The organism is Pseudomonas benzopyrenica, from assembly GCF_036884265.1.
Taxonomy (GTDB): domain Bacteria; phylum Pseudomonadota; class Gammaproteobacteria; order Pseudomonadales; family Pseudomonadaceae; genus Chryseomonas; species Chryseomonas benzopyrenica.
On the sequence record NZ_CP145723.1, the window covers coordinates 3,346,569 to 3,401,753 of the forward strand.

57 protein-coding genes, 1 tRNA gene and 1 pseudogene (2 of these 59 running past the window's edge) are annotated in these 55,185 nt (G+C 64.2%); 18 read left to right on the top strand and 41 right to left on the bottom strand.

Annotated elements, in window-relative coordinates:
• Positions 1–135: the 5' end (the start) of a flagellar biosynthesis protein FlhA gene (gene flhA, locus V6W80_RS15820; protein ID WP_231893071.1), read on the bottom strand. Its footprint begins 1,965 nt before the window's first position; only the first 135 of its 2,100 coding nucleotides appear in the window; it begins with the start codon at positions 133–135; the stop codon falls past the left edge of the window.
• Between the two features lie 252 nt (positions 136–387).
• On the opposite strand from flhA, the gene sodC reads away from it, so the two are divergent.
• Positions 388–915 (top strand): superoxide dismutase family protein, encoded by a 528-nt coding sequence (sodC, locus tag V6W80_RS15825; protein WP_017642084.1) that lies wholly within the window; start codon positions 388–390, stop codon positions 913–915.
• On the opposite strand, the gene flhB is transcribed toward sodC, so the two are convergent.
• From flhB to uvrB, 33 genes and pseudogenes are all read right to left on the bottom strand, one after another.
• Positions 908–2,056 (bottom strand): flagellar biosynthesis protein FlhB, encoded by a 1,149-nt coding sequence (flhB, locus tag V6W80_RS15830; protein ID WP_064308324.1) that lies wholly within the window; start codon positions 2,054–2,056, stop codon positions 908–910. The genes sodC and flhB overlap by 8 nt on opposite strands.
• 12 nt (positions 2,057–2,068) lie before the next feature.
• Complete coding sequence (fliR, locus tag V6W80_RS15835; RefSeq protein ID WP_017642082.1) at positions 2,069–2,845, bottom strand: flagellar biosynthetic protein FliR; 777 nt, start codon at positions 2,843–2,845, stop codon at positions 2,069–2,071.
• Positions 2,846–2,848: 3 nt separating this feature from the next.
• A complete protein-coding gene (gene fliQ / locus V6W80_RS15840; protein WP_017642081.1) occupies positions 2,849–3,118 on the bottom strand; it encodes a flagellar biosynthesis protein FliQ in 270 nt (89 codons plus the stop codon).
• 28 nt (positions 3,119–3,146) lie between these two features.
• On the bottom strand, positions 3,147–3,944 hold the full coding sequence (fliP, locus tag V6W80_RS15845; RefSeq protein WP_093254838.1) for a flagellar type III secretion system pore protein FliP: 798 nt from the start codon (positions 3,942–3,944) through the stop codon (positions 3,147–3,149).
• On the bottom strand, positions 3,941–4,354 hold the full coding sequence (gene fliO / locus V6W80_RS15850; RefSeq protein WP_160923475.1) for a flagellar biosynthetic protein FliO: 414 nt from the start codon (positions 4,352–4,354) through the stop codon (positions 3,941–3,943). The genes fliP and fliO overlap by 4 nt, the downstream gene beginning before the upstream one ends.
• Positions 4,355–4,357: 3 nt before the next feature.
• Positions 4,358–4,813 carry a flagellar motor switch protein FliN gene (gene fliN / locus V6W80_RS15855; RefSeq protein ID WP_017642078.1) on the bottom strand — a complete coding sequence of 152 codons (456 nt, stop codon included), beginning with the start codon at positions 4,811–4,813 and terminating at the stop codon, positions 4,358–4,360.
• A gap of 55 nt (positions 4,814–4,868) precedes the next feature.
• Positions 4,869–5,840, bottom strand: a complete 972-nt coding sequence (gene fliM, locus V6W80_RS15860) for a flagellar motor switch protein FliM (protein ID WP_017642077.1) — start codon at positions 5,838–5,840, stop codon at positions 4,869–4,871.
• Between the two features lie 8 nt (positions 5,841–5,848).
• Entirely contained in the window at positions 5,849–6,370 is a 522-nt protein-coding gene (fliL, locus tag V6W80_RS15865) for a flagellar basal body-associated protein FliL (protein ID WP_017642076.1), read from the bottom strand.
• 119 nt (positions 6,371–6,489) lie between these two features.
• A complete protein-coding gene (locus V6W80_RS15870) occupies positions 6,490–7,896 on the bottom strand; it encodes a flagellar hook-length control protein FliK (RefSeq protein WP_338544781.1) in 1,407 nt (468 codons plus the stop codon).
• 75 nt (positions 7,897–7,971) lie between these two features.
• Positions 7,972–8,328 carry an Hpt domain-containing protein gene (locus V6W80_RS15875; RefSeq protein ID WP_093254832.1) on the bottom strand — a complete coding sequence of 119 codons (357 nt, stop codon included), beginning with the start codon at positions 8,326–8,328 and terminating at the stop codon, positions 7,972–7,974.
• Positions 8,329–8,376: 48 nt separating this feature from the next.
• The gene (gene fliJ / locus V6W80_RS15880; protein ID WP_017642073.1) at positions 8,377–8,820 is read right to left on the bottom strand and encodes a flagellar export protein FliJ; all 444 of its coding nucleotides are present in this window, start codon (positions 8,818–8,820) and stop codon (positions 8,377–8,379) included.
• 6 nt (positions 8,821–8,826) lie between these two features.
• Positions 8,827–10,173: a flagellar protein export ATPase FliI gene (gene fliI / locus V6W80_RS15885; RefSeq protein ID WP_160923473.1), complete on the bottom strand. Its 1,347-nt coding sequence runs from the start codon at positions 10,171–10,173 to the stop codon at positions 8,827–8,829.
• Positions 10,163–10,942, bottom strand: coding sequence for a flagellar assembly protein FliH (fliH, locus tag V6W80_RS15890; protein WP_257705641.1), 780 nt, complete (start codon positions 10,940–10,942; stop codon positions 10,163–10,165). Before fliH ends, fliI begins: the two co-directional genes overlap by 11 nt.
• Before the next feature lie 67 nt (positions 10,943–11,009).
• Positions 11,010–12,020 (bottom strand): flagellar motor switch protein FliG, encoded by a 1,011-nt coding sequence (fliG, locus tag V6W80_RS15895; protein ID WP_017642070.1) that lies wholly within the window; start codon positions 12,018–12,020, stop codon positions 11,010–11,012.
• Entirely contained in the window at positions 12,007–13,815 is a 1,809-nt protein-coding gene (gene fliF, locus V6W80_RS15900) for a flagellar basal-body MS-ring/collar protein FliF (RefSeq protein ID WP_160923472.1), read from the bottom strand. The genes fliG and fliF overlap by 14 nt, the downstream gene beginning before the upstream one ends.
• Positions 13,816–13,829: 14 nt before the next feature.
• Positions 13,830–14,171, bottom strand: coding sequence for a flagellar hook-basal body complex protein FliE (fliE, locus tag V6W80_RS15905; protein ID WP_017642068.1), 342 nt, complete (start codon positions 14,169–14,171; stop codon positions 13,830–13,832).
• Positions 14,172–14,316: 145 nt separating this feature from the next.
• Positions 14,317–14,610, bottom strand: coding sequence for a ComEA family DNA-binding protein (locus tag V6W80_RS15910; RefSeq protein WP_064308330.1), 294 nt, complete (start codon positions 14,608–14,610; stop codon positions 14,317–14,319).
• Positions 14,611–14,669: 59 nt separating this feature from the next.
• Positions 14,670–15,584 (bottom strand): dTDP-4-dehydrorhamnose reductase, encoded by a 915-nt coding sequence (gene rfbD, locus V6W80_RS15915; RefSeq protein ID WP_017642066.1) that lies wholly within the window; start codon positions 15,582–15,584, stop codon positions 14,670–14,672.
• Positions 15,581–16,117 carry a dTDP-4-dehydrorhamnose 3,5-epimerase gene (rfbC, locus tag V6W80_RS15920; protein ID WP_017642065.1) on the bottom strand — a complete coding sequence of 179 codons (537 nt, stop codon included), beginning with the start codon at positions 16,115–16,117 and terminating at the stop codon, positions 15,581–15,583. The genes rfbD and rfbC overlap by 4 nt, the downstream gene beginning before the upstream one ends.
• Positions 16,117–16,998, bottom strand: coding sequence for a glucose-1-phosphate thymidylyltransferase RfbA (gene rfbA, locus V6W80_RS15925; protein ID WP_007160390.1), 882 nt, complete (start codon positions 16,996–16,998; stop codon positions 16,117–16,119). The genes rfbC and rfbA overlap by 1 nt, the downstream gene beginning before the upstream one ends.
• Positions 16,999–17,070: 72 nt before the next feature.
• A complete protein-coding gene (gene rfbB / locus V6W80_RS15930) occupies positions 17,071–18,135 on the bottom strand; it encodes a dTDP-glucose 4,6-dehydratase (RefSeq protein ID WP_064308332.1) in 1,065 nt (354 codons plus the stop codon).
• A 221-nt stretch (positions 18,136–18,356) separates the two neighbouring features.
• A complete protein-coding gene (locus tag V6W80_RS15935) occupies positions 18,357–20,339 on the bottom strand; it encodes a polysaccharide biosynthesis protein (protein WP_017642063.1) in 1,983 nt (660 codons plus the stop codon).
• Between the two features lie 10 nt (positions 20,340–20,349).
• Positions 20,350–21,396: an MraY family glycosyltransferase gene (locus V6W80_RS15940; protein ID WP_430707816.1), complete on the bottom strand. Its 1,047-nt coding sequence runs from the start codon at positions 21,394–21,396 to the stop codon at positions 20,350–20,352.
• Positions 21,396–22,370 carry an NAD-dependent epimerase/dehydratase family protein gene (locus V6W80_RS15945; RefSeq protein WP_338544783.1) on the bottom strand — a complete coding sequence of 325 codons (975 nt, stop codon included), beginning with the start codon at positions 22,368–22,370 and terminating at the stop codon, positions 21,396–21,398. The genes V6W80_RS15940 and V6W80_RS15945 overlap by 1 nt, the downstream gene beginning before the upstream one ends.
• Positions 22,371–22,509: 139 nt before the next feature.
• Complete coding sequence (locus tag V6W80_RS15950) at positions 22,510–22,731, bottom strand: hypothetical protein (RefSeq protein WP_338544784.1); 222 nt, start codon at positions 22,729–22,731, stop codon at positions 22,510–22,512.
• A gap of 244 nt (positions 22,732–22,975) precedes the next feature.
• Positions 22,976–23,263, bottom strand: coding sequence for an integration host factor subunit beta (gene ihfB, locus V6W80_RS15955; RefSeq protein ID WP_007160396.1), 288 nt, complete (start codon positions 23,261–23,263; stop codon positions 22,976–22,978).
• A 187-nt stretch (positions 23,264–23,450) separates the two neighbouring features.
• Complete coding sequence (rpsA, locus tag V6W80_RS15960; protein ID WP_059315566.1) at positions 23,451–25,130, bottom strand: 30S ribosomal protein S1; 1,680 nt, start codon at positions 25,128–25,130, stop codon at positions 23,451–23,453.
• Positions 25,131–25,270: 140 nt separating this feature from the next.
• Positions 25,271–25,957 carry a (d)CMP kinase gene (gene cmk / locus V6W80_RS15965; protein ID WP_007160398.1) on the bottom strand — a complete coding sequence of 229 codons (687 nt, stop codon included), beginning with the start codon at positions 25,955–25,957 and terminating at the stop codon, positions 25,271–25,273.
• A 20-nt stretch (positions 25,958–25,977) separates the two neighbouring features.
• Positions 25,978–26,901, bottom strand: a pseudogene (locus V6W80_RS15970) (prephenate dehydrogenase/arogenate dehydrogenase family protein); the annotation flags it as partial.
• Positions 26,894–28,006, bottom strand: coding sequence for a histidinol-phosphate transaminase (gene hisC, locus V6W80_RS15975; protein ID WP_338544785.1), 1,113 nt, complete (start codon positions 28,004–28,006; stop codon positions 26,894–26,896). The gene hisC and the pseudogene V6W80_RS15970, both read right to left, overlap by 8 nt.
• A gap of 160 nt (positions 28,007–28,166) precedes the next feature.
• A complete protein-coding gene (locus V6W80_RS15980; protein ID WP_338544786.1) occupies positions 28,167–28,295 on the bottom strand; it encodes a hypothetical protein in 129 nt (42 codons plus the stop codon).
• A gap of 57 nt (positions 28,296–28,352) precedes the next feature.
• On the bottom strand, positions 28,353–29,834 hold the full coding sequence (gltX, locus tag V6W80_RS15985) for a glutamate--tRNA ligase (protein ID WP_338544787.1): 1,482 nt from the start codon (positions 29,832–29,834) through the stop codon (positions 28,353–28,355).
• A 78-nt stretch (positions 29,835–29,912) separates the two neighbouring features.
• Positions 29,913–31,922, bottom strand: a complete 2,010-nt coding sequence (gene uvrB, locus V6W80_RS15990; protein WP_093254813.1) for an excinuclease ABC subunit UvrB — start codon at positions 31,920–31,922, stop codon at positions 29,913–29,915.
• Between the two features lie 247 nt (positions 31,923–32,169).
• On the opposite strand from uvrB, the gene V6W80_RS15995 reads away from it, so the two are divergent.
• Together V6W80_RS15995 and V6W80_RS16000 are read left to right on the top strand one after the other, a co-directional pair.
• Entirely contained in the window at positions 32,170–33,372 is a 1,203-nt protein-coding gene (locus V6W80_RS15995; protein WP_338544788.1) for an amino acid aminotransferase, read from the top strand.
• An 82-nt stretch (positions 33,373–33,454) separates the two neighbouring features.
• Positions 33,455–33,530, top strand: a tRNA-Asn gene (locus V6W80_RS16000).
• An 82-nt stretch (positions 33,531–33,612) separates the two neighbouring features.
• Here V6W80_RS16000 and V6W80_RS16005 read toward each other — a convergent pair.
• Positions 33,613–33,987, bottom strand: a complete 375-nt coding sequence (locus V6W80_RS16005) for a response regulator (RefSeq protein WP_017642052.1) — start codon at positions 33,985–33,987, stop codon at positions 33,613–33,615.
• A gap of 262 nt (positions 33,988–34,249) precedes the next feature.
• Here V6W80_RS16005 and V6W80_RS16010 point away from each other — a divergent pair, with 262 nt between their 5' ends.
• The 3 genes from V6W80_RS16010 to V6W80_RS16020 all read left to right on the top strand — a co-directional run bounded on the left by V6W80_RS16010 (position 34,250) and on the right by V6W80_RS16020 (position 36,296).
• Positions 34,250–35,263, top strand: coding sequence for a sensor histidine kinase (locus V6W80_RS16010; RefSeq protein WP_064308339.1), 1,014 nt, complete (start codon positions 34,250–34,252; stop codon positions 35,261–35,263).
• 76 nt (positions 35,264–35,339) lie between these two features.
• Positions 35,340–35,678, top strand: a complete 339-nt coding sequence (locus tag V6W80_RS16015; protein WP_026083960.1) for a zinc ribbon domain-containing protein YjdM — start codon at positions 35,340–35,342, stop codon at positions 35,676–35,678.
• 75 nt (positions 35,679–35,753) lie between these two features.
• The gene (locus V6W80_RS16020; RefSeq protein WP_017642049.1) at positions 35,754–36,296 is read left to right on the top strand and encodes an invasion associated locus B family protein; all 543 of its coding nucleotides are present in this window, start codon (positions 35,754–35,756) and stop codon (positions 36,294–36,296) included.
• Positions 36,297–36,299: 3 nt separating this feature from the next.
• Here the strand turns inward: V6W80_RS16020 and V6W80_RS16025 are convergent, their stop codons facing one another.
• The 4 genes from V6W80_RS16025 to V6W80_RS16040 form a co-directional block, all read right to left on the bottom strand.
• Positions 36,300–37,037 carry a hypothetical protein gene (locus V6W80_RS16025; RefSeq protein WP_338544789.1) on the bottom strand — a complete coding sequence of 246 codons (738 nt, stop codon included), beginning with the start codon at positions 37,035–37,037 and terminating at the stop codon, positions 36,300–36,302.
• 158 nt (positions 37,038–37,195) lie between these two features.
• Positions 37,196–37,954: an SDR family NAD(P)-dependent oxidoreductase gene (locus V6W80_RS16030; protein WP_338544790.1), complete on the bottom strand. Its 759-nt coding sequence runs from the start codon at positions 37,952–37,954 to the stop codon at positions 37,196–37,198.
• Positions 37,955–38,186: 232 nt separating this feature from the next.
• Positions 38,187–39,680, bottom strand: a complete 1,494-nt coding sequence (locus tag V6W80_RS16035) for a CoA-acylating methylmalonate-semialdehyde dehydrogenase (protein ID WP_338544791.1) — start codon at positions 39,678–39,680, stop codon at positions 38,187–38,189.
• Positions 39,681–39,737: 57 nt separating this feature from the next.
• Positions 39,738–41,084 (bottom strand): aspartate aminotransferase family protein, encoded by a 1,347-nt coding sequence (locus V6W80_RS16040; RefSeq protein ID WP_338544792.1) that lies wholly within the window; start codon positions 41,082–41,084, stop codon positions 39,738–39,740.
• Between the two features lie 352 nt (positions 41,085–41,436).
• On the opposite strand from V6W80_RS16040, the gene V6W80_RS16045 reads away from it, so the two are divergent.
• From V6W80_RS16045 to V6W80_RS16095, 11 genes are all read left to right on the top strand, one after another.
• Positions 41,437–42,282 (top strand): transporter substrate-binding domain-containing protein, encoded by an 846-nt coding sequence (locus tag V6W80_RS16045; RefSeq protein ID WP_338544793.1) that lies wholly within the window; start codon positions 41,437–41,439, stop codon positions 42,280–42,282.
• Positions 42,283–42,337: 55 nt separating this feature from the next.
• On the top strand, positions 42,338–43,159 hold the full coding sequence (locus tag V6W80_RS16050; RefSeq protein WP_173149263.1) for an ATP-binding cassette domain-containing protein: 822 nt from the start codon (positions 42,338–42,340) through the stop codon (positions 43,157–43,159).
• Between the two features lie 10 nt (positions 43,160–43,169).
• Positions 43,170–43,841, top strand: a complete 672-nt coding sequence (locus V6W80_RS16055) for an amino acid ABC transporter permease (protein ID WP_064308342.1) — start codon at positions 43,170–43,172, stop codon at positions 43,839–43,841.
• A gap of 7 nt (positions 43,842–43,848) precedes the next feature.
• A complete protein-coding gene (locus V6W80_RS16060; RefSeq protein ID WP_208694954.1) occupies positions 43,849–44,514 on the top strand; it encodes an amino acid ABC transporter permease in 666 nt (221 codons plus the stop codon).
• A 25-nt stretch (positions 44,515–44,539) separates the two neighbouring features.
• Positions 44,540–45,418, top strand: coding sequence for a dihydrodipicolinate synthase family protein (locus tag V6W80_RS16065; protein ID WP_338544794.1), 879 nt, complete (start codon positions 44,540–44,542; stop codon positions 45,416–45,418).
• A 189-nt stretch (positions 45,419–45,607) separates the two neighbouring features.
• Complete coding sequence (locus tag V6W80_RS16070; protein ID WP_338544795.1) at positions 45,608–46,867, top strand: NAD(P)/FAD-dependent oxidoreductase; 1,260 nt, start codon at positions 45,608–45,610, stop codon at positions 46,865–46,867.
• A gap of 13 nt (positions 46,868–46,880) precedes the next feature.
• Positions 46,881–48,362 carry an aldehyde dehydrogenase family protein gene (locus V6W80_RS16075; RefSeq protein WP_338544796.1) on the top strand — a complete coding sequence of 494 codons (1,482 nt, stop codon included), beginning with the start codon at positions 46,881–46,883 and terminating at the stop codon, positions 48,360–48,362.
• Between the two features lie 10 nt (positions 48,363–48,372).
• Complete coding sequence (locus V6W80_RS16080; RefSeq protein WP_338544797.1) at positions 48,373–49,398, top strand: proline racemase family protein; 1,026 nt, start codon at positions 48,373–48,375, stop codon at positions 49,396–49,398.
• 57 nt (positions 49,399–49,455) lie between these two features.
• On the top strand, positions 49,456–50,163 hold the full coding sequence (locus V6W80_RS16085) for a GntR family transcriptional regulator (RefSeq protein WP_064308347.1): 708 nt from the start codon (positions 49,456–49,458) through the stop codon (positions 50,161–50,163).
• A 356-nt stretch (positions 50,164–50,519) separates the two neighbouring features.
• A complete protein-coding gene (locus V6W80_RS16090) occupies positions 50,520–51,518 on the top strand; it encodes an acyltransferase family protein (protein ID WP_017642036.1) in 999 nt (332 codons plus the stop codon).
• Positions 51,519–51,580: 62 nt separating this feature from the next.
• Positions 51,581–52,501 (top strand): LysR family transcriptional regulator, encoded by a 921-nt coding sequence (locus tag V6W80_RS16095; protein WP_338544798.1) that lies wholly within the window; start codon positions 51,581–51,583, stop codon positions 52,499–52,501.
• On the opposite strand, the gene V6W80_RS16100 is transcribed toward V6W80_RS16095, so the two are convergent.
• Complete coding sequence (locus tag V6W80_RS16100; RefSeq protein WP_338544799.1) at positions 52,498–53,226, bottom strand: SDR family oxidoreductase; 729 nt, start codon at positions 53,224–53,226, stop codon at positions 52,498–52,500. The two genes, V6W80_RS16095 and V6W80_RS16100, sit on opposite strands and share 4 nt — an antisense overlap.
• A gap of 162 nt (positions 53,227–53,388) precedes the next feature.
• Here V6W80_RS16100 and V6W80_RS16105 point away from each other — a divergent pair, with 162 nt between their 5' ends.
• Positions 53,389–54,291, top strand: coding sequence for a LysR family transcriptional regulator (locus tag V6W80_RS16105; protein WP_338544800.1), 903 nt, complete (start codon positions 53,389–53,391; stop codon positions 54,289–54,291).
• A gap of 211 nt (positions 54,292–54,502) precedes the next feature.
• Here V6W80_RS16105 and V6W80_RS16110 read toward each other — a convergent pair whose 3' ends face one another.
• Positions 54,503–55,185, bottom strand: the 3' portion of a protein-coding gene (locus V6W80_RS16110; protein WP_338544801.1) for an HAD family hydrolase. Its footprint extends 136 nt past the window's final position; the window shows 683 of its 819 coding nt (coding positions 137–819); its start codon lies off the right edge, out of view; its stop codon occupies positions 54,503–54,505.

A 55,185-nucleotide genomic window follows, 5' to 3' on the forward strand; every position in this document is an offset into this window, starting at 1 on the left:
CAGGGCGATGTTGAAGGTGAACAGCACGTCCAGCAGGAACGGCGGCATCGGCAGGGTCATCATGGCGAGCATCGCCAAGACGGCCAGCGGCACGCCCAGGTTGCCGCGCGCCAGACCACGCATGTTGCCCATCATCAGGGATTTGTCGACTTTCACACCCATTCCTCGCTTGCCGGTGCCGGCGTCACGGAAAGTTGACGCAGCGCACTGTTCGCAGGGGCTTGAGCAAGCTCCGGGCCAACTGCTCAAGACCTTGAATCAGCGAGGTTTTCCCGGGGGTGATACAGGACTGGTTACGGATCGCCTGAGCCGCTGGCTGAACCGCGGGCACAGGCCATGAGTCTGTCTAGGGACCCGCGCTAGCGCGCCTATCCGAGGAACATCACCATGAAAATCTGGACCGCGACGCTGTTGGCCACCTGCCTGGTCGGTACCGCCCAGGCGGCCGAATCCCTGACGATCCCGGTGAACAAGGTCACCACCGACGGTGTAGGCGAAAGCGTCGGCAGCGTGCAGGTGACCCGTTCCAAGTACGGTCTGGTCTTTACCCCCGACCTCAAGGGCCTGGAGCCCGGCATCCACGGCTTCCATGTCCATACCAAGCCCAACTGCGGCGCGGCCGAGGTGAACGGCACCCTGACCGCCGGGGGCGCCGCGGGCGGCCACCTGGATCCACGCAATACCGGCAAGCACAGCGCGCCCTGGTCGGACGACGGTCACCTGGGCGAATTGCCGGCGCTCTATGTGACCGCCGACGGCCAGGCCACCCAGCCGGTACTGGCGCCGCGGCTGAAACGTCTGGAAGAGATCAAGGGGCATGCGTTGATGGTGCATGCCGGTGGCGACAACTACTCCGACCAGCCCAAACCCCTGGGCGGTGGCGGCGCCCGTGTCGCCTGCGGCGTCATCAAGTAGGCGCCTTCCCCTCCTCATCCCGCCGCAAATCTGGCGGGATGGGCAGATCGGACAGCTTGGGCTTGCGCCCGCGCCCCGCACGGAACTGCCGGAGCTGATAGACATAGGCCAGGACCTGAGCCACGGCGACGTAGAGACCGGCCGGGATCTCCTGATCCACCTCGGTTGAGAAATACACCGCCCGCGCCAGTCCCGGCGACTCCAGCAGCGAGACCTGGTGCTCCTGGGCGATCTCGCGGATCTTCAGCGCGGTGAAGTCGCTGCCCTTGGCCACCAGTACGGGCGCCCCGCCCTTGGCCGCGTCGTACTTGAGCGCCACGGCGAAGTGGGTCGGGTTGGTGATGACCACATCGGCATTGGGTACCTCGGCCATCATCCGCCGCTGCGCCATCTCCCGCTGCATCTGGCGGATCTTGCCCTTGACCTCCGGCTTGCCCTCGCTGTCCTTGTACTCGTCCTTGATCTCCTGCTTGGTCATCATCAGCTTCTTGCGATTGCTGAAGATCTGAAAGGGTACGTCCACGGCGGCGATGATCAGCAATCCCAGGGCCAGCAGCAGGGTGGCATGCCCCACCACCTGCATGCTGTGCAGCAGCGCCTGCTCGGTCGGCAGCTTGGCGATCTGCAACAGCGCCGTGCGCTCGCTCATCAGCACCAGTACCGACACGCCGAGGATGATGAAGAACTTGCCCAGGGCCTTGAGCAATTCCACCAGGGAATTCTTGGAAAACATCCGGGCGATGCCGGACATGGGATTCATCCGGCTCGGCTTGGGCGCGAGCATCTTGCCGGAAAACAGGAAGCCGCCCAGGGCGATATGACCGATGATGGCGGCGATCACCACCAGGACGATCATCGGCAGCATCCCGATCATCGCCGCCTTGCCCGAGGCCAGCAGGAAGGTGCCCATGAAGCGCTCGTCCATGACCTCTTCGCGCCGCAGTGAGAAGTTGCTGCGCATCACCTCCAGCAGCTTGCCGCCCAGAAAGGCGCCATACATCAGCAGGCCGCCGACTCCCGAGAGCATGACCGCCACCGTACCGAGTTCGCGTGATCGCGGGAGCTGACCCTCCTCCCGGGAATCACGCTTGCGTTTCTCCGTGGGGTCTTCTGTGCGGTCTTCGCCATCGGATTCAGCCATGTGGCGTATCTCCTAGCGGGCTCGGGCGAGTTCGCGCAGCCATCGCAGCGCCTCGCTGGCGAGACTTTCATAATGAGAGAGGATATCGGCGGTACCGAGCCAGACAATGACCATGCCCAGCACCACGATCAGCGGCATGCCGACGGAAAAGATGTTCAGCTGCGGTGCGGCGCGGGTCATGATGCCGAAGGCGATATTGACCACCAGCAACGCGGTGATGGCCGGCAGCACCAGCAGGACGCCGGCGCCTAGGACCCAGCCCAGTCGTCCGGCGACCTGCCAGAAGTGCTCGACACTCAGGGTATCGCCCACCGGCAGGGTGACGAAGCTTTCCGCGAGGATCTCGAACACCACCAGATGACCGTTCATGGCCAGGAACAGCAGCGTCACCAGCATGGTGAAGAACTGCCCCATGACCGGGGCCGAGGCGCCGTTGACCGGATCGATCATGGACGCGAAGCTCAGGCCCGCCTGAGTGGAAATGATCTGCCCCGCCACCACGAAGACATGGAAGAACAGCTGCAGGCTGAACCCCATCACCGCGCCGATGAGGATCTGCTCGACGATCAATGGCAGCGCCTGGGGACTGATGGCGTCCACCTGAGGCATCGGTGGCAGGGTCGGTACCAGCACCAGGCTCAAGGCCAGAGCCAGGTACATCCGCACCCGCACCGGGACCAGGGTGGTGCCGATGATCGGCATGGTCATCAATAGCGCGGCGATGCGGAACAGCGGAAACAGGAAGCTGCCGACCCAGCCGCCGATCTGCGCGTCGCTGAGGGCCAGCATGGCCTAGCCGATCAGCCGCGGGATGTTGGCGACCGAGGTCTGGATGAATTCCATCAACTGCCTGATCATCCAGGGCCCCAGGACGATCAGCGTCAACAGGGTGACGATCAGCCGTGGCAGAAAGCTCAGGGTCTGCTCGTTAATCTGGGTCGCCGCCTGGAAGACCGCCACGATCAGACCGACGATCAGACTCGGCACCACCAGCACCGTTACCAGCAGCGCGGTGAGCCAGAGACCCTGGCGGAACAGGTCGACGGCGACTTCGGGGGTCATTTCGCTTCTCCACGCAAAGGGGGCACCGCTAGACGGTGCCGAAGCTGCTGGCCAGGGTGCCCATGATCAATGCCCAGCCATCCACCAGCACGAACAGCATCAGCTTGAACGGCAGGGAGATGATCATCGGCGACAGCATCATCATGCCCATGGCCATCAGCACGCTGGCGATCACCAGATCGATGACCAGGAAGGGAATGAAGATCATGAAGCCGATCTGGAAGGCGGTCTTGAGTTCGGAGGTGACGAAGGCCGGCACCAGGATCGACAGCGGTGCCTGATCGGCGCTGGGGATGTCGGTGCGCTTGGACAGCCGCATGAACAGCTCCAGGTCCGATTGCCGGGTCTGTCCCAGCATGAAGTCCTTCATCGGCACCTGGGCCCGGGCGATGGCGTCCTGGGCACTGAGCTGCTCGTTGAGATAGGGCTGCACGGCGGTGGTGTTGATACGGTCGAACACCGGCGCCATGATGAACAGCGAGAGAAACAGCGCCATGCCCACCAGCACCTGGTTGGACGGCGTGGTCTGCAGCCCCAGCGCCTGGCGCAGGATGGCGAAGACGATGACGATGCGGGTAAAGCTGGTCATCAGCATGACGAACGCCGGGATAAAGCTCAGCGCCGTCATGATCAGCAGGATCTGCAGGCTGACCGAATACTCCTGCTGCCCCTCGCCATTGGTACTCAGGGTGATGGCGGGAATCGACAGCGGATTGGCCTGCCCGGCCTGCTGCGCCAGCGCCAGGGGCGCGAACAGCAGCACGGCCAGTCCCAGCAACCAGCCCAGGGTACGTCCCAAGCCGGCCGGTAGACGCAAAGGGGTCATGGTTTCGCCTTGGGATCGCGGCTGATGAGTTCCAGCAGGCGCTGGGCGAATTCCGGGGCCGGCGCTTCCGTCTCGCCGAGCCGCACCGGCTCGCGCAGACTGTGCAACGGCGTGATGCGCCCCCCGGCGACGCCGATCAGCAACTGCTCCTGACCGACCTGCACCAGTACCAGCCGCTCGCGCGGCCCCAGGTGCTGGGTGGAGATCACCTTGATCAGCTGCTGGCCGCGTGGCCCCTGCTGCTGTACCCGGCGCACCAGCCAGGCCAGACCGAGAATCAGCGCGATCACCAGCAGCAGGCCGAGCAGCAGCTGGCCGAGCTGGGCCCCCACATCCAGCCCCGGTGAACTGGCTTCGGCAGCACGCGCGGTCAGGGGCAGGAGACCCAGCGGCAGGAGCAGACTCTTCATGGATCACCGCAGCTTCTTGATACGTTCCGTGGGGCTGATGACGTCGGTCAGGCGGATCCCGAATTTCTCGTTCACCACCACCACCTCACCATGGGCGATCAGCGTACCATTCACCAGCACGTCCAGCGGTTCGCCAGCCAGACGGTCGAGCTCGATGACCGAGCCCTGATTGAGTTGCAGCAGGTTGCGGATGGAGATATCGGTGTGGCCGACCTCCATGGAGATGGTCACCGGGATGTCCAGGATCACATCCAGGTTGGGACCTTCCATGCCGCTCACCGCCAACCCCCCACTGCTCTGACCAAATTCTTCCACCGGCGCCTTGGGCGGCTTGGGGGTTTCGACCTGGGTACCCTGGGCCATCAGGGCATCGATGTCGTCCTGGCTGGCGTCGCCGGCCTCGACCAGGGCCGCAGCCCACTCATCCGCCAGGGCTTGTTCTTCGGGGTTGTCTGCCATCGTCTGGGTCTCGTGCTACGCCGGGCCTCGGCCCGGACAAGAAAACGGTTGTCGCTCAGCGGCCGCGGCTGACCGGTTCGAGAATCTGCAGGGCCAGGTTGCCCTTGCGTGCGCCCATCTTGACTTTGAAGGTGGGCATGCCGTTGGCTCGCATGAGCATTTCCTCCGGCATTTCTACCGGAATCACGTCGCCGGGCTGCATGTTGAGGATATCGCGGAGTTTGAGTTGGCGCCGGACAACCGTCGCCTCCAGCGGCACGCGCACATCGAGCAGGTCCTCGCGCAGGGCCTTGACCCAGCGTTCGTCCTGGTCGTCCACGTCCGACTGGAAACCGGCGTCGAGCATTTCGCGGATCGGCTCGATCATCGAATAGGGCATGGTCACGTGCAGTTCGCCGCCACCGCCATCCAGTTCGATGTTGAAGGTGCTCACCACCACCACTTCGCTGGGGCTGACGATGTTGGCCAGCGCCGGGTTGACCTCGGAGTTCATGTATTCGAACTGGCAGTCGAGCATGGCGCCCCAGGCTTCCTTGAGGTCGACGAAGCACTGGTCGAGCACCATGCGCACCACGCGCAGTTCGGTGGGGGTGAATTCCCGGCCTTCGATCTTGGCGTGGCGGCCGTCACCACCAAAGAAGTTGTCCACCAGCTTGAACACCAGCCGGGCATCGAGGATGAACAGCGCGGTGCCGCGCAGTGGCTTCATCTTGACCATGTTGAGGCTGGTGGGGACGTATAGCGAATGGATGTACTCGCCAAACTTGGTAACCTGAACCCCGCCCACGGAGACGTCCGCCGAACGCCGCAGCAGGTTGAACATGCTGACCCGGGTATAGCGGGCGAAGCGTTCGTTGATCATCTCCAGCGTCGGCATGCGTCCGCGGACGATGCGATCCTGGCTGGTGAGGTCATAGCCCTTAATGGTGCCCGGCTCGGCATCGGTCTCGGTCTCGACGATGCCATCGTCGACCCCGTGCAGCAGGGCATCGATTTCATCCTGAGAGAGCAGATCTTGCACGGCCATGGTGTTACCTATTGCAGGACGAGATTGGTGAACAATACCTGTTCGATGGCAGTCTGGCCGGTCAGTTTCTTCGCCAGCTCCTGAACCTTGCTGGTGGCCTGCTGGCGCAGCATCTCCTTGCCCACCGGGGTAAGGAGGCTGTTGAAGTCCTGGCCGGAAAACAGCATCACCAGCTGGTTGCGGACCTGCGGCAATTGCGCCTTGAGCGCATCCATCTGCCCCTGGTCGCGTCCCATCAGGGTGACCGTGACCTGCATGTAGCGCTGACGACCCTCAGCGTTGTAGTTGACCACGAAGGCTGGCACCAGCGCCTGGTAGACCGCGGCGAGATGCACCGGTGCCGCCGGCGCGGCCGGCGCCGCGTGCTCGGGTTCGGCGCTCTTCTTGCCGAGCAGGAACCAGGTCGCGCCCACCGAGGCCCCGATGACCAGCAGCAGGGCCACGACGATGATGATGATGAGTTTGAGCTTGCCCTTGCCCTTGCCTTCTGCGGCTGCACCCTCTGCCGCAGGGGCCTGCTTCTTCGCCATAAGTACTCGACCGAATCCTGTGCTGCCCATCACCCTTGCCGAGTGACGCAGCTAACCTATTGATACGAAGGGGATATAGCAGGTGCGGCCGAGGCTGTCACCTGGCAGCCGGCGGCCTGTCACGCGTAGTAGTCGACCAGACTGCGCGCCGCGAGCGTGGCCGAGCCGCGCGTTTCGGCGACGTTCGCCACCGCTTCTTCCTCGCCACCACCTGCCACACCGCCTCGACCCCGACGCGAGCCGTCGTCCCGGCCACCCTGCTGCGACTGCTGCCAGGCCTGACCGGACGACTGGTCGGAGACGTTGACGTTAGCCAGGTTCATGCCTTGCTGAGCGAAGAGTTCGCGCAGCCGCTGGCTGCCATTGTCCAGGGCCTCGCGCACGTCGGCGTGGGGGCTGGCGAAGGTGACCTGGGTCTGGTCCTGGGTCATGTCGATGCGCACCTCCAGCTTGCCCAGTTGCGCCGGTTCCATCTGGATGTCGGCGGTCTTGAGATTCTGGCTGGACATCCACATGACCTTGTCGACCACCGCCTCGCTGAAGTTGCCGGCCTGCGGACTGAGCGGCTGGCCAGGCACAGTGGCGGTGACCGGGCGAGCCGTCGCCGCGGGCGTACTGAGCGCTTGCGACAGGGAGGTGAGTTTATCGGCAAAGGCCTCGGCCTTGCTCGGTACCGCCGCGTCCTGGCCATCCCCCTGATCCAAGACCGCGACCAGCGCAGCGCTGGCCGCCTGATCCGCTGCGGGGACGGGCGTACCATCCCCTGGCAACAGCCCCTGCAGCTGCGTTGCTGCCAAGTTGTTGGCGTTGGTGGCGGCCTTGTTGGCATCACCCTGAGCCTGAGGCAGCTGACCCAGCAGTTGCGCCAAGCCGGCGTCCGGCGCCTGCTGCTCGCCGGTCTTGGTCGCGGTGGCCGTTGCGCCAGCCGCCACTCCCGTGGCGGTTCCCGGAATGGCAGAGGCCAAGGCGCCGCCCAGCACCGCTGTCGGATCAGGGGTCTCGGTAGCGGTGGCGGTGGTGGTCGCTTCGGCAGTCGTCCCGGTCGGGGCCTGGGCGGTCGCCACCGGCACGGCTACCGGCTGCGGGAGCTGACCGGTCATACCGAACATGAACAGCGGATCCAGTACCGCATCGATCGGCGCCTTGGCGTCTTCGTCCTTGGCCACCGGCAAGGCCTTGCCGCTGTCGTCGGTGGCGGCTGCCGATTGCTCGCCGCTCTTGGCGGTGCTGTCGGCCTGGGGCTTGGCGTCCGCCGTGCGGTCGTCATCAGCAGCGCGTGGCGTCCGGTCATCGGCATCCCGGGCACGCCCGGATTCGTTCTTGCGCGCCTGGCTGGGCGCCTTGCTATCGCTGGTATCGCGCGGCTTTTCGCTGCGCGCCGGCTCCCGCGGCTGCTCCTGGGCAAAGACGTCGGCGAACCGCTCCTGCGCCGCCGGGCGATCCTGGGAAGGGGTCTTGGCCGCAGCTCTGCCGGTAGCGGCTGGAGAGGTGGCGGTATTCAGAAGGAAATCGGGCACGACTGCCATGGAAAGCTCCGAACGACGGGTTTTCGGATACCTAGCAAGTTACGCGCCAGCCGCAAACGCCAGCGCTTTGACGATTCAGCCGGCGTAGCGTTGCCGCTCGACCTTGAACAGGATGCGGACAATGGCGAATTCGCGCTCCATGGCGGAGATACCCATGGCCAGCTCGGCGGTGGAGGCCCGCCGCCGAGCGCCCTCCTCCACCTCCCGACACAGCTGCGCCAGAGGCGCTGCGCCCATGTTGCCGGCACTGCCCTTGAAGCTGTGCGCCAGCTGACGAACCTGCTCGGCATCAGCACCGATCACGCTACGCTTGAGCTCGGCGATACGCTCTTCGCAGTCGAGCAGAAAGGTTTCGATGAGGTCGACGTATTCCTCCTCCATGCAGTCGCGCAGGGTGGCGAGCGTTTCCGGATCGAGGTGGGAGGAAAACATCGGCATTCTCACTGACGGGGAGACAAGGAACGAGCGTCGAGGTCGGGGCTAGATATAGGTCGAACGGGCCCGCTGGGCGTACTCGTCCATCTGTTTCTGCTCGCGCTTGTCCTCGACCAGGCGCTGCTCCTGGCGATAGCGCTCGACCAGCTTGCGCAGGCCTTCGAGACGAGCATAACGCTCCTGCCACTGGGTGCGCGCCTTGGCCACCACGTCGCGGTGCCATTGGGCGTTTCGCTCCTGCTGGCCGATCGCCTCTTCCAGCTGGCTGAGAAAGCGCTGATAGCCGATCAGCCACTGCCCGGTGACACCACGGCTGCCATTGACCACCAGCCGTTGCTGGTAATCCTCGCGATAGCGCTGCAATTCCCCCAGCTTGAACTCGGCCTGGGCCAGTTGCTGCTGGCATTGCCCCAGGCGCTGAGCGGCGTCGCGCTCGTCGCGCTCGCTCATCTCCACCACCGGCCCCAGACGTTCGGCTCTGCCTTTCATGATCTATCAGCCTCCCAATACGGCTTGGAGATTGGCGGAACTCTGCTCCAGCGATTCGCTCTCGCGCAGGCCCTGACGCAGGAACTGCTGCATGGACGCATAGCGGGCGATCGCCAGATCGGTTTCGGCATTCCCGCCGGGTACATAGGCACCGACGCTGAGCAGGTCCTTGGCCTGCTGATAGAGCGACCAGAGCTGCTTGACGCGCTGGGCGTTGCGCAGATGCTCCGGACTCACCACCTGAGGCATGACCCGGCTGATGGACGCCTCGATGTCGATCGCCGGATAGTGGCCTTCCTCGGCCAGGCGCCGCGACAGCACGAAGTGACCATCCAGCACGCCCCGCGCCGAGTCGGCGATGGGATCCTGCTGGTCGTCGCCTTCCGAGAGCACAGTATAAAACGCCGTGATCGAACCCCCACCTTTTTCTGCGTTGCCGGCCCGCTCCACCAGGCGCGGCAGCTTGGCGAAAACCGACGGAGGGTAGCCCTTGGTCGCCGGCGGCTCGCCGATGGCCAGGGCGATCTCCCGCTGCGCCTGGGCATAGCGGGTCAGGGAATCCATCAGCAGGAGCACGTTCTTGCCCTTGTCGCGGAAGTATTCGGCGATGCGGGTGCAGTACATGGCCGCGCGCAGGCGCAGCAGGGGCGCATCGTCCGCCGGCGAAGCCACGACCACGGCCCGCTTGATGCCCTCCTCGCCAAGGATGTGCTCGATGAATTCCTTCACTTCGCGACCCCGTTCGCCGATCAGCCCGACCACGATGATCTCGGCCTTGGTCAGCCGGGTCATCATGCCGAGCAGCACGCTCTTGCCCACGCCGGTACCGGCGAACAGGCCGAGACGCTGGCCGCGACCTACCGTCAACAAACCGTTGATGCTGCGGATGCCAACGTCCAGGGGCTCGCTGATGGGTTCGCGCTTGAGCGGGTTGATGGTGGGACCGTCCATGGGCACCCAGTCTTCGGCACGCATGCGGCCCTTGCCGTCCAGGGCATTGCCCAGGCCATCCAGTACGCGGCCGAGCATGGACATCCCCATGGGCAGGCGGCCGGTATCCGGCACGGGCACCACCCGGGCGCCGGGGGCGATGCCGGCCAGGCTGCCCACCGGCATGAGAAAGGTCTTGTTGCCGTTGAAGCCCATCACCTCGGCCTCGACTTCCACGGGCTGGTAGCCACCGCCATTGATCAACCGGCAACGACTGCCAACGGCGGCGCGCAGGCCTTCGGCCTCCAGGGTGAGACCGACCATGCGCAACAGGCGGCCTTCGATCACCGGCTGCTGCTCGACCCGGATGGCTTCATCGTAACCGCTGAGGCGGCGTTCGAAACTCAGACGCTCAAGACGCATGGGAGGCATCCTCGATGTCGATGTGCAGATCGGCTTCCTGGGGCTGGGTCGCCTGATGGCGCTGCTGTTCGGCCAGCTGGGTCAGGGCCTGGGTCAGACGGGTCTCGATGCTGGCATCGATGACGCTGCTCTCGGTCTCGATCCGGCAGCCGCCGGGCATCAGGGTCTCGTCTTCGAGGATGCGCCATTTTTCCTCGTGGCGATCGCGCAGGGCCTTCATCAATTCAAAGTCCTGGGGGCTGACCTGGATACGGATGTTCTCGGCCCCCATGGGCAGCAGCTTCAGCGCCGTGCGCACCACCTGAACCAATTGACTGGAGTCTAGCGTGAGTTCGCGCTGGATGACCTCGCGGGTGATGTGCCGGACCAGCTGCACCATGCCGGCTTCCAGGGCCTGGTCCTGCTCGCCGATGGGATCGAGCAGATGACTCATCAGGGTTTCCAGGCTGGCCAGCCGGGCAGCCAGCACCGCCTCGGCTTCCTGGCGCGCCCTGAGCTGGCCAGCGTGGTAGCCGTCACGCTCGCCGGTGGCGAAGCCCTCGTTGTAGGCCTCCTGACGGATCGCCTCCAGCTCTTCGAGGGTGATCGGCTGGACCTCTTCGGCCGGTACCTCTTCGATCTGGGGTTCCGGCTGGGCCTCGGGCTCGGCAGCGGTGGGCGCTGGGATCACCTCGGGCTCGTCGAAGCTGTCGAAGGCTGGCAGGCGCCAGACATCGAAGGCTTCCAGGTCCCGCGCTCTGATCAGTTCGCTTGCCGCTTCTTTGCTCATTACCTGTCCGTCAGAAAACCGCTACTGACCAGACCTTAGCAAAGCACAGGCCAATCCTTGCAAGCCGTCAGACCATTTCCTCGCCACCCTTGCCACCGAGGACGATCTCGCCGGCGTCGGCCATGCGGCGGGCCACGGCGAGCACCTCCTTCTGCGCCCCCTCCACCTCGGAGAGCCGCACAGGGCCCTTGGCCTCCAGATCGTCGCGCAGCAGTTCCGCCGCGCGCTTGGACATGTTGCGGAAGAACTTCTCCTTGATGCCGTCGTCGGCGCCCTTGAGCGCCAGCACCAGCACATCGGAAGACACCTCCCGCAAGAGCGCCTGGATGCCACGATCGTCGACGTCGGCCAGATTGTCGAAGACGAACATCAGGTCCTCAATCTGCCCCGACAGATCCTGGTCCGCGTCGCGGATCGCCTCCATCAGCGGGCCTTCGACCGAGCTGTCCAGGTAGTTCATGATGTCGGCGGCGCGTTTCACGCCGCCCAGCGCGGTACGGGTGGTGCTGGCGCTGCCGGAGAACTGCTTCTCCAGGATCAGGTTGAGTTCCTTGAGCGCCGCCGGTTGCACGGTGTTCAGCGAGGAGACGCGCAGGACGATGTCCAGGCGCACCTTGTGATCGAAGTGCCCGAGCACCTCGGCGGCCTGGTCGGGATCCAGGTAGGCCACCACGATGGCCTGGATCTGCGGGTGCTCATAGCGAATCACGTCCGCCACCGCCCGCGGCTCCATCCACTTCAGGCTGTCCAGGCCGCTGGTGTTACCGCCCAGCAGGATACGGTCGATCAAGCCACTGGCCTTGTCTTCGCCCAGGGCCTGGGTGAGCATCTTGCGGATGTAGCCGTCGGCGCCCACGCCCAGACTGGTCTGATCGCCCACCACCTCGATGAAGTCGCCCAGCACCCGCTCGACCTGCTCGCGGTTGACGTTGCGCATCTGGGCCATGGCGGTGCCGACCTTCTGCACCTCCTTGGGCCCCATGTGGCGCAGGATCTGCGCGGCATCGGCTTCGCCCAGCGACAGGAGGAAGATGGCGGCCTTCTCTACCTTGGAAAGTTGCGCTTCATTCGTCGCCATTGATCCAATCCTTCACTACCTGGGCGACACGGCCCGGATCATCGTTGACCAGCTGCTTGATGGCGGTCAGTTGAGCGTCATAGCCCTCGCTCGGGCTCGGCAGCAACAGCGGTGCCGGACCGGCCAGGCTCACCTTGTCGTCGGCCAGATCGTCCGACAGGCCATCCAGACCACCGGCACCCAGGGCACCGGCACCACCGGCAGCGGCCAGGGCGGCGGCGTCCTTGGTGTTGCCGCCGGACAGATTCTTCAGCACCGGACGCAGCACCCCAAAGACTAGCACCAGGATGAAGAGGACGCCGAGGGCCTGCTTGATCACCCCCCAGAACCAGGGCTGCTGGTAGAAGGGAATGCTCTCGATCTCTTCCTGCTGAACCGGGGCGAAGGGCGCATTGATCACGCTCACGCTGTCGCCACGGCTGGCGTCGAAGCCCACGGCATCCTGCACCAGGCGGGTGAAGCGAGCCAGGTCTTCGGGGGTCCAGGGCTGATGGCTGACCTTGCCGGCCGCATCGACCTTGACCTGATCGTCCAGCACCACCGCGACGGAAAGCCGACGCAGACGACCCTGCTGCTGGCGGGTATAGCTGATGCTGCGGTCAAGCTCGTAGTTACGGGTGTTCTGCTCACGCTTGTCGGTCGGGTACGGCAGGGTCGCCGGCAGGCTGGTCTTGCTGTCGTAGATGTACTGGTCATTGGCGTCGCGCAGCGGCTGACCCGGCGCGATGTAGTTGGCGCCGCCACCCTGGGCACCGGCCTTTTCCGGGGTCGAGGACGGACCGGGTGGCTGGTTGGACAGGGCACCGGGCACGCCCTGAGCGCCGCCGCCGGAAGTCTGACGCTGCTCGCTGTTCTGCTGCTCGCTACGCAGCGCCGGCTGATCCGGGTTGAACTGCTCGGAGGTCGACTCCACGGCATTGAAGTCCACATCGGCAGCCACTTCGGCCTTGAAGCGACCGTTGCCCACCACCGGCTGCATGATGTTCTGCACGCGCTGGGTCAGGGAGCCTTCCATCTTGCGGGTGTAGTCCAGCTGCTTGCCGGCGATCGACAGCTCGGAAAGATTCTGCTGATCGGACAGCAATTGCCCCTTCTGGTCGACGATGGTGACCTGGGACTTGTCCAGTTCCGGCACGCTGGTGGCGACCAGATTTATGATGGCCATGACCTGACCGGCATCCAGGGTACGGCCGGGATACATCTCGACCAGCACAGAAGCGCTCGGCTTGCGCTCGTCGCGAACGAACACCGAACTCTTCGGGATCGCCAGGTGTACCCGGGCGCCCTTGATGCCGTTGAGACTGGAGATGGTCCGGGCCAGTTCGCCTTCCAGGCTGCGACGATAGTTGGCCGCCTCCATGAACTGGCTGGTGCCCAGCGGCTGCTCCTTGTCCAGTAGCTCGAAGCCGACATTGCCATCGGAGGGGGTGATGCCGGCTGCGGCCATCTTCATGCGCGCGCGGCCAATGTCATCGGACTTGACCAGCAGGGCGCCGGAATTCGGATCGACCTTGTAGCCGATGTCGGCCGCGCCCAGGGCCTGCAGCACCTGATTGGCGTCGAGACCATTCATGCTGGTGTACAGCGGCCGATAATCCGGCTGCTGGGTCCAGAGCACCACGGCGAAACCCAGGGCAACGCTGGCGGCCAGGCCGATCAGCAGCCCCATCTGCCGCAGCAGCGGCATGTCGGACAGGTTGTCGAGAAAGCTGAGACCCAGCAGCGACTTCTTGGGCTTGTCTTCAGCCTCGGGCTTGGTCGTGGGGACGGGGGCGTTGGTAAGAGCGTCAGCCATTTTCTAGACCGTCCTTAAATCGACATTTGCATGATGTCTTGGTACGCCTGCACGAACTTGTTGCGTACCTGGGTCAAGGCCTGCACGGAAACGCTGGCCTTCTGCGAAGCGATCATGACTTGAGTGAGGTCGACGCCACCCTGACCCAGCTCGAAGGCCTTGGCCATCTCGCCGGCGGTCTGCTGGGTCTCGTTGACGGAGCCCACGGCCTTGCTGAGCATGTCGGCGAAGCTCGGACCCTGGACCTGCTCTGCGCCGGCAGCAGGCGCTGCGACGGCTTTCGACCGGGCCATGGCTTCGGTCTGCATGGAGCGCATTTCCAGCATCAACCGATTGAACTCGACACCTTGAACCATTTTGCTCTGCTCCTCTGGCACGGGAAATTGACGCCGTACCCACTCGTGTCAGAGATAGAGCAATGCCTGTGCCAGATCCTAAAAATCCAGCTAAAACAATGGCTTGGTAAAAAGGTGCCGAGAACCGGTTAAAGTTTGCCGAAAATCAGTCGACGCTGAGGAGTTCGCGGTTACGCTGCAGCAGGGCCTTGCCGATGCCCTTGACCTCGAGCAGCTCGTCCACCGAGGCAAAGGCGCCATGGGCTTGGCGATGGTCGACGATGGCCTGTGCCTTGACCGCCCCGATACCCCGCAGCCGTTGCAGCGCGGTGGCGTCGGCGACATTGATGTTCAGCGGCGCCGGGTCGGCAGGTTTGGTCGCGGCAATCGCGCTGGGCTCGCAAGCACCCGCCCAGGGACTGAGCAGGGCCAGCAACGTCACTATCCAGATGAATCTCATAGAGGAACCTCCTTGTTCCGCTGTTTGATTCGAGGAGCTTAACGCAAAGGATCAGGCGGTCAACTCACCAGCGACCCTGCCTGGGCGCGCTCGGTCCTGAGCGCCAGCAGGGTCTGGCGCACACCCTGGCGCCAGTCGCTGGGCGGGATAGCGAAATGCTGCTCCAGGGCGCTGGAATCCAGCATGGAATAGGCTGGGCGCTTGGCCAGGGTGGGAAACTCGGAGGTGGCGATGCCAGTGATCAGCGGCGCGCGCTCCAGCATGCCCAGCTCCTGGCCGGCATCGATGATGTAGCGCGCGAAGTCGCACCAGCTCAGGCCGCTGTCGCCACCGAAGTGATAGAGCCCGTAGGCCACCTGCTCGGGCTGAGCCTTAGCCTGGACGGCGATCTGCAACAGGGCGTCGGCGATATGGCCAGCATAGGTCGGGCAACCCACCTGATCGCTGACCACGCGCAATTCGTCGCGATCGGCGGCAAGTCGCAGCATGGTCTTGAGAAAGTTATTGCAGTGTTCGCTGAATACCCAGGCTGTTCTCAGCACCACCGAGCGCGGGCAAGCGGAGAACACCCGATTCTCCCCTTCCAGCTTGGTCATGCCGTAGACCCCGGAGGGGCTGACTGGATCCTCGACCTGGTAGGGCTCGGTCGCCGTACCGTCGAAGACATAGTCGGTGGACAGATGCAGCAGCGCGATACCGGCAGCGCCGCAGGCCTGGGCCAGAACTGCGGGACCTTCGATATTGCCACGGGCGGCGATCTCCGGCTCCTGCTCGGCCTTGTCGACCGCCGTGTAGGCGGCCGCATTGATCACGACGTCCGGCGCGAATCGCTCGAGATGGCTGGTTACCGAGCCTTCGTCAGCGATATCCAGAGTGGCACGTCCATGGGCCTCCCATGCCAGTTCTGAACGCTGAAGCCGGTCGGTCAGACAACGTCCGACCTGACCGTTCGCGCCGGTAACCAGTATCTTCATCTATACAGCTCCGCCAATCGAAGACCTTGTGCATCTTTGGCGGACAGGATGGGATCCGTTACCCGCCAGTCGATATTCAGATCCGGATCATTCCAGATCAAAGACCCTTCATCAGAGGGATCGTAATAATCTGTGCACTTGTATTCAAAATCAGCGGTTTCTGACAGCACCACGAAGCCGTGGGCGAGGCCCGGCGGTATCCACAGCTGGCGCTTGTTGTCTTCCGAGAGGATCTCGGCGACCACGTTGCCGAAGGTCGGCGAACCGCGACGGATGTCGACGGCCACGTCCAGCACCTCGCCGCGCACGACGCGTACCAGCTTGCCTTGCGGCTTGCTGCGCTGGAAATGCAGACCACGCAGCACGTTCCGGGCGGAACGCGAATGGTTGTCCTGGACGAAGGCCAGGGTGATCCCCGCCTGCTGGGCATAGCGCTCCGCCTGGAAGGACTCCAGGAAGAAGCCGCGGTCGTCACCGAAGACCTTGGGTTCGATCAGCTTGACGTCCGGGATCGCGGTGTCGAAGACCTGCATCAGTCCTGCTCCTTGCACAAACGGGCCAGGTACTGGCCGTAGCCGGTCTTGCTCAGGGCTTCGGCCTGCAATGCCATCTGCTCGCAGGTGATCCAGCCTTTCTGGAAGGCGATCTCTTCGAGGCAGGCGACCTTCAGGCCCTGGCGTTTCTCGATGGTCTGAACGAAGTGGCCGGCTTCCAGCAGGGCATCGTGGGTACCGGTATCCAGCCAGGCGAAACCACGACCCAGCAGGGAAACGTTCAGCGAGCCACGGCGCAGGTACTCGTTGTTGACGTCGGTGATTTCCAGCTCGCCGCGGGGCGACGGCTTGATGTTGGCAGCGATGTCCAGCACGTCGTTGTCGTAGAAATACAGACCGGTGACGGCGTAGTTGGATTTCGGCTTCTTGGGCTTCTCTTCGATGCTCAGGGCCTTGCCCTGCTCGTCGAACTCGACCACACCGAAGCGCTCGGGGTCGGCCACGTAGTAGCCGAAGACGGTGGCGCCCTTCTCCACGCTCGCCGCCTTGAGCAGCGTCTCGCTGAAACGCTGGCCGTAGAAGATGTTGTCGCCCAGGACCAGACAGACGTTGTCATCGCCGACGAATTCGCGACCGATGATGAAGGCCTGAGCCAGGCCGTCCGGACTGGGCTGCTCGGCATAGCTCAGCTGCATGCCAAAGTGGCTGCCGTCACCGAGCATGCGCTGGAAGCCGGGCAGGTCGGCCGGCGTCGAGATGATCAGGACTTCCTGAATACCGGCCAGCATCAGCACGGACAGCGGATAGTAGATCATGGGCTTGTCGTAGATCGGCAGCGACTGCTTGGACACGCCCAGGGTAATGGGGTGCAAACGGGTACCGGAGCCACCGGCCAGCAGAATTCCCTTGTATTTGCTCATGGCAATCGTCCTCTGAAAATTGACTGTTGCTGTCGGTCGGGCACGCCTGCAGGCGTGCCCGCGATAGGATCGTTAAACGGCGTCGCCGAGACGTTCGAGGCGATAGGCGCCGGACAGTACCCGCTGCCACCACTCACGATTGTTCAGGTACCAGGTTACGGTCTTGCGCATGCCGGTCTCGAAGGTCTCTTCCGGCGTCCAGCCCAATTCGCGACCGATCTTGCTGGCGTCGATGGCGTATCTCATGTCGTGACCGGGACGGTCCTTGACGAAGGTGATCAGGTCGCGATAGCGCTCGACGCCTTCGGGCTTCTGCGGAGCCAGCTCTTCGAGCAGGTCGCAGATGGTCTCGACGACCTGCAGGTTGCGCTTCTCGTTGTGACCGCCAATGTTGTAGGTCTCGCCGATCTCGCCCTGAGTCACCACGGTGTAAAGGGCGCGAGCATGGTCTTCGACGAACAGCCAGTCACGCACCTGGGAGCCGTCGCCATAGACCGGCAGCGGCTTGCCGTGGATGGCATTGAGGATGACGTGGGGAATCAGCTTCTCGGGGAAGTGATAGGGGCCGTAGTTGTTCGAGCAGTTGGTCACCAGCACCGGCAGACCGTAGGTCCGGCCCCAGGCACGCACCAAGTGGTCGCTGCCGGCCTTGCTGGCCGAATAGGGCGAACTCGGCGCATAGGGGGTGGTCTCGGTGAAGAGGTCATCGGTACCGTGCAGGTCGCCGTAGACCTCGTCGGTGGAGATGTGGTGGAAACGGAAGGCAGCCTTGGCTTCCGGCGCCAACTCGTTCCAGTAGGCGCGGGTCACTTCCAGGATGACACCGGTGCCGACCACGTTGGTCTGGATGAAGGCGGCAGGGCCCTCGATGGAGCGGTCCACATGGGACTCGGCAGCCAGGTGCATGACGACATCGGGCTGGAAGGACGCGAAGACCTGCTGCAGGGCGGCGAAGTCGCAGATGTCCACCTGGTGGAACTCGTAGCGGTCGGAGTCGGCGACTTCGGCCAGGGAGTCCACGTTACCGGCGTACGTCAGCTTGTCGACGTTGGCAACCTTGCATTGGGTTTCGTTGATAAGAAAACGTACCACGGCGGAACCAATGAAACCCGCGCCACCTGTTACCAGTACCTTCATCCTGAATCCTGCCTATATCGATTTGTACATCATCGCGCCCGTCGCTGCGGACGAGACATCGGAGGACGGCGCAGCCATCCCTGGCTCGGGTCACAGCCACAGCCATGCACCCAAAGACCTGAGTTAAACAGTGGCAGGAAAAGAAAGTTCAGCCTAGCGGTGGGAGGCTGCCGCTTCTGTGCTCGGCTTCAAATCCAGGCCAAGGGAAAGCGTGGACGGGATCACTCGATGGATCTCTTACCGTGCAGCCAGTCGACGATGTCGCCCTCTGGCGAATAGCCGGCAACGGTGTCGCGCAGCAGCTGCCGGACGCGAAGGTAATCACCCGCCTCGATCGCGCGATTGAGCTCGACGAGGGCGGTGCGGAAGGCATCCCAGGCCAGGAAATCTTCACTGGCGCGCATGATCTTCGGATGGGAGGTCGGACTGACATCGTCACCGATGAGCAACTCTTCATAGAGCTTTTCACCGGGTCGCAGCCCGGTGAACTCGATGGCGACATCACCATGGGGATTGGTGGGCGAGCGTACGCTCAGGCCCGACAGCTTGATCATCTGCTCGGCCAGCTCGACGATGCGCACCGGCTCGCCCATGTCGAGCACGAAGACATCTCCCCCCTCGCCCATGGCGCCCGCCTGGATGACCAGTTGGGCGGCCTCGGTGATGGTCATGAAGAAGCGCGTGATCTTGGGATGGGTGACAGTGACCGGCCCGCCCTTGCGGATCTGGGTCCGGAACAGCGGGATGACCGAACCGGACGAACCTAGCACGTTGCCGAATCTCACCATGGTGAAGCGGGTGCGATTGACCTGGTGGATGCCGTCGGCCTGACCATGCAGCACAGGCGCCGCTTCACGGCTGAGCGCCTGCAGGATCATCTCGGCCAAGCGCTTGGTACTGCCCATGATGTTAGTAGGCCGTACCGCCTTGTCGGTGGAGATCAGCACGAAGCTGGTCACACCGGCCTGGATGGCCGCCTGGGCGGCATTGAGGGTACCCAGCACGTTGTTGCCGAAACCCTCGGCGATGTTGTGCTCGACCATGGGCACGTGCTTGTAGGCGGCCGCGTGGTAAAGCGTGGCGACCTTCCAGTGTCGCATCACCTGCAGGAGCAGCGGCGCGTTGCGGATGGAACCCAGCACCGGCACCAGGGTGACCGGCAGGGCTTCGCGCTGGATATAGGCCTCCAGCTCGCGGTGGATGCTGTAGAGATTAAATTCGGCATGGTCGAGCAGGATCAGGGTGCGCGGCTTCTGGCCGATGATCTGCCGGCACAGCTCGGAGCCGATGGAGCCCCCTGCTCCTGTCACCATGACCACCTGACCGGTGATGCAGCGCGCGAAGAGTTCGGGCCGGGGGGTAACGGGATCCCGACCCAGCAAATCGGCGATGTCGACCTCCTGGAGATCGTCTACCTGCACCTTGCCGCAGGCCAGGTCGCTGATCCGCGGCACGGTTCTGACGTGCAGCGGATAGGGTTCCAGCAGCCCAAGCACTTCGCGCCGGCGTGCACGCGTAGCGGACGGTATCGCCAAGAGGATCTCCTCGGCGCCCGTCTCGTCGATCATCTGCTGGATGTGTTTGGGAGTGTAGACCTTGAGCCCGGCGATGATGCGATTGGCGATGCTCTTGTCATCGTCGATGAAAGCTACCGGACGCATGGCCCGGCCCATGCGCAGCGCCGCGACCAGTTGGTTGCCCGCCGAGCCGGCGCCGTAGATGGCGACACGGGGCAACTCGTCCGGCTGCTTGATGAAGGGCACAGTGATAGCGCGATACCAGTCGCCTAGGAAATACTGGCGCAGCGCGAGACGCAGGCCGCCGATCAGGATCAGGCTGACGATCCAGTAGTTGAAGATCATCGAACGCGGGACGATCTCGGGTAGATCGCGATACCAGTAAATGACTACCGATAGCAGCAGCGTCGACAACGTCACCGCCTTGGCGATGGCGATCAGAGCGTCGTTGCCTAGGTAGCGCATGACCGCGCGGTACATGCCGAAGCGGATGAACAGGGGAATGGCGATGGCCGGCGCAGTGATGAACAGCCAGGCATGCCCGCTGAAGGGCTCGATCATCTGCACGGAACCCAGGCGCAGATAGAAGGCCAACCAGAGCGAGAGCCAGATCAGCAACAGGTCGACCGCGACCTGAATGACTCGTTTTGTACGCCGGTTCAGCTTGACCAGATGGTCACGCAACATGTCAGTGTCCCTAATCCCTGAATCCGGTGGACTGCGCAGCCATGGCTACCTCATCGGTCCCAGCATGGTATCGAAGGGCCAGGCAAAGCAAAGGCCCATAGGCAAGCAAGAGCCCCAGTATGGCACTTAAAAGCCCCAGCCCCACCAGCAAAGCGATAGGCAGCAACCAGAACAGGTTGATGGCGAGCACCGCCAGGGTCACCGGGCGATGGGCCCCGTGCCGGCGCGACGCCCACTGGTAGGCGTGGGTGCGGTGGGCTTCGTAGGGCTTCTTGCCCCGGCTCAGCCGCCGCAACAGGGTCCAGGTCGCATCCACCACGAAGACGCCGAGCAGGATCAGCCAAGCCCAGAACAGCGCCAGGTCGGCCAGTGCCGCCTGCAACGACAGCATGCCGAGGATCAGACCGAGAAAACCACTGCCGACATCGCCCATGAAGATGCGCGCGGGCGGAAAATTCCAGCATAGGAAGCCACCCACGGCCGCCGCCAGCAGCAGCGGTGCGCCCAGCAAGGCGCCATGGCCGGTCACGGCATAGATCAGCGCCATGCCCAGACAGACGACGAGCGCCTCGACGCCGGCGATACCATCGATGCCGTCCATGAAGTTGTAGAGATTCAGCATCCAGACCAGATAGAGGACGCCAAGGGTCATCACCAGCCAGCCGGGCAGCCCCAGAACAGCAGACAGCTGCGCAGGAAGCGCGCCATAGCCGCCCAGCCACAGCAGGACAGCGACCGCCGCCAGGAAGTGACCCAGCAGACGCCAGCCGGCGCCCACGTGCCGATGATCGTCGACGAAGCCAAGCACCGCCACCAGCAGCCCCGCTCCTATCAGGACGCCACAGGAAGCCGGATCAAGCTGCCCCAGCAGCCGCAGCACCACACAGCCGAGCACGAACACCACGACGATCGCCAGGCCGCCGCCTCGAGGTGTCGCCACCTGGTGCGAACTGCGCGCGTTGGGTTCGTCGAGCAGGCCTCCGGACAAGGCATAGCGGCGCAGCACCGCCGTGCCGAGCCAGCTGCAGCCGCCGGCCAGGAGCAACAGGAGCAGCATCATTTCCGGCCCTCCGCACCGGCCCGTTGCGCGCCCAGCGCACGCAAGGCGGCGCGTGCCGACAGCGGGGGCCGCCAGCCCAGCAAGGTCTTGGTGGGCTGGATGTCGACCTGCAGCGACCCACAGAGACGCTGCGCCACCTCACCCCGCCCCAGCAACCGGGCGCCCCATTCGAGCCAGGCGGGCGGAATGGCGATCAGCCGGGGTTTCCGGCCCAGGCCTTCACCGAGGGCTTCGAGCAACTCGGCGGTGGAAAGATCGTCATCGTCGCTGACCAGCAGGATGGCACCTGCTGCCTTGGGCTCCGCAATGCACAGGATCAACAGATCGAGCAGATTCTCCAGCGCGAGCAGACTGCGCCTGTTGTGCCGAACGCCCCCCAGGGGCAGCGGTACGCCCTGCGCCAGGGTGTCCAGCAGACGGGCCACATTGGCCTTTACCCCAGGCCCGTAGATCAACGGTGGACGCACGATGACCACTTCCAGCCCGGTCTCGGCCATCAGCGCCAACAGCTGCTGTTCGGCAGCGGCCTTGGAACGCGAGTAGGCATCGGTGGGTGCGGGAAGATCGTCAGCGCGAAAGGGCTTGCCGGGAAGGGTCCAGTCGCCGTTGACCTTGATGCTGCTGACAAAGATGAAGCGACGGACGCCGGCAGCCTGGGCATCCCGGGCCAACTTGAGAGTTGCCGCCCGATTCACCTCGTCGTAGCGCGCCTCGCTGGCTGCACCGGGCTGCTCGCCCAATTGGTGGACGCGGGCGGCGAGGTGGATGACGGTATCCACCCCTGTCAGAGGCGCGGACCAATCGGTAGCGGCGGACAACTCGCGAATCACCGGAGTGACCTTGCCGTCGTCGGAGGCAGCTGCCACCTGACGTTGCGCCGCGACTACCGAATAGCCCTTGGCCTGTAGTTGCCGGACCAGGGCCGCGCCGACGAAGCCCCCCGCCCCTGTCACCAGAATCTTGCGTTCCATCAAGGTGTTGCGCCGTGCAGTCAGCCAGGAAAGGGCGCTTATGGTAAGACATTGCCCCGCAGGGGCCTAGCGACGCAAAACACAGGCATAAAAAAGCCCACCGAACCTGAGCGCGGCGGGCCGAAAAAACTTAAGAACCTTAGAAGGTCTTGGCGGAAGTCTGGACTTCAACGGCCTGGAAGCGCGCGGCCGGCTGGGCGACGTAGTGGCGCGAGAAACTCTCGACGCGCTGAGCGGGCTGCAGGAACAGCGCAACCATCCAGCTACCGGCCAGAGCGGCTACTGCCACGAAAGGGTGACCGAAGTGCATGCTGGTGAAGCAGGCGGCGATACCGATCCAGATGAAAAGATAGTGGCGCATGACAACTTCCTCACTCGGCGTGGACTACGAGGTCACCCAAGACCTTATGTGAAGGAAGTCTCATACAAAAATCGGAACCCGTCTACAAAAATATCAAAACGCCTTGACTTTTTTTGTAAACGTCAAAATACCGATAAAGACCTTATCGATAACGCTTTTTTGACAGCTTTGAGGAAAGCAAAAAAGACAGGAAAATCAACACATTGGCGAGAGACGACGAAAAGGCGGGAAACCAGCGACGGCTTTATGGCTCCAGCTCGTTGACCCTGTCCCTCAACTCCTTACCCGGCTTGAAGTGCGGAACGAACTTGCCGTCCAGCAAGACCGACTCGCCAGTCTTGGGATTGCGCCCGGTACGCGGAGCCCGATAGTGCAGAGAGAAGCTGCCGAAACCTCGGATCTCGATACGGTCCCCAGTGGAAAGCGCCTGGGCCATCTGCTCCAGCATGGTCTTGATCGCCAGCTCGACGTCCCTGGACGAAAGCTGCCCCTGATAGGAAACGATGCGCTCGATCAACTCCGACTTGGTCATGGATTTTTCCTTCGTTATCAAGCGGCTAGATCACCTTCAAGGACTTTTAGCACGCTGGCCGATTTTTGAAAAGTCAAGCTGGCGGCTTTGGCCTCCACAACTTTTTACGGGTCGTGACCACCCTACCCGCTTTCTTCCAGACAAAAAAAAGCGACCCCGAAGGGTCGCCTTTTACTCAAGCTCGAACTTAGTTCTGGCTTTCCATCTGCGCCTTGATCAGGTCGCCGATGGTGGTGGGGCCAGCAGCAGGCTCTTGCTTGCTACGCAGGGAGCTCATGGCTTCCTTCTCGTCGTCGACGTCCTTGGACTTGACGGAGAGGCTGATCACGCGGCTCTTGCGATCGATGCTGATGATCTTGGCTTCGACTTCGTCGCCTTCCTTCAGCACGTTACGGGCGTCTTCGACGCGATCACGGCTGATTTCGGACGCCTTCAGGACGCCTTCGATCTCGTTGCCCAGGGTAATGACAGCGCCCTTGGCATCGACTTCCTTGACGGTACCGCGCACGATGGTGCCTTTCTCGTTCAGGGAAGCGTAGTTGGAGAACGGATCGTCCTCCAGCTGCTTGATGCCCAGGGAGATGCGCTCGCGCTCCGGATCAACGGACAGGATCACAGTGTCCAGCTCGTCACCCTTCTTGAAGCGACGCACGGCTTCTTCGCCGGTTTCGTTCCAGGAGATGTCGGACAGGTGTACCAGGCCATCGATGCCGCCTTCCAGACCAATGAAGATACCGAAATCGGTGATCGACTTGATGGTGCCGGAGATGCGGTCGCCCTTGTTGAACTGACCCGAGAACTCTTCCCACGGGTTAGCGCGGCATTGCTTGATGCCCAGGGAGATACGACGACGCTCTTCGTCGATATCCAGAACCATGACTTCCACTTCGTCGCCGACCTGAACGACCTTGGACGGGTGGATGTTCTTGTTGGTCCAATCCATTTCGGACACGTGCACCAGGCCTTCCACGCCCTCTTCCAGCTCGGCGAAGCAGCCGTAGTCGGTGAGGTTGGTGACGCGCGCCTGAACGCGGGTGCCTTCCGGGTAACGGGCCTTGATGGCGACCCACGGATCTTCGCCCAGCTGCTTCAGACCCAGGGAGACGCGGTTGCGCTCGCGGTCGAACTTCAGCACCTTGACGTCGATCTCGTCGCCGACGTTGACAATTTCCGACGGATGCTTGATGCGCTTCCAGGCCATGTCGGTGATGTGCAGCAGGCCGTCTACGCCGCCCAGGTCGACGAACGCACCGTAGTCGGTGAGGTTCTTGACGATACCCTTGACTTGCTGGCCTTCCTGCAGGGATTCCAGCAGAGCTTCACGCTCGGCGCTGTTCTCGGCTTCCAGGACGCTACGACGGGAAACGACAACGTTGTTGCGCTTCTGGTCCAGCTTGATGACCTTGAACTCGAGTTCCTTGCCTTCCAGGTGAGTGGTGTCACGCACCGGACGGACATCGACCAGGGAGCCCGGCAGGAACGCGCGGATGCCGCTGACGTCGACGGTGAAACCGCCCTTGACCTTGCCGTTGATGACACCCTTGACCACTTCGTCGGCGCTGAACGCGGCTTCCAGGACCAGCCAGGACTCGGCGCGCTTGGCCTTTTCGCGAGACACTTTGGTTTCGCCGAAACCGTCTTCGACGGCATCCAGGGCTACGTGGACTTCGTCACCCACGTTGATGGTCAGCTCGCCTTGTTCGTTGTAGAACTGCTCGAGCGGAACCAGGCCTTCGGATTTCAGGCCGGTATCGACCACAACCCAGTCGCCATCGATCGACACCACGGTGCCGACGATGATGGCGCCCGGCTGCATGTCGAGGGATTTCAGACTTTCTTCAAAGAGTTCTGCGAAGCTTTCGCTCATGTTCATACCTGTTGTATGGATACCCGATGTATCCGGCTACCGCATGACCAGCCCATGCGGGGTGAGTGGTTACCATCCGGCTGCCGGGATGCGACTGGTTCCCGGCAGCTTTCACCGACGACTCGGATGAGTCTCGGCCTTCATCCCGCCAGGTCGCGTTCGGCGGCCAGGGTCAGGATGCGTTCCAATACCTGTTGTATGGAGAGATGCGTGGAATCCAGCTCGACGGCATCGTCGGCCGGCTTGAGCGGAGCAACGCTACGCTGACTATCGCGGGCGTCCCGCTCACGGATCTCTTCCAGGAGGGCAGGCAAGCTAACATTTTCGCCCTTCTGCTTCAACTGAAGATAACGCCTCTGTGCCCGTTCCTCGGCACCGGCGGTCAGAAAGATCTTCAGCTCGGCGTCCGGGAACACCACGGTGCCCATGTCGCGACCGTCGGCGACCAGACCGGGCGCTTCGCGGAAGGCTTGCTGGCGCTGCAGCAGGGCATCGCGCACGGCCGGCAGGGTAGCGACCTGGGAGGCGCCTGCGCCGACTTCCTCGGTCCGGATGACGTCGGTGACGTCCTCGCCTTCGAGAATGATGCGCTGGCCGTGTTCATGGCCGGCGAGGAACTGGACGTCCAGATGGGCCGCCAGCAGCTTGAGCGACTCCTCGTTGGTGTAGTCCACGCCATGGTTGCGCGCAGCGAAGGCCAGCAGGCGATAGAGCGCGCCGGAATCCAGCAGATTCCAGCCGAGCTGCCGGGCGACCAGCGCCGCGAGGGTGCCTTTCCCCGAACCGCCGGGACCATCGAGGGTGATGACGGGTGCGGTACTGCTCATGAGTGCCCCTCCGTAAGAGAATGATGGGCGGCGACCTGGGCGCCAGCCTGGGTACGACTGGCGAGGATGCGCCCGAAGTATTCGCGCGCGCCGCGCGCATGGGTCAGCACCTCCATGAGGAACTGACCATCGCCGGCCTGGATGGCGCCGCGCAGTTCATCGAGATCGGTGCGATAGGTGTCCAGCGCCTGCAGCACGGCTTCGCGGTTGGCGATGAAGATGTCGTGCCACATGGTCGGATCGCTGCCGGCGATGCGGGTGAAATCGCGAAAGCCACCAGCGGCGTAGTGGAAGATTTCGCGGTTCTCGCTGCGCTTGGCCAGGGAGTCCACCAGATTGAAGGCCAGCAGATGGGGCAGATGGCTGGTGGCGGCGAGAACCTGGTCGTGGTGCTCTACGGTCATGTGCTCGACATCGGCCCCTATGGCGCGCCAGAGCCGATCGACCTTGTCCAGATCGGTCGGCAGGGTTTCTTCCAGCGGCGTCAGGATGACCTTGTGGCGATTGAACAGCGCCGCATTGGCCGCCGTGACGCCACTGCGCTCGGAGCCGGCGATGGGATGACCCGGCACGAAGCGCAGCGACTGACCGGCGAAGGCCCGCCGCGCAGCGCGTACCACATTGCCCTTGGCGCTGCCGACGTCGGTGAGGATGGCGCCCTGCAGTGGCAGGGCCGCAAGATCGGCCAGCACCCGCTCCATGGCGAGAATCGGTACGGCGAGCTGGATGACGTCGGCACCCGGGCAGGCCTCGGCCAGCTCGGCGACGCAGCGGTCGACGACGCCCAGTTCGACCGCCAGCCGGCGAGTCTCCGGATCCCGGTCGACCCCGACCACCTCACGGCAGAGGCCGCTGGCGCGGGCGCCCTTGGCGAAGGAGCCGCCGATCAGGCCCAGGCCGACAACGACGAGACGTTCGATCAGGGGGGTGGCCACTTCAGCCACGACCCAGGACCTTGCTCAGCGCCGCCAGGAAACGGGCATTTTCCGCTTCGGTGCCGATGGAGACGCGCAGGAAGGTGGGCATGCCATAGCCGGCGACGGGCCGCACGATGACGCCCTCCTGCAGCAGCCCCTGGTTGATCGGCGCGGCCTCGCGCCCCAGGTCCACGGCAATGAAATTGCCACGGGAGGGAATCCACTTGAGGTCGAGATCGCGGAAACCGGCTTCCAGCTGGGCCATGCCGGCATCGTTGAGGGCGCGGCTGCGGGCCAGGTAATCGCTGTCGGCCAAAGCCGCACAGGCCGCCGCCTGGGCCAGGCTGTTGACGTTGAACGGCTGGCGCACCCGGTTGAGGACATCGGCCACGGTCGGCGAGGAGAAGGCATAGCCGACGCGCAGGGCAGCCAGGCCATAGGCTTTGGAAAAGGTCCGCGAGACGATGAGGTTGGGGTACTGGGCCAGGAACGCCAGGCCGTCTGGCAGTTTATCACCTTCGGCGTATTCGATGTAGGCCTCGTCCAGTACCACCAGGACGTGCTCGGGCACACGGGCGAGGAAGCGCGCCAGGGCCTCGCTGTCGAACCAGGTGCCGGTGGGATTGTTGGGGTTGGCGACAAAGACCACCCGGGTGTCGGCATCGATGGCGGCGAGCATGGCCTCGAGATCATGCCCGTAGTCCTTGGCTGGGACGCTGCGGCCTTCCGCACCGATGGCCAGGGTCACCAGGGGATAGACGGCGAAGGCATGCTCGCTGAACACGGCGTTGTAGCCGGGTGCCAGGTAGGCGCGGGCGACCAGTTCGAGGATGTCGTTGGAGCCGTTGCCCAGGGTGATGCCAGTGGCGGCCACGCCGAAACGCTCGCTCAGGGCCTGCTTGAGGTCGAAGGCGTTGCCATCGGGATAGCGGGTCAGCTCGGCCAGTTCGGCGCGGATGGCGTCGAGGGCCTTGGCGCTGGGCCCGAGGGGGTTCTCGTTGCTGGCGAGCTTGACGATGCTGGCCGGCGCCATACCCAGCTCGCGGGCCAGTTCATCGACGGGCTTGCCGGGCACGTAGGGCGAAAGTTTCTGTACGCCGGGAAGGGCTTGTGCCAGGAAATCGCAGCTCATGGAGACCTCTTCAACTTGCGATGACGACGGTCGGGCCGCCGAAAATGGGCGCCATCTTAAAGCCAAGGCGGGTCGCGGACCAATCGAAGTTGTGCCTGCGCGACGGAAAGCCCCTCGCTGATGGCGCTGTAACGACCCGGTCACGGGTTGATCGTCAGGGTCAGATCGAGGATCGCGCGCCGGTCGACAATCCGGCCTGGCGATGGAGATTGACCGCCAGGGCGATCATCAGCGTTGCGTTGAGCAAGGCCAGCACGTCTTCCGGCATAGTGTGCCGCTGGGAGGTCATGGGCCCGTCCTGGCGCAAGCGAGAGGCCGACCCCAGGGCGGGTCGGCCGGGAGCCGGTTAGCCGAGTTCGGCCAGCAGCTTCTCCCACTCCTTGGTTTCCTTCTTGGAAGGCGCACCTAGCAACTCGACCGCCTGGCGCAGGCGGAAGCGGGTGAGGTCCGGCCCGAGGATTTCCATGGCATCCAGCACCGAGACCGAACTGGCCTGGCCGGTGATGGCGGCGAACAGCAGCGGCATGACGTCGCGCAGCTTGAGCTGCTGGTGCTCGGCGACGGTCTGGATCACCGCGGTGATGCGCTCCTTGTCCCACTGGCGCAGGGCTTCGAGCTTCCACAGCAGCAGCTGCATGACCAGGCGGACCTGGTCGGCGGCCAGCTTCTTGTGCTGGAACAGCGCCGGATCCAGATTCAGGGCGCCACTGAAGAAGAAGCCGGCCAGTGGGGCGATCTGGCTGAAGGTCTCGACGCGCTGCTGCACCAGGGGGGCGATCTTGAGCAGGTACTCGGGATTGAGCGCCCATTGCTGCACCTCGGCGGCGAAGCGCTCGGGGCTCAGCTCGCGCAGCCACTGGCCGTTGAGCCAGGAGAGCTTCTCGACGTCGAAGATCGGACCGCCGAGGGACACGCGCTGGAGGTCGAAATGCTCGACCATCTCGTCCAGGGTGAATTTCTCGCGCTCGTCGGGCATGGACCAGCCCATGCGGCCGAGGTAGTTGAGCATGGCCTCGGGCAGGTAGCCCATGCGCTGGTAGAAGGTCACCGAGGTGGGATTCTTGCGCTTGGAAAGCTTGCTCTTGTCCGGATTGCGCAGCAGCGGCATGTAGCAGAGTTGGGGCTGTTCCCAGCCGAAGTACTCGTAGAGCTTGATCAGCTTGGGCGCCGAGGGCAGCCACTCCTCGCCACGCAGGACGTGGGTGATGCCCATCAGGTGGTCGTCGACCACGTTGGCCAGGAAATAGGTGGGCAGGCCGTCGGCCTTCATCAGCACCTGCATGTCCATGCGATCCCAGGGGATCTCGACATCACCACGTAGCAGGTCGGGAACGACGCAGACGCCCTCCTCCGGCACCTTCATGCGGATCACATAGGGCTGGCCGGCATCCAGGCGCTGTTGCACCTCGTCCTGGCTCAGGCGCAGGCCTCGACCGTCGTAGCGCGGGGTCTCGCCGCGCGCCTGCTGCTCGGCACGCATCTGGTCGAGTTCTTCGGGCGTGGCGAAGCAGTAGAAGGCATGGCCCTTCTCCAACAGCTCACGAGCGTACTTCCAGTAGATCTCGCTGCGTTCGCTCTGCCGATAGGGGCCATGGGGGCCACCGACGTCCGGGCCCTCGTCCCACTCGATGCCCAGCCAGCGCAGGGCATCGTAGATCTGCTGTTCGGATTCGCGGGTCGAACGGACCTGGTCGGTATCCTCGATGCGCAGAATGAACTGCCCCCCGTGCTGACGGGCGAAGCAGAGGTTGAACAGGGCGATATAGGCGGTACCGACATGCGGGTCGCCGGTGGGCGACGGCGCGATGCGCGTGCGAACGGTGGTCATCGGCTTTCTCGAAAAACGCGAAGGGGCAAAGGCGGAATGGTAGCAGCGCCGGGGTCGGCGCTGCCAGTTGGAGCAGGCTTACACCTGGACCAGGCGCTCGCGCAGCGCCTGGATCTCGTCACGCAGCTGGGCAGCGGACTCGAACTGCAGGTCGCGCGCCAGTTGCAGCATCTTTTCTTCGAGCTGACGGATGCGCTTGCCGATCTCGCTCGGCGAGCGCAGTTCGGCGGCGTACTCACCCTGATCCTCGGCGGCCTTGGCCACGCGACGCTTGCCCTTGGCACCCGGGGCCGCAGCGCCTTCCATGATGTCGCGAATGTCCTTCTTGATGCCCTGGGGCACGATGCCGTGCTCTTCGTTGAAGGCCAGCTGCTTGTTGCGCCGGCGTTCGGTCTCGTCGATGGCCCGCTGCATGGAGCCGGTCATGTTGTCGGCATAGAGGATGGCCTTGCCGTTGAGGTTACGTGCCGCCCGGCCGATGGTCTGGATCAGCGAGCGCTCGGAACGCAGGAAGCCTTCCTTGTCGGCGTCGAGCACCGCCACCAGGGAGACCTCGGGCATGTCCAGGCCTTCGCGCAAGAGGTTGATGCCCACCAGGACGTCGAAGGTGCCCAGGCGCAGGTCGCGGATGATCTCCACCCGCTCCACGGTGTCGATGTCCGAGTGCAGGTAGCGCACCCGTACGTCGTGGTCGGCCAGGTAGTCGGTGAGGTCCTCGGCCATGCGCTTGGTCAGGGTGGTGCAGAGCACCCGCTCTTCCTGGGCCACGCGCAGGCGGATCTCGGAGAGCAGATCGTCCACCTGGGTGGTGGCCGGACGGATCTCGATGATGGGGTCGACCAGGCCGGTGGGGCGCACCACCTGCTCGACCACGCGGCCGGCGTGTTCTTCCTCATAGGGACCGGGGGTCGCCGAGACAAAGATGGTCTGGGGCGCACCGGCTTCCCACTCCTCGAACTTGAGCGGCCGGTTGTCCAGCGCCGAGGGCAGGCGGAAGCCGTATTCCACCAGGGTTTCCTTGCGCGAGCGGTCACCCTTGAACATGGCGCCGATCTGCGGAACGGTGACGTGGGATTCGTCGATTACCAGCAGGGCATTGCTCGGCAGGTAGTCGTAGAGAGTGGGGGGCGGCTCGCCCGGACCACGCCCGGACAGGTAGCGGCTGTAGTTCTCGATGCCGTTGCAATAGCCCAGTTCGAGGATCATCTCCAGGTCGAAGCGAGTGCGCTGCTCCAGCCGCTGCGCTTCGAGCAGACGATTCTGGCTGCGCAGCCATTCGAGGCGGTCGGCGAGCTCCAGCTTAATGTTCTCGATGGCGCCCAGCAGGGTCTCGCGCGGCGTGGCGTAGTGGGTCTTGGGATAGAAGGTGAAGCGCGGCAGTTTGCGGATCACCTCGCCGGTCAGCGGATCGAAGGCCGACAGACTCTCCACCTCGTCGTCGAACAGCTCGATACGCACCGCTTCCAGATCGGATTCCGCCGGGAAGATGTCGATGACGTCGCCACGTACCCGGAAGGTGGCACGGGCGAATTCCATGTCGTTGCGGCTGTATTGCAACTCGGCCAGCCGACGCAGGATGGTGCGCTGGTCGATGCGGTCGCCGCGATCCAGGTGCAGGACCATCTTCAGGTAGGCCTCGGGACTGCCCAGGCCGTAGATGGAGGATACCGAGGCGACGATGATGGCGTCCTTGCGCTCCAGCAAGGCCTTGGTGGCGGACAGGCGCATCTGCTCGATGTGGTCGTTGATGGACGAGTCCTTCTCGATGAAGGTGTCCGACGAGGGCACATAGGCTTCCGGCTGGTAGTAGTCGTAGTAGGAGACGAAGTACTCCACCGAGTTGTTCGGGAAGAAGGCCTTGAATTCGCCATAGAGCTGCGCGGCCAGGGTCTTGTTCGGCGCCAGCACCATGGTCGGGCGCTGCACCTGGGCGATGACATTGGCGATGCTGAAGGTCTTGCCCGAGCCGGTCACGCCGAGCAGGGTCTGGTGCGACAGGCCTGCCTCCAGGCCTTCCACCATCTGGCGAATGGCTTCGGGCTGGTCGCCGGCCGGGGTGTAGCGGGTGGAGAGCTGGAATGCGGACATGGCTGCCTCAGTAGCGCGAAAATGCACGGACACCACCGCACTGACGCAAGGCCAGGGCGGTGTGGGCGAGGAAAAAGCTGGAAGCCCCTAAATGAGGTCGCATGCGCCCCTTTGCAATCCGCCCGCAGCGCCGCACGTCAGGAAATCTCCTGCCGAGGTCGGGTCGCGATGGTGCCTGCAGGGGGCTATACTCCTGGTTCCTAAGCGTTCCGCCCTTCCTTTCACCCCTCATTCGAGCCCCTGCCCCATGAGTTTGTTCTCCGCCGTCGAAATGGCACCCCGCGACCCCATCCTTGGCCTGAACGAGGCCTATAACGCCGACGCCCGTCCGCACAAGGTCAATCTGGGCGTGGGGGTCTACTACGACGAGCAGGGCCGCATTCCGCTGTTGCGCGCCGTGGCCGAGGCCGAGCAGCAGCGCGTGGCCGCCCAGGCACCGCGTGGCTACCTGCCCATCGAGGGCATCGCCGCCTATGACCAGGCCGTCCAGCACCTGCTGTTCGGCGCCGAGTCGAGCCTGGTGCGCGAAGGCCGCGCCATCACCGTGCAGGCCGTTGGCGGCACCGGTGCACTGAAGATCGGCGCCGACTTCCTCAAGCGGCTGCTGCCGGATGCCGTGGTCGCCATCAGTGACCCGAGCTGGGAAAACCACCGCGCGCTGTTCGAGGGCGCCGGCTTTCCCGTGCAGAACTATCGCTACTACGACGCCGCCAGCAATGGCCTGAACCGCGCAGGTTTCCTGGCCGATCTCCAGGCATTGCCGGAGCGCTCGGTGGTGGTGCTGCATGCCTGCTGCCACAACCCCACCGGCGTCGATCTGCAGCCGGCCGACTGGCAGGCGGTGCTGGACGTGGTCAAGGCGCGCAACCTGGTGCCCTTCCTCGACATCGCCTACCAGGGCTTTGGCGACGGCATTGAGGAAGACGCCCAGGCGGTACGCCTGTTCGCCGACTCCGGCCTGACCTTCCTGGTCTCCAGCTCCTTCTCCAAGTCCTTCTCGCTGTATGGCGAGCGGGTCGGCGCCCTGACCCTGGTCAGCGAGAGCCGCGAGGAAAGCGCCCGGGTGCTGTCCCAGGTCAAGCGGGTGATCCGCACCAACTACTCCAACCCGCCGACCCATGGCGCCACCATCGTCGCCAGTGTGCTGAGCAATCCCGAGCTGCGCGCCCTCTGGGAAGCCGAACTGAGCGAGATGCGCCAGCGCATCCGCACCATGCGCAACGCCCTGGTGGAAGGCCTGGCCGCGGCTGGCGCTACCCGCGACTTCGCCTTCGTCAACGCCCAGCGCGGCATGTTCTCCTACTCCGGCCTCACCGCCGAGCAGGTCGAGCGGCTGAAGAGCGAATTCGGCATCTATGCGGTCAGTACCGGACGCATCTGTGTGGCCGCGTTGAACGAGCGCAATCTGCCGCCCACCATCCAGGCCATCGCCGCGGTATTGCAGGGCTGACGACGAGCTTTCGGCGGCCCGTTTTTCTGATGCCACCGATGCTTGACTTCCCGTTATCTATCAGTAAGATACGCCCCGTTGTTCCGCGATAGCTCAGTCGGTAGAGCAAATGACTGTTAATCATTGGGTCCCTGGTTCGAGTCCAGGTCGCGGAGCCAAAATCTGAAAAAGCCCGTAGCGGGCGACCGCTACGGGCTTTTTCATGGGCGCGATTTGGTCAGCGCCACAGCTGTCGAGTGCTTAGACAGGATTCATTTGAGCACCGGGCGCTGGGCAACTGCGGTGCAACGCCTCCAGATCCCAGGGTTTGGGCAGAAAGGTCGCCCGCGCCGCGCGAGCAGGGTTGTCGTCGCAATAGCCCGAGGTGATGACGATGGGCAGGTGGGCCTGACGGCCACGCGCCTGGAGTGCCAGATCCACACCACTTAGAAGGCCTGGCATCCGCACATCGGTAAAGAGCAGATCCAGCTTGGGCTGCGCTTCCTGCAAGAAGGCACAGGCGGCATCCGCGCTGCCAAAGGCATACACCTGATAACCCCAGCCTTCGAAGAGCTCCTGCAACAGCTCGCGCAGAACAGGCTCATCCTCGGCGACTAGCACACGCTGGCGATTCATGAGCGGATCCTGTGATTGAAAGATTGCAATCGTTTGACCATAGCAATCCACTAGCGTCCTGAGCTGTACGACCAAGGGCACTGTTGTACAAGAAACATACTTTACCGATTAGCGAGCGGGGGAAACGGCCGAGGCAGTCCAACTCTTGTACAGGCTGCCGCCGTCGGACCGGGCAAAGCCACCTTTGGTGCGCTCATCCCCCTAAGCGAGACCGCTATGCGTTAAGCTTGCGCCGCCGTTGTCTACCCCACAGGTTAGAGCCTTGGATCCTTCGTCTCGTCGTCATTGGATCAGCGATCTCAGCAGCAGGATCCGCGCTCGCCCGGTACTGGCCTACGGCCTCGCGCTGCTGGCGTTCGCCCTGGCCCTGGCGGCACGCTTCGCCCTGGTGGACGTCCTGCTGCAGGGCTTTCCCTACCTCACCTTCTTTCCCGCCGTCATCCTGACCACCTTCTTCTGCGGCAGCCGCGCCGGCACCCTGTGCGCCGTGCTGTCCGGGTTGGCCGCCTGGTACTTCTTCATTCCTCCGGGCTGGACCTTCGATGTCGGCGCCCAGGGCTTTCTGGCCCTGGCCTTCTACGTGGTCATCGTCGGTGTGGACATCGCCCTGATCCACTACATGCATAGAGCAAGCGCCCGACTGCGCGCGGAGCAGCAGGTGATCCACGACCTCTACGACGTCCAGACGACGATGTTCCAGGAGTTGCAGCACCGGGTAGCCAACAACATCCAGTTCATCGCCTCGTTGCTCATGCTGCAGCAACTCAAGTTGCCCGGCGACAGCCAGGCGTCCCAAGCCCTGGAAGAGGCGCGTTCGCGACTGGAGAGCATTTCGCGCATCCACCGGCGACTGCACGATCCGGCCGACGCCGCGCAGCCAGTGGCCCATCACCTGCAGCTGCTGACCAATGACCTGCTGGCCGCCGCGGGACAGGCCAACGTCTCCTGCGCCATCACTGCCGAGCCGCTGAATTTCGACCTTCCCCGCCTGACCACCCTGTCGATGCTGGTGGCCGAGGTGGTGACCAACTCCCTCAAGCACGCCTTTGACGCCAGCCAGCGTGGGCTGATCAGCATCAGCCTGCAACGCGACGACGATCAGCGACTGCTGTTGCGCATCGCCGACAATGGTCGGGGCATGCCGCAGCAGTTCAATCCGCGCACCAGCCAGCGCCTGGGCTTCAAGATCATCAACAGCCTGGCCGAACAGCTCGGCGGCGAAGCCCGCTATCGCAACGACAATGGCACCGTGGTCGAGGTGCAGCTGGCCGCCTAGTGCAACGGCCTCAGACACCCGGGTGCGGCTAAAACCCTATACAATGCGCGGCTTTTCCAGCCAGGTGTCCTTCGCCATGACCGCTCTGCCGCCCTGCCCCCTCTGTGCTTCCGAATACACCTACGCCGACGGCGCTCAGCTGATCTGTCCGGAGTGCGCCCACGAATGGACGCCCGGTGACACCGGTGCCACGGATGAAGCCAAGGTGATCCGCGATGCGGTCGGCAATACCCTGCAGGACGGCGACACCGTCAGCGTGATCAAGGATCTCAAGGTCAAGGGCTCGTCCCTGGTGGTCAAGGTCGGCACCAAGGTCAAGAACATCCGCCTGGTCGATGGCGATCACGACATCGACTGCAAGATCGAGGGCATAGGTGCGATGAAGCTCAAATCCGAGTTCGTCAAAAAGGTCTGATCGTCGTGCCGGGGTGTTCCCTGGCGGAGCGATGGCCTACCCTTGAGGCTCTTTTCCTCCTGCCAAGGACTCTCCATGTCTTATCGCTTTCTCCGCCCGGCCCTGTTCCTCGCGCCCCTGCTGCTCGCCGGCCAGGCCTTCGCCCAGTCGGCGCCTGCCAACGCCCAGGAACCCCAGCCGTCGGTCACGGAGAAATATGGCGACTGGCAGGTGATCTGCCGCATCGCCCGTAATGCGGACCGTTCCGTACAGCTGTGCGCCATCACCCAGCAGAAGGACAGCGCCAAGGGCCAGCGCATGCTGGTCACCGAGCTGCGCCCCAATCGCGAAGGCGTGGACGGCATCCTGGTGCTGCCCTTCGGCGTGGCGGTGACCAAGCCGATCTCGCTGCAGATCGACAAGCGCAGCCTGGAGAATCGGCCCTTCCATACCTGCATCCCCCAGGGCTGCGTGGTGCCGGTGGAATTCGTCGGTGACGTCTTCAAGCAGCTGCAGCGCGGTGGGCGCCTGACCGTGACCACCCCGGTCGCCAACGGCGAGACCGCCAGCGAAAGCCTGTCGCTCAAGGGCTTCTCCAAGGCCTATGACCGCGCCAAGGAACTGACCAAGCCGCTGTGATCGCTACTGCACCGGCAGGAAGTTGATGAACAGCAGGCTCTGGGCGTAGTTGACGCCGATGCGCCGGTAGCGCTCGTCCAGCAACTGGGCGAGCAGGTCCAGGCGAGCGACGATCTTGCCGAACTCGGTGGCGAAGCTGAGGTTGCTGCCCTCCTCCGAGATCTCGTTGGCGAACAGCAGGGGCTCGCCCTCGGCGTTCTTGCGCTGGCCGAGCAGCCAGGTGGCCTTCTCGATGTTACGGGCGGCATTGTTGACGAAGCGCGCATTCACCACATCGGTGATGTAGAACTCGGTGCGATTGCCGTGGGCGGCGATGATCATGCTGCCGATGGCATAGATGAAGGCACCGACGCGGTCACCCTGATAATCTTCACCCAGCACGTAGCTCAGGGCCGCCACTTCCTTGCGTCCGCCCAGTGCCGGCAGGCTGCGTCGCTGCTCGATGGCCGTGCGAATCTCCCGCTCGGCGCTGGCGGCATCGGGCAGCCCGGTCTTCTTCCATTCGGCCGGATTGCGCAGGTAGAGCTTGTTCATCAGCCGATAGAGACTCTGCAGATTAGCCTGCATGGCGAGGGTGGCCATGCGGTCGGAACTGGTCTGCAGGAATTCGCTGGGGCGGGTCTTGCCGAATTGCCGGGCGATGTCCTGAGCGGACTGGCTGCTACAGCCGGTCAGACTCGCGAGCAGGAGGCCAATCACACACCCGAGACGGGCGACGGCTGTGAAGGTAGGGGCAGGCATGGAAGCTTCGGCAATGGAGGGCAGCCGAAGGGTAAAGCCTTCCCTGGCCGGCCTGCTGTGCGGCAGGCCAAGGAATGGGTTTTTCTAACGCTCAGTCGTTGCTGCGGAAAACGAATAGCCGTGCCGCCTCACTGCCACGGGTGAAGATGCAGGCATTGTTATCGGATGTAGCTCCCACCATTGATATCAAGAGTTGCGCCGTTTAATGAGCGCTGCGAAGTCCGTAGAACAAAGGCTACCAACTCGGCAAGTTCTTCTAGGGCAACAGCCCGGCCTATCGGAATATCCCGCGTCACAGCTTGTTGACCATGAATAGCCATGAAGCTTTCTGCCATTTCGGTACCCACCCAGCCAGGCGCTATAGCTACAGCAGTGATCCCGTCAGCGCCGAATGAGGTAGCAATGGATTTGGTCAGATTGATAAGTGCCGCTTTCGACGCCCCATACTGCATGGCGTCAGCGGAATAGCCCCGCTGCCCGGCCCGGCTTGCCATATTTACAATACGGCCACCTCCATTCGACCTGAAATGGATTATGGCCTCCTTGCATAGGTCCGCAGCGGCAAAGAAATTGATCTGAAACTCTCTCCGCCAAGTCCTCTGCCATTCCGCAGGGGCAGCCTCCACCGAAACCTCGTTGCGGACACCTGCATTGTTCACCAAGGCATCTATATGACGCGTGATCGCCATAGATTGGTGCCACAACTCGAGAGGCCCACCCTCGGTTCCTAGGTCGCCACAAACGAGATGCCCGGCGCCACCGATACTGGCGAGCAGATGCTCGGCACGTCCTCTGTTTCTACTGTAATGGATGATGACCTCGGCCCCTTGGCCAGCTAGCTGCCGAACGATGGCCCCTCCAATGTCGCCAGATGCGCCAGTGACCAATACCGTCTGACCAAGCAAGGGTTTGTTCATCTTTTTCTCAGGCAATAAGCGTCTGAACAGAAAGCATGCACTGGGTGGCATGCCGCTCCACCAGCCAAGACAGGGAGCGTCCAGCCTTGGCTGGAGCCACAGCCGTCGATGAAGTCCATGCGCGAGAGAAAAGCTTCAATTCGCCTCAAATCAACTGCCAGCAGGACGTTGGATAGTGCTGACGCAGCAAAGCTGGCGCCTGTGACGCCAGCTTTGCCACCACCTGCTTGACTCAGCCGTTGCTGGGGAAGGCGAACTGCGAAGCCTCCTGGGTCTCACGTTGCGGCCAACGCTGGGTGATGGTCTTGCGACGGGTGTAGAAGCGCACACCGTCGGGGCCATAGGCGTGAAGGTCGCCGAACAGCGATCTCTTCCAGCCGCCGAAGCTGTGGTAGGCCACCGGCACCGGCAGCGGCACGTTGATGCCGACCATGCCCACTTCGATCTGATCGCCGAACAGCCGCGCCGCTTCGCCGTCGCGGGTGAAGATGCAGGTGCCATTGCCGTATTCGTGGGCATTGATCAGGGCGATGCCCTCTTCCAGGCTCTTGACCCGCACCACGCAGAGTACCGGTCCGAAGATCTCTTCCTTGTAGATGCGCATCTCCGGGGTGACCTGATCGAACAGGCAGCCACCGAGGAAGAAGCCTTCTTCGTGATCGGCGACCTTGAGGCTGCGGCCGTCCACCACCAGCTTGGCGCCTGCGGCGACGCCATCGGCGACGTAGCCGGTGACCTTGTCCAGGTGCGCGCCGGTTACCAGCGGGCCCATGTCCAGGCCGCACTGGGTGCCGGGGCCAACCTTGAGCTTCTCGATCTCCGGCACCAGGCGGGCGATCAGGGCATCGGCGACCTGGTCACCGACGCAGACCGCTACCGAAATGGCCATGCAGCGTTCGCCGCAGGAGCCATAGGCGGCGCCCATCAGGGCATTGACGGTATTGCCGAGGTCGGCGTCGGGCATGACCACCGCATGGTTCTTGGCGCCGCCCAGGGCCTGGACGCGCTTGCCCTTGGCGGTGCCGCGGGCATAGATGTATTCGGCGATGGGGGTGGAGCCGACAAAGCTCAGCGCCTTGACCTCGGGGGCGTCGATCAGCCCGTCCACGGCTTCCTTGTCGCCATGCACCACGTTCAACACGCCCTTGGGCAGGCCGGCTTCTTCGAACAGCTGGGCGATGGCCAGGGTGGAACTGGGATCGCGCTCGCTGGGCTTGAGGATGAAGGTGTTGCCGCAGGCGATGGCCAGCGGGTACATCCACAGCGGCACCATGGCCGGGAAGTTGAAGGGGGTGATGCCGGCCACCACGCCCAGGGGCTGGAAGTCGGACCAGGTGTCGATGCTCGGACCGGCGTTGCGGTTGTATTCGCCCTTGAGCAGCTCGGGTGCGGCAGTGGCGTATTCGACGTTCTCGATGCCACGGCGCAATTCGCCGGCGGCGTCTTCCAGGGTCTTGCCGTGCTCTTCGCTGATCAGCTGCACCAGGCGCTCTTCGTTGCTTTCCAGCAGCTGCTTGAAGCGGAACAGCACCTGGGCGCGCTTGGCCGGTGGGGTGTTGCGCCAGGCGGGAAAGGCGGCCTGGGCGGCGTCGACGGCCTGCTGCAGAGTGGCCGCATCGGCCAAGGGCACTTCGCGGATGACCGCGCCGGTGGAGGGGTTGTAGACCGGTGCGCGGCGGCTGCCACCGTCGACCAGCTGGCCGCCGATGAGATGCTTGAGGCTCATGAAAGGACTCCTTGTACGAGGGATAGGCGCTCCCGCCGGGGAGCGCCGGAAAGGGGGTCAGTCGAGGCGATTGAGGACATCACCGACCGCGGCGAAGACGCGATCCAGATCTTCGATCCTGGCGTTGAAGGTGGGCCCGAATTGCAGGGTGTCGCCACCAAAACGCACATAGAAGCCGGCCTTCCACAGGGCGATGCCGGCCTCATAGGGACGGATCACCGCATCGCCGTCACGCGGGGCGAGCTGCAGGGCACCGGCCAGGCCGCAGTTGCGGATGTCCACCACGTGCTTGGCGCCCTTGAGGCCATGCAGCGAGGCTTCGAACTTGGGCGCCAGCTCGGCGGCCTGCTGCACCAGATTTTCACGCTCCATGAGCTCCAGCGCCGCCAGACCCGCGGCACAGGCCACCGGATGGGCCGAATAGGTGTAGCCGTGGGGAAACTCGACCATGTGCTCAGGGGTGGCCTGGTTCATGAAGGTGTCGTAGATGGCGCTGCTGGCGATCACCGCGCCCAGGGGTACGGCGCCATTGGTGACTTGCTTGGCGACGTTCATTAGGTCTGGCGTCACGCCGAAGTATTCGGCGCCGGTATGACGGCCCATGCGGCCAAAGGCGGTGATGACCTCGTCGAAGATCAGCAGGATGTCGTGCTGGGTGCAGATCTCGCGCAGGCGCTGCAGATAGCCCACCGGCGGCACGATCACCCCGGCCGAGCCGGACATGGGCTCGACGATGACGGCCGCGATATTGGACGCATCGTGCAGCTCGATCAGCTTGAGCAGCTCGTTGGCCAGCTCGACGCCGCCGGTCTCGGCCATGCCCTTGGTGAAGGCCATGCCCGGTTGCAGGGTATGGGGCAGATGGTCGACGTCCATGAAGGAGCCATACATCTTCCGGTTGCCGCCGATGCCGCCCAGGCTGGTGCCGGCAATGTTGACGCCGTGGTAGCCGCGGGCCCGGCCGATCAGCTTGGTCTTGGCCGGTTGACCCTTGATGCGCCAGTAGGCCCGCGCCAGCTTGACCGAGGTGTCGGCGCTCTCGGAACCCGAGCCGGTGAAGAAGACATGATCCAGACCGGCCGGAGTCAGTTCGGCCATCTTTTCGGCCAGCTGGAAGGACAGCGGATGGCCGTACTGGAAGCCCGGCGAATAGTCGAGGGTACCCAGCTGACGTGCCACGGCCTCCTGGATCTCCTTGCGCGAGTGACCGGCGCCGCAGGTCCAGAGTCCGGAGAGGCTGTCGTAGATGCGCCGACCCTGGTCATCCGTCAGCCAGCTGCCCTCGGCGGCTATTACGATGCGCGGATCCTTCTGGAAGGCGCGATTGGCGGTGAAGGGCATCCAGTGGGCGCGCAGATTGAGCTGCGCGGCGACGGGTGGGGAAACGGTCAGCGGCTGGTTCATGACAGGGCCTCGGGGCGGTGACGTTGAGCCTGCAGAGTACGTTCAGCCTTGCGTGAGTTAAATGGTTTTTTTCTCACACTTGGATTCAACAAAAATCACGTTAAGTCTCTGGTTCCGTTTTCGGGAAATTTTTTTCCTGCAGCGGTGGGTAGCCTTTTATCTCGGCATATCAAGGATTTACCAGCCGAGCTCAACTGGAGCTGCAGCACTTTTACGGCAGCGCTGCTGAGGAAGCCCGTTGACAGTCCCAATTCGCCACTCCTAATCTGCATGCAGCGCTGAATACAACTACACACACAAAAAAGCTTTTTTGCCTCCTGCCTATAACAATCGTCCAAATGGAGTAGCAGCTATGGCTCGGCGTCTATCGCGTTCGCAATCCCTTCGTGCAGTCCTGGGTAGTCTGGCAATCGCCGGCGCCCTGCTCTGGCAGCCGGCCGCTCAGGCCGAGCAGGCCGGCGTGTGGCAGCAGGTCCAGAAAGCCGGCGTCTTGAAATGCGGGGCCGCAGTCGCCGCGCCCTATGTGATGCGCGATGCCGCCTCGGCGAAATACAGCGGCTACTTCGTCGATCTGTGCCGTGACTTCGGCGAGCGAGTGCTCAAGGTCAAGGTGGAGTTCGTCGACACCAACTGGGACAACCTGGTCGCCGGCCTGCAGGGCGGCAAGTGGGATCTGGCCATGGCACTCAACCAGACACCCGAGCGGGCCCTGGCCGTGGCCTTCAGCACGGCCGCCACCGACTATCAGATCTCGCTGTTGCTGAACAAGGACAACCCCAAGCTGGCCCAGGCCGGCGAGACCTTGACGGACTACGACAAACCTGGCGTGACCTTCGCAGTGATGTCCGGTACGGCCGCGGACAAGGCGATCTCGGCCGTCATCAAGCAAGGGACCGTGATGCGTCTCCCCGGTATGGACGAGACACGTCTGGCGGTGATGTCCCGCCGCGCCGACGTGCTGGTCGATGCCAGCGACACCAATCACCTCTTCGCCATCGCCAACCCCACCTGGGCCAAAGAAGTAATGCCCAAGCCGGCGCTGGCCAAGCAGGGCGTGGCCTTCGGCGTGCGCCGCGACATCTCCTGGGTCGACATGCAGGTGTTGAACATCTATCTCACCCAGCGTCGCGAGACGGGTGAGATCGCCGCCCTCGTGGACAAGGCCTCCGAGCAGGTCAACGCCCAGAAAGCCCCGTAACCCGCCGCTGAGACAAAGGACTCGTCCTGACGAGTCCTTACCGGAGTTCGCCCCTATGAAAGCCGTTTCCATCATGCCGACGCCCCTTGCCACCGCCGCACCGGAGACCCGCCCGGGTCCCGATGGCTTCGTCCAGTTCCAGCACGTGTGCAAGAGCTATGGTCCGGAGCTCAAGGTCATGGACGACTTCTGCCTGGACATGCGTGCCGACGACCGTCTGGTGATCATCGGCCCGAGTGGCAGCGGCAAGAGTTCGCTGCTGCGCGTGATGATGGGGCTGGAAAGCATCCAGGACGGCCGCATCCACTTCCAGGGCCAGCCCTATATAGAAGGTCGCAACGGACGTAGTCAGGTGCTGGATCGAGAACTGCACCGGCAGATCGGCATGGTCTTCCAGCACTACACCCTGTTTCCCCACCTGTCGGTGCTGGGCAATCTGGTCCTGGCGCCCATGAAGGTACGCGGATTGTCGCGCGCCGAAGCCACCGAAAAGGCTCGGCTGTACCTCGCCCGACTGGGCCTGGAAAGCAAGCTGCACGCTTATCCCAGCCAGCTGTCGGGTGGCCAGAAGCAGCGCGTCGCCATCGCCCGCGCGCTGATGCTGGAACCGGCGCTGATGCTCTTCGACGAGGTCACCTCCGCCCTCGACCCGGAAATGGTGATCGAGGTGCAGAACGTGATGCTGCAGCTGGCCGAGCAGCGCATGGCGATGATCATCGTCACCCACGACATGCACTTCGCCAAGCACATCGCGACCCGCGTGGTGTTCTGCGCCAACGGCCGACCGGTCGAGGAAGGCCCGCCCGAGGAACTGTTCAGACGTCCGCGCGAGCCCCGCACCCGGGAATTCCTGGAAAAGGTCCTGCACCTGGATTGAGGACAGCGCCATGAACTACCAATTCGACTTTCATTTTCTCAACGGTACCCTGGGCCCGCTCTGGCAGGGCCTCAAGGTGACCCTGCAACTCGCCCTGGCTGCCAATCTCATGGGCCTGGTGCTGGGTTTCCTGCTGTGCCTGCTGACCCTGAATCGCTGGCGCCTGGTACGGCTGCCCGCCCAGCTGTTCATCGAGTTCTTCCGCTGCACCCCGGTCCTGCTGCAGATCGTCTGGTTCTTCTATTGCGTGCCCATGCTGTTCAACGTCTTCGTCGACCCCATCACCATGGGCGTGCTGGCGCTGGGCCTTAACCTCACCGCCTTCAATGCCGAGGCCTACCGCGCCGGCGTACAGGCCGTGCCGCGTGAGCATCTGGATGCCAGCGTCGCTCTCGGCCTGGGACCGCTGAACCGCACCCTCTATGTGGTGCTGCCGCAGGCGTTGCGCAGTGCCCTGCCGGTACTGATGACCAATGGCATCGGCATCCTCCAGCAGAGCGCCCTGGTCGCCATCGTGGCCGTGGCCGATCTGATGTACATCGGCAAGTCCATCGCCACCGAAGCCTATCGCCCGCTGGAAACCTACTCGCTGATCGCCCTGATCTACTTCGCCCTGTCCTTGCCAATCGCCCAGCTGGTGCGCCTCGTCGAACGCCGCCAAGACGCGGCCCTGGAGCGCTGAGATGGATATGCAACTCGACTTCTCCATCGTCCTCGGCTACTGGCAGGTGCTGCTCAAGGGGCTGGGACTGACGCTGACCATCACCCTCGGCTGCGCCCTGGTGGGCAGCCTGCTGGGCTTCGGCCTGAGCCTGGTCCAGCTGGCGCCCAGTCGGCTGCTGCGGGCGCCAGTGCGGCTCTATGTGGAATTCTTTCGCGGCACGCCCCTGCTGATCCAGCTGTTCTGGGTGTTCTTCTGCTTTCCGGTGGTGTTCGGCCTGTCGATCTCACCCTATGTCTCGGTGGTGATCTCCCTCACGCTGTTCATGGCGGCGATCACCAGCGAGACCTTTCGCGGCGCCCTCAAGTCCATCGCCGGCGAACAGCACGATGCCTGCGTGGCCCTCGGCCTGTCGCCCGGGGTGAAGGTCCTCTACGTCATCTTTCCCCAGGCGCTGCTTCGCGCCATCCCGCCGTTACTCTCCAACGTCATCAGCCTGTTCAAGGAAAGCGCCCTGATCTCCTCGGTCGGGGTGGCGGACCTGATGTTCGTCGGCCAGAACCTTTCCAACAGCACGGCGCGTCCGGTCGAGTTCCTCTCGGCGGTGGCCGTCATCTACTTCTGCATCGCCTTTCCCCTGACCCGTCTGGTCGGCCTCGTCGAGGCCCGGCTGTTGCGACGCTTCGCCTACTGATCGCCCATCCCGAAGAGGTAATTCCATGAACATGCACGGCATCCTTCCCGCTCTCGTCACCCCCTTCGACCAGGCCGGCCACGTCGATTGCGCGACGCTCGCCTCCATCGTCGAGTATCAGCTCAAAGCCGGGGTATCCGGCTTCGTCGCCCTGGGTTCCACCGGCGAGTACTACGCCCTCGACAACCCCGAGCGACGCCTGGTGCTGCAGACGGTCAGGGAAGTGGCCGACGGCAAGGGCACCCTGATCGCCAACTGCAACGGCGCCAGCACCCGTGAGGTGATCGAGCAGATTCGCCAGGCCATCGAGTGCGGCTTCAGCAACATCCTGCTCGCCCCGCCCTTCTATGCGCTGCCGACTCAGGAAGAGCTGATCAACCATTATCAGGTCGTGCTGGATACCTTCGCCGACATCAACGTCATCCTCTACAACTACCCGATCCGCACCAACGTCGAGGTCGGCACCTCGGTACTGGCGGCCTTCCGCGACCATCCGCGTGTCATCGGCATCAAGGAAAGCTCCGGCAACCTGCTACGCGCCATCGAGGTCACCGAGACCTTCAAGGGCGGCTACCAGTTGTCCTGCGGCTCGGATGACCAGGCACTGGACTTCTTTCTGTGGGGCGCCACCAGCTGGATCTGCGGCCCGGCCAACTGCTTCCCGGATCAGATCGTCGCCTTCCACAAGGCCTTCACCGCCGGTGACATCCAGGGTGCCCAGGCGGTGATGCGCTCGCTGTTCCCGGTGATGGCGAGCATGGAACAGGGCAAATTCATCCAGAAGGTGAAATACGGCTGCGAGCTGGCTGGCTTCAATTCTGGCAATGCCCGGCTGCCGCTGCTGCCGCTGAGCGACGCCGAGAAAGCCGAATTCCGCGCCGTCTTCGAAGCCTCTCAGCGCTGACCCAGAGCCTACCCCGCTGCCATGGGGTAGGCGGAGGATTTCCATGAGCCCAAGCTTCAACGGCGCCCAAGGCCAGGTGTGGAGAACGCGAGCGGCGTCTTGCGCCCCTAGCGTGGACGACTCTGTGCCGGCCTGGCAGGGTTGGCCATCCGGTCCGCGCGTCAGGCAGTCATCCAGCGAGAGAGCACTATGAATCAGGAGTCATGCGTTCCCAGGACCGCGATCGTCGTCGGGGGCGGTATCGTCGGGGTGTGCTGCGCCCTCTGGCTGCAACGCGATGGCCTGGCGGTCACGCTGATCGATCCCGCCGCACCGGGCGACAGCACGGCCAAGTGGAGCTGCGGCCAGATGGCCGTCAGCGAGGTGGTCCCCCTTTCCAAGCCGGGCATCCTGAAGAAGATCCCCGGCTGGCTGCTGGATCAACAGGGTCCGCTGGCCCTGCGGCCCAGTGCCTTACCCGGCATCCTGCCGTGGTTCCTGCGCTTCCTGGCCTGCGCCCGGCCCACGCGCATCCAGGCGATCGCCGCGGAGCTGGCGACCCTGACCCGGGAGGTCTACCACGACTACGCCGTGCTGCTGGAGGCCTGTCCTGACAAGCGCCTGCTTGGCGAGCGCCCCATTCTCGAGGTCTTCGATACGCCCCAGGGACTGGCCCAGGAGCGCCATCATTTCGAGCTGCGCGAGCGGCTGGGCTTTCAGGTGGAAGAACTGGACGCCGCCGCCATCGCCGATCTGGAACCGTCCCTGGCCGGCCGCTTCAAGCACGGTCTGTTGTTTCCCGACTGGCGCGCGGTCAGCGACACCGAAGGCTTCATCGCCGCCCTCACCGCCAGCTTCGAGCAGGCTGGCGGACGTCGGATCCGCGAACGAGTCGCGCGCCTCGACGAACATCAGGGTCAGGCCACCGGGGTGACCCTGGCCGACGGAAGACGACTGCCGGCCGAGCGAGTGGTCATCGCCGCAGGCAATGGCTCACGGGCCTTCTTCGGCCAACTCGGACTCTCCATCCCCCTGGCGGGAATCGCCGGCTACCAGGTGGTCCTGCCAGAGCCCGAGGTCGAAATCCACCACTCCACCATCTATGCCGATGGCGGTTTCTGCTTCGCGCCCATGACGCGCGGGCTGCAGATCGGCGGCACCATCGAATTCGCCGGTGAAGGCGCTAAACCCAACTTCGCCCGGGCCGACATCATCCTGGAAAAGGCACGGCGCGTGCTGCCGCAGCTGCGTACGACCGACTTCGAATACGGCGTCGGCTATCGCCCCTTCCTGCCCGACACCAAACCGATCATCGACCGCAGCCAGCGCCTGCCCAACGTACTGCTCGCCTTCGGCCATGGCCAACTCGGCCTGACCCTGGGCGCCACCACCGGGCGACTCATCGCCGATCTCGCCAGCGGTCGTGCCACCTCCCTCGACCTCCACCCTTTCCGCGCCTCGCGCTTCTGACAGGACTTCGCCGATGGCTTCCTATGACCACCTGTACATCGACGGCCAATGGGTGCGCCCCCTGCGCGGCGGCACCTTCGAGACCTTCGACCCGGCCCTCGAGACACTCCTTGCCCAGGTCGCCGCGGCGACCGCCGAGGACATCGACCTGGCCGTGCGCGCGGCCCGCCGTGCCTTCGACGAAGGCCCCTGGCCGCGACAGAGCGGTGCCGAACGGGCGACGGTGCTGCGCCGCATCGCGGCGACGATCCGTGAGCGCCAGCAGCAACTCGCCGAACTGGAGGTGCGCGACAACGGCAAACCGCTTCCCGAAGCGCTATGGGACATCGGCGACGCGGCTGGCTGCTTCGACTTCTACGCCGACCAGGCCGAACGCCTGGACCGCGACCGCGAGCGCGCCATCACCCTGAGCGATGCGCGCTTCAGCGCCGTCGCACGCCAGGAACCCATCGGCGTGGCCGGGGCCATCATTCCCTGGAACTTTCCGCTGCTGATGGCCGCCTGGAAGGTCGCCCCGGCCCTGGCCGCCGGCTGCACCCTGGTGCTCAAGCCCTCGGAACTGACCCCGCTGACCGCCCTGGAACTGGCCGACATCTGCCACCAGGCCGGGCTGCCTGCCGGCGTGCTCAACGTGGTCACCGGCCTGGGGGCCGAAGCGGGCGCTCCGCTGGCCGAGCATCCAGACGTCGACAAGCTGGCCTTTACCGGCAGCGTGCCCACCGGCAGCCGGATCATGCAGGCCGCGGCCCGCGACATCAAAAACATCAGCCTGGAGCTGGGCGGTAAATCGCCCTTCGTCATCTTCGCCGACGCCGACCTGGAAGCAGCGGTCGAATGGATCCTGTTCGGCATCTTCTGGAACCAGGGCGAGGTCTGTTCGGCTACCTCGCGCGTCCTGGTGCAGCGAGATCTCTATGAACCGCTGCTGCAGCGTCTGGCCCAGGAAGCCCAGCGCATCACCATCGGTCCGGGGCTCGAATCCGGCGTGCTGCTGGGCCCCCTGGTGAGCCGTGGCCAGCACGAGAAGGTACTGGCCGCCATCGCCCGGGGGGAAGAGGAAGGCGCCCGCCTGGTCACCGGCGGTAGGCGTCCCACGCAGCTGCCCACCGGGTACTACGTGCAACCCACGGTCTTCGCCGATATGGCCGAGGACAGCTGGATCTGGCGCGAGGAAATCTTCGGCCCGGTGGTCTGCGTGCGGCCCTTCGACAGCGAAGCCGAGGCGGTGCGCAGCGCCAACGATTCCCGCTTCGGACTGGCCGCCGCGGTGATGTCTCGCGACCTGGACCGTTGCGAGCGGGTGGCCCGCGCACTGCGTGCCGGCATCGTCTGGATCAACTGCTCGCAGCCGACCTTTACCGAGGCGCCCTGGGGCGGCTACAAGCAGAGCGGCATCGGTCGCGAACTGGGTGAATGGGGTCTGCAGAACTACCTGGAAACCAAGCAGATCACCCGTTACGACAGCGACCAGCCCTGGGGCTGGTACATCAAATAGGACGCCCATCATGCGCTGGAAGAAGACCCTGCAGCTGGCGGAAGTCCACTGCGAAGGCGAGATCGGCAAGGTCATCACCGGGGGCGTGCTGGACGTGCCCGGGCGGACCATGCTCGACAAGATGAACCATATCAACGAGGTGGATGACAGCCTGCGGCGCCTGGTGACCTTGGAGCCGCGGGGCTGCCTGCAGATGTCGGTCAATCTGCTGCTGCCGCCGACCCGCCCGGAGGCCCAGGCGGGGTTCATCGTGCTGCAGGCGGACAAGGCCCATCCCATGTCGGGCAGCAACTGCATCTGCGTGGTCACGGCGCTGCTGGAGCTGGGTATCCTGCCGATGCAGGAGCCGCTGACCACCGTGACGCTGGATACACCGGCCGGTCTGGTGGTGGCCCAGGCCGAGTGCCGTGACGGCCGCTGCCTGAATGTCTCCCTGGACATGGTGCCGGCCTTCGTCGAGGCGCTGGATCTGCAGGTCCCTACCGCCCAGCATGGCACCCTGACGGTAGACGTGGCCTTCGGTGGGGTCTACTACGCGCTGATCGATGTCGATCAGGTCGGGCTGAGCATCGCACCGGAGCATGCCCGAGAGCTGGCCGAACTCGGCGTAGAACTAAAGCACGAGATCGGGCGGCAGGTCCGCGTTCAGCATCCCCTGCTGTCCAGCGTGAACGAAATCGCCTACGTGATGTTCCGCAAGCGCCTGGACGCCCGCACCTACCAGACCTGCACCACCCTGCCGCCAGGCCGGGTGGATCGCTCGCCCTGCGGCACCGGCAGCTCGGCGAATCTGGCCACCCTCGCCGCGCGCGGACTGGTCGCGGTAGGCGATCAGCTCACCTCACGCTCGACCATTGGCGGCGAATTCACGCTTGGCTTGCGCGGACTGACCGAAGTGGCGGGTCGGCCAGCGGTCCTGCCCAGGGTCACCGGGCGTGCCTGGCTCTATGGGCTACAGCAACTCGGCATTGATCCGGATGATCCGCTCGCCGCCGGCTTCATGCTCAGCGATACCTGGGGCGCCGGGTTCGGTTAGCGCTGCAAACGCGATGCTAGACTGGCCCTCCAACCTCCGAGCGTGAAGAACTCCTCGATGGCTCCCAAAGACGCTGATCCCACCGTTGCCGCCCGCCGTCACGGTGGGCGTTACATCTATGAAGAGCTGCGCCGGCAGATTCTCACCCTGCAGCTCAAACCAGGGATGCCCCTGGACGAAACATCGCTGGCCACCCAGTTCGGGCTGTCACGCTCGCCGGTCCGTGACGCCCTGGCGCGCCTGGCAAGCGAGGGCCTGGTCACCATCCTGCCCAATCGCACCCTGCTGGTAACGCCCTTCGAGATCGAGGAATTCCCCAACTACGTGTCCGCGCTGGATCTGTTGCAGCGCGCCGTAACCCGCCTGGCCGCCATCCGGCGGACACCGCGCGAGCTGGACCTGATCAAACAGGCGGACGCGCGCTACCTGGACGCGGTCGCCAGCGGTGACTTCCAGGCCATGTCGGAACTGAACAAGGCTTTCCACCTGGAGATCGCCCGTGCCGGCAAGAATGCCTATCTCACGGCCAGCTACGACCGATTGCTGGGCGAGGGACAGCGACTGCTGCACCTGCACTTCGACTACATCATGAACAGTGCTGGCTCCACCCAGCTCGGTCGCGACCATGATCGTATCGTCGCCGCCATCGAACACCAGGACGGCGACGAGGCCGAAGCCGCGGCCCATGAACACACCATGCTGTTCCGCCAGCGCTTTCTCAGCTTTCTCGAACAGGATCTGTTGCGCGGTATGGCAGTCGGCTGACAGTGAGCCCTGCTTGGTGTGTCTGCCAGACCCAACGTCAGCTTCGATCCATGACTGAGAAACCCCTGGCCAGAGGTCATGGGCGTGCCAACTGCATCGACAGAAACATCTTGAAAACAACAAATTTGATTAGTGATCAGTAATTTGCCTGAAACACTTTAAGCTGGCCGCCTGCCACCGTAGTCCCGTGGCGCCGAGGCCTCCTCGCCTCACCTCTTTTCCCGGCGCGTAGTCCTGCCGGGCGCGGTAGCCTGTCCGCCGTCTCTGCCGCGTACCCCACTGTCCGCTTTCGCTAACCCGTGCCCCTCCCCCGAGGCAGAGCGCGTGGTTTACCTATTCCTCAAGGAAACCTCTCCATGCTGATTCAGCTCAACTGGATCCGCGGCCTGGCGGCCGTCCTCATCGTTTTCCACCATATGACCGTGGGCAGCTACCAGACCACCGAGCACCAGCAGATCGCATTGAATCTGCTATCGCTGGAAACCACCTGCATCTTCGTCGCCCTCTCCGGTTTCTTCTTTCGCTACAACCTCGGCAAATACAGCTACCAGGTCTATCTGGGCAAGAAGCTGCAGAACGTCATCCTGCCCTACCTGCTGATCTCGATTCCTGCCGTGCTGCTCTATGTTTCCGGGCTCAAGCAGGAGCACGAGTGGATCGACATGAACGCCTTCCATGACTGGCCGCCCTTCGCCCAGACCGCCCTGCTGCTGGCCACTGGCGCCCACCTGGGCCCGCTGTGGTTCATCCCGGCACTGACGCTGATCTTCCTGCTCGCGCCGGTCCTGGAGTGGATCGTCCAGCGTGGCCTGTTGCCGGCGGCGACCATGGTCGGCCTGCTCTATTTCCTGGTGTCCGACCGCCCGGCCAATGATGCCGATCCGCTGCTGGCCGCCCTGCATTTCCTGCCGATCTACCTCTGCGGCATGCTGGCCTGCGAACAGCGCGAACGCCTGCAGCGCCCTCAGGCGCGCTACTGGCTGCTGGCGGCCCTGGTGCTGCTGAGCGGTGCGGCGGTACTCGACAGTGCCTTCTATGGCCTGCAGAAACTGGCGCTGTGCCTGTTGCTCTTCGCCGTCTTCAGCCAGCAGGTCAAGACCACGGGACGTACGGACGGCCGTCTGGCCAAGGGCATGGCCCTGCTCGGTGCCTACAGCTTCGCCATCTATTTTCTGCACGGCTATCTGGCTGGTGCCTACCGGGTGCTGGGTCGCCTGCTGGGTGAGCAGAACTTCGCCCAGTACCTGGGCACTCGCCTGTGCCTGACATTGATCACCTTGCTCTGCTGCATCGCCGCGGTCTGGCTGGTCAAGCAGGTCAGCCAGCAGCGCAGCCGGGTGTTGATCGGCGCCTGAAGCCAGTCGCTGGCGCCGTGCCAAGCGGCGCCTTATGCTGTCCCGCATTTGCGGTGGCAGCCATGAAGACGACGCGCAAGGCCCTGCTCGCCCAAGTCGGCGATTTCGAGATCCGCCTGCTGCGGCTGTTCAAGACGGTGGTGGAATGCGGCAGCTTCACCGCCGCCGAAGGTCGCCTGGGCATCACCCGCTCGGCCATCAGCCTGCACATGAACGACCTGGAAAAGCGCCTGGGCATGCGCCTCTGCCAGCGCGGTCGCGCCGGTTTCTCGCTGACCGACGAAGGCCGCGAAGTGCTCAAGGCCAGCCAGTCGCTGTTCGCCGCCCTGGAAGGCTTTCGCAGCGAGGTCAACCAGCTGCACCAGCACCTGCGTGGCGAGCTGAACCTAGGCATCATCAACAACCTGGTGACCCAGCCGCACATGCGCATCACCCATGCCCTGGCGGCGCTCAAGCGTACTGCGCCGGGGGTGGTGGTCAACATTGGCATGACCCTGCCCGGCGAGATCGAGACCGGCGTGCTCGACGGCCACCTGCACCTGGGCGTGCTGCCGCTAATCAATGCCCTGGCCGGTCTGGACTACCTGCCGCTCTACGAAGAGCGCGCGCTGCTCTATTGCAGCCGCAGTCATCCGCTGTTCGCGGTGACCGACGCGGCGCTGGACAAGAGCACCCTGGCCGCCCAGGATGCGGTAGGCCCCAACCATCTGCTCAACCAGGACGGCCACGAGCGCCATGCCGCGCTGAATTGCACGGCGCGGGCCTCGGATCGCGAAGGCGTGGCCTTTCTCATCCTCACCGGCTGCTACATCGGCTACCTGCCCGACCACGTCGCCCAGCCCTGGGTGGCCCAGGGCCAGTTGCGCGCCCTCAATCCCGAACGCTTCCACTTCGACACCACCCTGGCCGCCGTCACCCGCAAGGGTCGGCGACCGAATCTGGTGTTGGAGCGCTTTCTCGAAGCCCTGGCCGAAACGGTCTAGTTGGCGCTGCGGGTCGGGCGGACGACGATCTCGTTGACGTCCACGTCTTCCGGCTGCTCGATGGCGTAGCGCACAGCCCGGCCGATGGCGTCGGGTTGCAGAGCGATGGCGCGGTAGCCATCCATCATCGCTCGCGCCGCCGGATCGGTAATGGTCGAGGCCAGCTCGCTTTCCACCACGCCCGGATGGATGCAGGTGACCCGCAGATCGTCACGCTCCTGCCGCAGTCCTTCGGAGATCGCCCGTACCGCATGCTTGGTGGCGCAGTAGACCGCTGCCGTGGGCACCACCGACAGGGCACCGATGGAGCCCAGGTTGATGACGTGGCCAGCGCCGCGCGCGGTGAATTCCGGCAGCACCGCGGCGATGCCGTTGAGCACGCCCTTGATGTTGACGTCGACCATCTGCATCCACTCTTCGGTCTTGAGCGAGGCCAGGGGCGACAGCGGCATGATGCCGGCGTTGTTGACGATGACGTCCACCCGACCCCAGCGCTCGCGAGCCGCCTCGGCGAAGGCGGCCACGTCGGCGCTGTCGGTGACATCCAGCCGGCGGCAGGTGGCTTCGCCACCCGCGGCGTTGATCTCGGCTGCCAGGGCCTCCAACCTGTCGATACGGCGAGCGCCAAGCAGCAGCTTGCAGCCGGCCGCGCCCAGTTCACGCGCGATGCCCGCGCCTATGCCACTGGAGGCGCCGGTGATGAGTACGACCTTATCGATAGTCATGAGGTGTTCCTTTCGAATTGGGGTGGATTGCCTGGACGACCTGCTGGTCGGCTGCGTGCCCTTCCAGCACTGCGCCCTTCCAGGCTTGCCACCACCTTAGCGAAGGCTCATTGTCGTGATAATTCCCCCGCTCCTGACTGCCATGGTTAGCCAGACTCACCAATGCACACTGATCTGAATCTGCTCAAGGTCTTCGTCGTGGTGGCCACGGCCGAGAATTTCCGGGTGGCAGCTGATCGCCTGGGCGTCAGTCGCTCCGCGGTCAGCCAGGCCATCCGCCGTCTGGAAGACGAACTGGGCAGTTCGCTGGTGCAGCGCACCACCCGTAGCGTGCGCCTGACCGAGGCCGGTGAACGCTTGCAACGGCAGGTCGCAGGCCCCCTGGCCGGTCTGCTGGGCGCCCTGGAAGACGCTAGCCACGCCGGACCACCGCGGGGCCTGTTGCGGGTCGCGGTCACCTCCATCGCCGAGCGCTTTCTCGATGGCCCGCTGCTGGCCGGCTTCGTCGAGGCCTATCCGGAGGTGACCCTGGACATCACCGTTACCGACGAGGAATTCGATATCGTCGCCCGTGGTTTCGATGCCGGCGTACGGCTGGGCGAGGTGATCGAGCAGGATATGATCGCCATTCCAGTGACCGGACCGCAGCGCGAAGTGGCGGTGGCGACCCCAGGCTATTTCGCCCGTCATGGCCGACCTCGGCATCCGCGTGACCTGGCGGACCACCGCTGCATCGGCTGGCGCCCGGCACCGGAGGTGGCGCCCTGGCGCTGGGAATTCAGCGAGAACGGTCGCGCCTTCGATGTGGCGGTTGCACCCCGGATCACCACCAACGACATGCTGCTGATGGTACGCACCGCCCTGGCCGGCGGCGGCATCACCTTTGGCATGGAGGACACCTTCAGGCCCTATCTGGACCGTGGCGAACTGGAGCGGGTGCTGGAAGATTACCTGCCGCCCTTTCCCGGCTTCTATCTCTACTATCCGAATCGCCACAACCTGGCGCCCAAGCTGCGGGCGCTGGTGGAGCATGTGCGGGGGTATCGGGAGGAGAACGAGGGATAGCGCGGGGTTTGGGCGGCCCTCACCCCGGCCCTTTCCCAAGGAGAGAGGAGGCGCACAGGCGGGCCCTGTAGCAAGGAGGTAAATGGCGCAGCCTTTTCCACATGGTCGAGGGTGAGCCTTGTTGGGCTTCGCGGCGCTCAACCCAACCTACGTGTCGGTAGTCCTGTAGGTTGGGTTGAGCGCAGCGAAGCCCAACATCACCAACCAGCCATCAGCTCCCCAGGATCCACCGATCGATGGCCTGGGCCAGGCCGTCTTCCTGATTGCTGGCGGTGACCCGGTCGGCCGCTTCCCGCACTCCTGCGCCGGCCTGGCCCATGGCGATGGCCAGGCCCGCCTGGCGGAACATGGGCACGTCGTTGCTGCCATCGCCAATGGCCGCAGTGCGCGCCACGGGCACGCCCGCGGCTTGGGCCAGCTCGATGAGGGCATCGCCCTTGTTGGCCTTGGGGTGGGTGATGTCGAGGTAATAGAGCTGGGAGCGCAATACCGTGGCGCCCTCCCCCAGCCGCTCACCCAGTTCGCCCTCCAGGGCTTCCAGGCCGGCGTGATCGCTACCGGCCGCGACGATCTTGTCGACGCGATCCAAGTAGGGTTCGAAGGAGTCCACGACGGTGGGGCCATAGCCCAGTGCCCGGGTCTCGCGGAGGACGTAGGGCCCCTCCCCGTCGCGGGTCAGCCAGAGGTCGTCGGCGAACAGCCAGACTTCGAAGGCCTCGCGCTCAAGGCGCTCCAGCACCTCGCGGGTAACCTGCTCCGCCAACCGATGGGCGCGGATCAGGGTGCCATCCGCTTCCACCAGATTGCCGCCATTGAACCCGGCCACCGCCTGGTCGATGCCCAGCTGCCGCACCAGCGGCAGCAGCGCCCGCGGAGGGCGGCTGCTGACCAGGG

Bases quoted from the DNA above. Each gene is read 5' to 3' on its own strand.
- sodC (WP_017642084.1), top strand. From the start codon at position 388: ATGAAAATCTGGACCGCGACGCTGTTGGCCACCTGCCTGGTCGGTACC.
- flhB (WP_064308324.1), bottom strand. From the start codon at position 2,056: ATGGCTGAATCCGATGGCGAAGACCGCACAGAAGACCCCACGGAGAAA.
- fliR (WP_017642082.1), bottom strand. From the start codon at position 2,845: ATGCTGGCCCTCAGCGACGCGCAGATCGGCGGCTGGGTCGGCAGCTTC.
- fliQ (WP_017642081.1), bottom strand. From the start codon at position 3,118: ATGACCCCCGAAGTCGCCGTCGACCTGTTCCGCCAGGGTCTCTGGCTC.
- fliP (WP_093254838.1), bottom strand. From the start codon at position 3,944: ATGACCCCTTTGCGTCTACCGGCCGGCTTGGGACGTACCCTGGGCTGG.
- fliO (WP_160923475.1), bottom strand. From the start codon at position 4,354: ATGAAGAGTCTGCTCCTGCCGCTGGGTCTCCTGCCCCTGACCGCGCGT.
- fliN (WP_017642078.1), bottom strand. From the start codon at position 4,813: ATGGCAGACAACCCCGAAGAACAAGCCCTGGCGGATGAGTGGGCTGCG.
- fliM (WP_017642077.1), bottom strand. From the start codon at position 5,840: ATGGCCGTGCAAGATCTGCTCTCTCAGGATGAAATCGATGCCCTGCTG.
- fliL (WP_017642076.1), bottom strand. From the start codon at position 6,370: ATGGCGAAGAAGCAGGCCCCTGCGGCAGAGGGTGCAGCCGCAGAAGGC.
- V6W80_RS15870 (WP_338544781.1), bottom strand. From the start codon at position 7,896: ATGGCAGTCGTGCCCGATTTCCTTCTGAATACCGCCACCTCTCCAGCC.
- V6W80_RS15875 (WP_093254832.1), bottom strand. From the start codon at position 8,328: ATGTTTTCCTCCCACCTCGATCCGGAAACGCTCGCCACCCTGCGCGAC.
- fliJ (WP_017642073.1), bottom strand. From the start codon at position 8,820: ATGAAAGGCAGAGCCGAACGTCTGGGGCCGGTGGTGGAGATGAGCGAG.
- fliI (WP_160923473.1), bottom strand. From the start codon at position 10,173: ATGCGTCTTGAGCGTCTGAGTTTCGAACGCCGCCTCAGCGGTTACGAT.
- fliH (WP_257705641.1), bottom strand. From the start codon at position 10,942: ATGAGCAAAGAAGCGGCAAGCGAACTGATCAGAGCGCGGGACCTGGAA.
- fliG (WP_017642070.1), bottom strand. From the start codon at position 12,020: ATGGCGACGAATGAAGCGCAACTTTCCAAGGTAGAGAAGGCCGCCATC.
- fliF (WP_160923472.1), bottom strand. From the start codon at position 13,815: ATGGCTGACGCTCTTACCAACGCCCCCGTCCCCACGACCAAGCCCGAG.
- fliE (WP_017642068.1), bottom strand. From the start codon at position 14,171: ATGGTTCAAGGTGTCGAGTTCAATCGGTTGATGCTGGAAATGCGCTCC.
- V6W80_RS15910 (WP_064308330.1), bottom strand. From the start codon at position 14,610: ATGAGATTCATCTGGATAGTGACGTTGCTGGCCCTGCTCAGTCCCTGG.
- rfbD (WP_017642066.1), bottom strand. From the start codon at position 15,584: ATGAAGATACTGGTTACCGGCGCGAACGGTCAGGTCGGACGTTGTCTG.
- rfbC (WP_017642065.1), bottom strand. From the start codon at position 16,117: ATGCAGGTCTTCGACACCGCGATCCCGGACGTCAAGCTGATCGAACCC.
- rfbA (WP_007160390.1), bottom strand. From the start codon at position 16,998: ATGAGCAAATACAAGGGAATTCTGCTGGCCGGTGGCTCCGGTACCCGT.
- rfbB (WP_064308332.1), bottom strand. From the start codon at position 18,135: ATGAAGGTACTGGTAACAGGTGGCGCGGGTTTCATTGGTTCCGCCGTG.
- V6W80_RS15935 (WP_017642063.1), bottom strand. From the start codon at position 20,339: ATGTTGCGTGACCATCTGGTCAAGCTGAACCGGCGTACAAAACGAGTC.
- V6W80_RS15940 (WP_430707816.1), bottom strand. From the start codon at position 21,396: ATGCTGCTCCTGTTGCTCCTGGCCGGCGGCTGCAGCTGGCTCGGCACG.
- V6W80_RS15945 (WP_338544783.1), bottom strand. From the start codon at position 22,370: ATGGAACGCAAGATTCTGGTGACAGGGGCGGGGGGCTTCGTCGGCGCG.
- V6W80_RS15950 (WP_338544784.1), bottom strand. From the start codon at position 22,731: ATGCGCCACTATCTTTTCATCTGGATCGGTATCGCCGCCTGCTTCACC.
- ihfB (WP_007160396.1), bottom strand. From the start codon at position 23,263: ATGACCAAGTCGGAGTTGATCGAGCGCATCGTTTCCTATCAGGGGCAG.
- rpsA (WP_059315566.1), bottom strand. From the start codon at position 25,130: ATGAGCGAAAGCTTCGCAGAACTCTTTGAAGAAAGTCTGAAATCCCTC.
- cmk (WP_007160398.1), bottom strand. From the start codon at position 25,957: ATGAGCAGTACCGCACCCGTCATCACCCTCGATGGTCCCGGCGGTTCG.
- hisC (WP_338544785.1), bottom strand. From the start codon at position 28,006: ATGAGCTGCGATTTCCTGGCACAAGCCCTTCCCGGCGTACAGAAACTT.
- V6W80_RS15980 (WP_338544786.1), bottom strand. From the start codon at position 28,295: ATGACCTCCCAGCGGCACACTATGCCGGAAGACGTGCTGGCCTTGCTC.
- gltX (WP_338544787.1), bottom strand. From the start codon at position 29,834: ATGACCACCGTTCGCACGCGCATCGCGCCGTCGCCCACCGGCGACCCG.
- uvrB (WP_093254813.1), bottom strand. From the start codon at position 31,922: ATGTCCGCATTCCAGCTCTCCACCCGCTACACCCCGGCCGGCGACCAG.
- V6W80_RS15995 (WP_338544788.1), top strand. From the start codon at position 32,170: ATGAGTTTGTTCTCCGCCGTCGAAATGGCACCCCGCGACCCCATCCTT.
- V6W80_RS16005 (WP_017642052.1), bottom strand. From the start codon at position 33,987: ATGAATCGCCAGCGTGTGCTAGTCGCCGAGGATGAGCCTGTTCTGCGC.
- V6W80_RS16015 (WP_026083960.1), top strand. From the start codon at position 35,340: ATGACCGCTCTGCCGCCCTGCCCCCTCTGTGCTTCCGAATACACCTAC.
- V6W80_RS16020 (WP_017642049.1), top strand. From the start codon at position 35,754: ATGTCTTATCGCTTTCTCCGCCCGGCCCTGTTCCTCGCGCCCCTGCTG.
- V6W80_RS16025 (WP_338544789.1), bottom strand. From the start codon at position 37,037: ATGCCTGCCCCTACCTTCACAGCCGTCGCCCGTCTCGGGTGTGTGATT.
- V6W80_RS16030 (WP_338544790.1), bottom strand. From the start codon at position 37,954: ATGAACAAACCCTTGCTTGGTCAGACGGTATTGGTCACTGGCGCATCT.
- V6W80_RS16035 (WP_338544791.1), bottom strand. From the start codon at position 39,680: ATGAGCCTCAAGCATCTCATCGGCGGCCAGCTGGTCGACGGTGGCAGC.
- V6W80_RS16040 (WP_338544792.1), bottom strand. From the start codon at position 41,084: ATGAACCAGCCGCTGACCGTTTCCCCACCCGTCGCCGCGCAGCTCAAT.
- V6W80_RS16045 (WP_338544793.1), top strand. From the start codon at position 41,437: ATGGCTCGGCGTCTATCGCGTTCGCAATCCCTTCGTGCAGTCCTGGGT.
- V6W80_RS16050 (WP_173149263.1), top strand. From the start codon at position 42,338: ATGAAAGCCGTTTCCATCATGCCGACGCCCCTTGCCACCGCCGCACCG.
- V6W80_RS16055 (WP_064308342.1), top strand. From the start codon at position 43,170: ATGAACTACCAATTCGACTTTCATTTTCTCAACGGTACCCTGGGCCCG.
- V6W80_RS16060 (WP_208694954.1), top strand. From the start codon at position 43,849: ATGCAACTCGACTTCTCCATCGTCCTCGGCTACTGGCAGGTGCTGCTC.
- V6W80_RS16065 (WP_338544794.1), top strand. From the start codon at position 44,540: ATGAACATGCACGGCATCCTTCCCGCTCTCGTCACCCCCTTCGACCAG.
- V6W80_RS16070 (WP_338544795.1), top strand. From the start codon at position 45,608: ATGAATCAGGAGTCATGCGTTCCCAGGACCGCGATCGTCGTCGGGGGC.
- V6W80_RS16075 (WP_338544796.1), top strand. From the start codon at position 46,881: ATGGCTTCCTATGACCACCTGTACATCGACGGCCAATGGGTGCGCCCC.
- V6W80_RS16080 (WP_338544797.1), top strand. From the start codon at position 48,373: ATGCGCTGGAAGAAGACCCTGCAGCTGGCGGAAGTCCACTGCGAAGGC.
- V6W80_RS16085 (WP_064308347.1), top strand. From the start codon at position 49,456: ATGGCTCCCAAAGACGCTGATCCCACCGTTGCCGCCCGCCGTCACGGT.
- V6W80_RS16090 (WP_017642036.1), top strand. From the start codon at position 50,520: ATGCTGATTCAGCTCAACTGGATCCGCGGCCTGGCGGCCGTCCTCATC.
- V6W80_RS16095 (WP_338544798.1), top strand. From the start codon at position 51,581: ATGAAGACGACGCGCAAGGCCCTGCTCGCCCAAGTCGGCGATTTCGAG.
- V6W80_RS16100 (WP_338544799.1), bottom strand. From the start codon at position 53,226: ATGACTATCGATAAGGTCGTACTCATCACCGGCGCCTCCAGTGGCATA.
- V6W80_RS16105 (WP_338544800.1), top strand. From the start codon at position 53,389: ATGCACACTGATCTGAATCTGCTCAAGGTCTTCGTCGTGGTGGCCACG.